The following is a 57,136-nucleotide window of genomic DNA, read 5'->3' as shown; positions in this document are numbered from 1 at the left end:
TGCGGATTGATGCCTTGAGAAAATTCCGAGATCGGGGTGTAAGCATGTCCCGAATCAAAAAAATTGAAAAAGTAGCTTCGCAGTATCGCCGTCTTTTCAATATCCAACCCGAAAATAAACCGGCTGATCCTTGGGCCACAGGGCTACTTTTGGCCTATGCCTATCCGGAACGGATCGCTGCAGCTCGGCCTGGAAATAATGCCCAGTTTCAGCTTTCCAATGGGAAAATTGCCCAAATCGGTCACCGGGATGATTTGGCGCACGAATCCTGGCTGGCTGTGGCCCATGTGGATGCGAGGGAAGGAATGGGGAAAATCTGGATGGCCGCTCCGCTCAACCCAAAAGATTTGGCTCCTATGCTAAAAACCAAGGAAGTCTTGGAATGGGATCGAAAAAAAGGGGGATTGATTGCTCACTCCGAAATCCGGATTGGTGCTATCATTTTGGGCACTAGACCTCTGCAGAAATTCGACAAGTCATTGGCCAAACAAGCCATACTGGAAGCAATCCAAGAAGAAGGCCAATTCCTGCTTGATTGGAATGAGGAGGTCATGCAAGTGATTTTTCGAGTACAATCCCTCAAAAAATGGAATCCAGATCAAGATTGGCCAGAATGGTCGGTTGAAATCCTTTGCCAAACATCCCCTGAATGGTTGGAACCTTATTTGGAGAATATTTCCAAAAACGAGGATTTCAAAAAATTGGACCTGAGTCAAATTCTCCTTCATCACCTATCCTTTGAACAGCAACAACTTTTGGAATCTTTGGCACCAGCAAAAATCTCCGTGCCCTCAGGCAGTCAGATCAAACTGGAGTACAAAGAGGACGGTGCTACTCCCCTTCTTTCTGTTAGACTTCAGGAGTTGTTCGGACTGTTGGATACTCCTAAAGTCAATCAGGGTAAAGTGTCCGTTTTGATCGAAATGCTTTCTCCCGGATACAAGCCTGTTCAGCTTACTCAGGATTTAAAGAGCTTTTGGGCAAATGGCTATTTTGAAGTGAAAAAAGAGCTGAAAAGACGTTATCCCAAGCACGAGTGGCCTGAAGATCCCATCAGTGCAGAGGCGGTCAGGGGTGTGAAAAAGAGGAGTTGACCTCCAGATTATCCAAAAAGTCAAGAAGCTGAAGAAATGAAGCAATAGTAAATGGAGTCATTTCTTTTTGCTTAATCTGTTCAAGATAGAGCTGCCTCAAAGCCGGATAATCTTCAGGATTATATAGTCTAGCCAAGGTAGCCCCACGAAAGGCACTATACACGAAGTTTTGGGTTGGAAAGGGCTTTTCTTTCTGCTCAACAAACGCTTTTTCCAGATTCTGTGGTTGTATCATCATATCCAACCATCTGAATCCTTCTTGGATAAAAAATTTTTCCGCCATCAAAATTGCTTCGTCTAAATTCTGATTATCATGGATGGAGAACCTCCGCGGAAAATCCGAATTGATGGAACTCGGGGCTTGAATCAAAGTGATAGAACGGTTGGAATAATCACTTAAAGTCGGAAGAAACTTATGAATGATCAGTTCGACCGCATGAATCCTTACACCCAAGTTATATTCCAAATAGTTTATTTCCGGATATTCTGAGTAATGGATAAAAACCACTTGGTTTCCTTCAGGAAATGATTTTTGAAACCAAAGGTTTTGGGGATGTAATTCAAAACCAAAATCTTTGAAAAATCCAAAGTGTAAATCAATAACTTCCTCTTTCCTCATACTTTCTAAACAGAGGAATTCATCAAATGTTGTATTGGATCAGGAGAATAATTCTTTCAATTCTTGCAGCATGGGTTCCACTTCTGACTTTTTCAAAATCACACTTCCCTCATCCTCAGGATTATGCAAGTAGTGATTCCAGTGCTTCTCGGCTTTCCGGATGGTTCGTGGAGTAATGTCAAATTCGACACTGTCCAGGTAGTCCTTGGCCAAGGTGGAAGCTTTAAAATTGCCAAACAGGTAAACTCTGAAAATATCTACGAAGCGTTCGGCCAAATCAAACTCCTCCAAAATCTGAGTAAATGCCCCCTGTACTGACTTATTTTTTTTATCAAAAATCGCTTCAAAAACTGCATCTAAAGACTCCTCATTCCATTGGGTTTTGGAAAGAGCGCGGCAAGCTAGGTAAGCTATTTCCCAATTGTCGCCTTTAACTAAGGTGATCAAATGGTTTTTGGTTTCCTCGTCTGCCATTGAACCTAATTTATCTGCAAAATGATAAGCCTCTTCTTCTTTGGGGTCACACATCCGATTAAGGACTTTTTGGATTTCTTCTTGCATGATTTTTCGGTTTTCTTTGCACAAAGATAGCCTAAATGGCTTGCCAATCATGACGATTCCACAATCCATTTCTCTTAGTCAATCCGAAGTTGAGCGAATTATTTTTTCTGCTGAGAGATTTAAATGGACGGTTAGTTACTTAGAGCAAAAGCATCAGTTGGTCTTAGAAAAAGGTCAGGATTGGATGGCAAAGCTTTACCTTCCCTGGAGCCGGAAGTGGGACAGTCAAAAGGGGATTTTACCTTTGGAAGATGCTCACTATGCCTTGACTTTGATTCGGGCAGGACAAGCCGCAGTGGGCTATTTTCATCAAGGAAAACTGTTGGATCATAAAGTTTTCCGTGCTTACATGGTGAGACAAAAGCAGGGAAAATCCCAAATCAAACATCTGAAAACCAAAGGAAAATCCAGGGCAGGTTCACGTATCAGATTAGCTGAAACGGAGCGATTTTTTGAAGAAATCAATGAGCGCCTTCAAAATTATTCCAGGCAGTTCCCGATCGGTTTCTGGGGGATTAGCTGTGGCAAAACGCTATGGCCCTATCTCTTTTCCTCTGAGGTGACACCGCCTTTTTCTTCCAAAGATTCCAATCTCATCGAATTGCCTTTTCATATTTCTCAGGCCTCTTTCGAAGAACTGGAAAAAGCCGGAGAACTTCTAGGCAATTTTCATCTTATTCTTTCCGAAAAAGGGAAAGAATGCATTAAGCTTAACCCAGAAAAAGAAGAAGAAATTGACTCAGAAAATTGGTGAAACATCTTTTTTCATCAATTAAATAAAGTGGATGACCTGTCGGATAGCCTATTTATAAAAAAACCTTTGGCCTCGACTTGCGAAACCAAAGGTCAGGTTAGTGGTAAGTGTGTAAGTTTAAATTAAGCAGTGGTACTTCCTGTAGTTGGAAAATGATTGGAAATCATTGCCAACGTTTCATGGGCCATTTTGATGTTGTACTCATAAGCTAGGCTCTTGTAATTGACCAAGTCTACGATGGTACCTATGAAACACAACCCGAGCGTCAAGATGTAAAGAATCCCTAAGCCGACCTGTCCCAAGATAAATCGGTGTAAACCGGCAAACCCAAAGAAACCAAGCAAGGTCAAGATCAGAATCATCTGAGAATCCTTTCTCCGTGCACGGTATACTTGGGCAAACAGAGAAGCTTGATCCTCGTCCATATTTTTCATCAATCCCTGAATGTAGCCCAGTTCCATACCTTCCAGTTCAGGGAGATGCCTCAATACATTAGCCATAATTGTGTGTTGTTTTTAGGTTTTTGATTAAAGTCCAAATTCGATGAAGGATCACACCAAAAGCCAGCATAGCCAAAGGGTGCATTGACCAGGAAGCCTGAATCTCTCCCCGCGCGAGGAGGCTCATGGATCGTCCCAATCCACATCCCGGACACCAACTGAAGCCCATACTATCCAGCGGGCAAAGGCTGAAGTGATGTCCTGCCTCCGGGTCGATCGTCAGAATCGCAAGCAAACTGCCGATCCAAAAGATCAATTCCAGAGGTAAGCGTTTAAACCAAAGGGTGATTTCCTTCATGCTGGACAAAGTACGAAAAAGGTGCCATCTGGCAAATGTGGCTTAAATGACCTGATTTCCGCGTTGGTGTAAATATCCTGGATGATTTGCGTACAAAAAAGTGTACGATTACGTACGGTTTAACTGAGGAAGTCGAATTTCAAGGACCTTTCCAAATTGGGCTTCTTGTTGGTTTTGAAGGTTTTTTTTGAATGCTTTATACCCCTTCCTTCCCCCAAAATTTTTCCTTCCGGAATAGTTAAATACCAATCCCAAAATTTCTCCGGGGACCTTAATTCCTGGTTTTAGGTTTAATGCTTCTGAGGCCTCTTGACCTAAGAAAAAAGAAAGAATTCCCTCAGCCTGTGAGTTAAGCACAGGATCGGGAATTGTTTTTTGATAAAAATGAAGCAAGCCTTTTACCAATCGCTGCCCCGCTTCCGAGGATTTCAAATGTCTTTTTCGGATCAACTTATCCAGTTCGAAGGCCTCTTTGGTCGTAGTTGGCCAAAATTGAGTTTCTATTCCCATTAGTTCCCCGATCCATTTCCAATACACCAGAACCGATTCGTATTCTTTTTCGGAAGGAGAATAACGCATTTTTCCCAATCCCCTCAGCACGATATGACTGAAGGCAAGATTGGTTCCCAGCATATCTTCCTGATTGACAGGTTGACCGAAGGCCAAATCCCAGTCTTTGGCATATTGCCGGATGAAAAGCCTGCTAAACGCATGAATCAATCGGACTTTGGCACAAACCAAATACGCTTCATCCTGTGCGGAAAAAGCTCCGGGACGAAAAATTTCCAATACAAAGGAAGCCGTCTCTCCCAGCCTTTCCCCTATCTGATCCAAAATCCGATTGGACCTGACCAAAACCTGAGCACCATCGGCAAAGGCATAGCAGTAAGGCAAAGAATAAAAGCCAAGCATGGCGAGGTATAGGTCTCCTTTTTCTTCGAAAAAATCCTGCGCAGGTCGAAGATCGGATTCTAAATATTCCTTTTGTTTTTGGAGGTAGAATTCAAAAAAGGACATCAATTCAGTCGGAAAATCTGATGGCAAAGGATCAGGAATTGCTTTCCAAGCGTTAATCTCTGAAAGTAAACCGGTGCGTTGGACTAAAACCGAAACCGCCTGATCTGCCAAAGGATCTTGCCTTTGCCTAAGTTGATCAAAAACCGAATTGGTATAAAACTGCAATTTCTCCACGCCATTCTAACCTGCATTTTGTAATTTGGTTGGCTCAGAATCTGATTTCATGCTAAAAAATATATCTCTCCTCGTTCTTCTTTTCCTATCCATCAGTCAAATCCTTCAGGCTCAGGTAGCTTCAGATCTTTGGGTGGTCGATACCGAAGGCAAAGGCGGAAAATTCAAACTCCTGACCCAAACGGCAAAGCCACTGACCAATCGGCCGGAATACGACAATCAGCCAAACTTCATCAATGATTCCGAATTGGTTTTTTCTGCGGCGGATCAGAAGGGAAATCACGACATTATTCTATATAGCTTTCGGACTGGAAATTTCACCAACCTTTCCAAAAGCCCTGACCGAAGCGAATATTCCCCCAATCTCACCGACTGCAAGCAGTACATTTCGGCAGTAGTTGTAGAGCCGGATGGAAAGCAGCGGCTTTGGCTGTATCCGATTATCGGTGAAGCGCCTGAGCTTTTGTATGATGACATTGCCCCGGTAGGCTATTACGATTGGTATGACAACAAAGCAGCGATGTTTATCCTAGGAGAACCAAACAGACTGGTCTATGCCAGAGGGAAAGGAGATGTACAGGAAATTTCGAAAAATATTGGTAGATCAGTGAAAAACCGCCCGACTACACCTGAAATCAGCTTTTTAGATAGAAATGAAATCCAGACTGACGATGAAGGAGAAAAAGTTGCCATTAAGTCCTTTAATCTCAAAACCAATACATTTCGATCCTTAGGCTATTCCCTCCCCGGTTCACAGGATTTGATTTGGATAGATAAGAACCACCTGCTGATGGCCAAGGGAAATGAGATTTTCATCAAAAATGTTAAAGATTCAGATTGGCTTTCTCTCGGAAAAATAGAATCTTCGACTCATCAGAACATCAGCCGAATGGCATACAGTCCGGAGTTGAACAAACTCGTATTTGTCATGAACCGAAAATAACCTAAACCCCTATGAATAAATTATTTAAATCTGCGATTATTCTTTCCGCTCTCCTTTTTTCTGCAAACAGCCTCTACGCTCAAATTGATGACAAAAGGGGCATCGTAGCCAAAGGAGCTCAATTGGAAAAAGTAAAAGACGGATTCAGCTTTACCGAAGGCCCGGCGGTCAATCGTCAAGGGGACATTTTCTTTACCGATCAGCCCAATGATAAAATATACCGCTGGAATCCCAATAGCAATCAGATTACCCTCTTCAAGGAAGGTGCCGGCAGATCCAATGGCTTATATTTCCAATTGGATGGAAAACTGATTGCAGCTGCAGATCTCAACAATGAGCTATGGGAAATCGATCCCCAGACTGGAAAGGAAACAGTTCTGGTTCCTTCTTTTCGAGGAAAAAAGCTAAATGGCCCAAATGACATCTGGGTAAGACCAAAGGGCGGATTGTATTTCACCGATCCTCTTTATCCAAGACCTTATTGGGAAGGAATCCGGGGAAAAGAAATGGAACAGGATGGGCAACATGTCTATTTTCTTTCGGCCGACCGAACCGAACTCTTTAGAGTCGCGGAAGACCTGAAGCAACCAAATGGGATCGTAGGCACACCTGATGGAAAATACCTCTATGTTGCTGATATCGGAGATAAAAAAACCTGGAAATACGAGATCCAAGAAGACGGGTATTTGACCAATAAAACGCTTTTCTGTGAAATGGGCTCAGATGGAATGACCATTGATGAGCGAGGCAATGTATATCTTACCGGAAAAGGAGTTACTGTCTTTGATAAAAACGGAGAACAGATTGCACATATCCCAGTGCCGGAAAACTGGACTGCAAATGTTGCTTTTGGTTCCCTTACCCGAAATGTTCTTTTTATTACCGCGATGGGCTCAGTCTATACCCTAAAAATGAAATTCAGAGGAGTTTGGTGAAAAAGCTGGAAGTTGGGAGACCGAAGACAGAAGAAACTTCGGTCTTCTGTCTTCGGTCTTCTGTCTTCCTTCTCATGACCAACAATTCCCATCCACGTCACAGCTTTCACCTTCTGAGCTGGAAGCAATATCCAGGACAGGATTGTTTTTAGCGTATTCAGTCCAAGCTTTTTCCAAACTCTGATCAAAAACCTCATCAGGCTGAGCTCCCGAAATTCCGAATTTTCGATCCAACACAAAGAAAGGCACTCCCCTCACTCCGATTAGTCTAGACTCATAAATATCCTGATCTACAGCTTGTTCAAACTCATTCGATTCAAGCATAAGTTTAATTTTTTCTTCAGGCACTCCCAGTTCTTTTCCAAGTTGGACAAGGGTATCGAGGTCATCCACGTTGAGTCCATCTGTAAAGTAGGCCTTCAGCAATCGTTCTTTCATTGCATCTTGTACACCGAATTCTTTGGCAAGATGAATCAGGCGGTGAGCGTTTTTGGTATTGGCGACCACTGCTTTGTCAAAATCAAAGGTTAAACCCTCCGCCTTTGCCATTCCCACTACCTGTGCGGTAATCTGGCGTGTTTGTTCCATGGACCAACCTTTTGATTTGGATAGATCTTCCAAGGTACTGACACCGGGTTTTGTTTTTTGATCTGGGTTCAGCTGAAAACTTTTCCACTCGATCTCTACCTTGTCTTTGAAAGGGAATTTCTGAAGGGCTTTTTCCATCTTTCTTTTCCCGATGTAACAAAATGGACACACGACGTCCGACCAAATCTCGATTTTCATAGAGGTATCAAATTGTTGTGAATGGCTAAGAAATCCCAAGTTTATCGATCATTTTATCCGAGATCATTTTCTCATGGCATTTCATTGGAATTTTACTTTACTTAAAGGAGAAATCGGAAATGAATCCAAAGAGTTCACCAATACCTTTGAAAACTAAAGAATGCCCTTCCTGTGCCATGGAAGTAGATGCAAGAGCAAAAGTTTGCCCCATCTGCCAATTTGAATTCCCCAAACGTTCACCATGGATTACATGGATGGCTATTCTCTTGGTGATCATTTGGTTACTTTCCTACATCCTTTGAAACCACCCTTCCTTATGAATAAAAGATCATTTCTGAAATATTTGGCTGCCTTTGGTATTGGAGGCAGTGTTCTTCCGGCGGCAGCCAAACCCTTCTCTTTTGACCAACTCGATTGGTCTGCAGATGACATTTGGGATCAAATCCGAGCAGGATATCGCATCAAGCGGGACTATGTCAATTTTGAAAACGGGTATTATTGCTTTCTTCCTGAAGAAATTTTGGAAAAATACATTGCCCATATCCGGGAAGTAAACTTTCAGGCTTCTCACTATATGCGCGGCGTTCAGTTTGAAAACAAAGCCAAATCTGCAGCTGCTTTAGCTGAATTAGTGGGGGCAGATCCTGAGGAGGTAGTGTTAACCCGAAATACCACGGAGTCTTTGGATTTGATCATTTCGGGGTATCCTTGGAAGCCGGGTGACGAGGCGGTTTTCTCCAATCAAGACTATGGAAGCATGCAGACCATGTTTGAGTTGGCATCCAAGCGCTGGGGTATCAAGACGGTAAAAATCGATATTCCCCTAGATCCTAAAAATGATGAAGAGATAGTCGAAGCCTACCGAAAAGCCATCACCCCGAAGACCAAACTAATGATGGTGCCGCATATCGTCAACATCACAGGACATATTTTACCCGTCAGAAAAATTGCCGATATGGCCCATTCCTATGGAGTAGAGGTCATGCTCGATGGGGCGCATGCAGTCGGACATTTTACATTCAACATGCATGAGTTAGACTGCGATTACTATGGTTCCAGCCTTCACAAATGGCTTAGCGTACCTCTTGGCGCTGGTATGCTCTATGTCAAAAAAGACAAAATCAGTAAAATACAGCCCCTTTTAGCTCCTTTTGATCTCAGCCTTAACACAATTGCTTACCTCAATCACATCGGAACCCACCCCGTAGCCACTGACTTGACAGTGATTGATTCCATTGAATTTCAGAATCGAATTGGGGCAAAAAGGAAAGAAGAAAGATTAAGATACATCCAAAAATATTGGTCTGATCAAGTGAGAAACCTTCCCGGGATCAAAGTCAACACTCCTGAGGATCCGGCACGGTGCTGTGGCATAGGTAATGTTTGGGTAGAAAAATATACGCCTGCAGAAATGGGTAAAATCCTTCTTGAAAAGTACAAGATTTTCACTGCTCCCATCGATGGTGCGGGGGTAAGAGGGGTTAGAGTAAGTCCAAATATCTACACTTCGACCGCTGAATGTGATCAGCTGGTAAAAGCTCTCAAAGAAATGGCTTTATAGGAATTAGAAAAATCAAAACCAAATCAAGGCCTTTGTAGCAATTTCAAGGGCTTTGTTTTGATTTTTTTCGAAAATTTCAAGGAAGACATCAAATTTTTAAAATAAATCCTTGCAATTGTTTTTTTGAGGTACAACATTTGCAGCCTCAAAAGCATGATCCACTCAAACTCCATAGCGAATCACCCGAATCAGGTTTACAACGTCTCGTTGAGTTCTGATGCTATGGTTAATTTTTCTCCTGTGTTGAGGTCTAGGCAGACTTTTAGGGTTTGACCCTGCATGATAGTTTGTTTTCCTACGCGGAAAATACCCCTCGACCAATAGTTACCAAAAATCTTAATTCACAAGCCCTGTCTTCACCGGAGGCAGTACAATTCATGCAATATCCATGGAAGAAATCTCTTTCAAAATCATTGTAGCAGATTCCTCTCACAAGAAGTATTCTGAGCAAATCACTCAGGAAATGGAAAATTCTGCCAAAGCTCGTGGAACTGGTATAGCCAAGCGAAGTCCTGCCTACATCGAGACCAAAATGGACGAAGGAAAAGCAGTCATCGCCTTGACTTCAGACGGAACTTGGGCAGGATTCTGCTATATTGAAGCTTGGGGTCACGGAAAGTTTGTGGCTAACTCAGGCCTGATCGTTTCTCCTCAGTTTCGGAAATACGGGCTGGCTCGAAAAATCAAACAGGAAATCTTCAAACTCAGCCGTAAAAAATACCCGGATTCCAAAATCTTCGGTTTGACCACCGGTGCTGCTGTGATGAAGATCAACTCTGAATTGGGCTATATACCGGTTTCCTATGCTGACTTGACCGACGATCAAGATTTCTGGAAAGGATGCCAAAGCTGCGTAAATTATGAGATCCTGATGTCTAAAAACCGTCAGAACTGCCTTTGCACAGCCATGCTTTATGACCCCCATGCCAAGAAAAATCACACGGAGGAACTTGCACTGAGGGATGATTTCAAAAAAGAAATCAAATTATTTGACCGATGGGTCCGATTGAAAAAATTCATCATGCTCAAACTCACCAAGTCCAAAGACACGGTGAAAAGTCTCTTCCTATAACCAATCATCCCGTGATGGGACAAAACTTCTAGATATTATGAAAAAAGTCGTTTTAGCGTACAGCGGAGGTCTTGACACTACCTTCTGCGCCTTGCATTTGACCAAAGACTTGGGCTATGAAGTCCATGCTGCCATAGTGAATACCGGTGGCTTTTCGACCGAAGAATTACAAACCATCGAAGCCAGGGCTAAAACCCTCGGAGTGGCTTCTTTCACCATATTGGACGTGGTAGATTATTACTACGACTCCGTGATCAAATATTTGGTTTTCGGAAATGTTCTGAAAAACGCTACTTATCCCCTTTCGGTATCTGCAGAGCGAATCGTTCAGGCAAAATCTTTGGCTGAATATGCCAAGTCTATTGGCGCCAAAGCCGTAGCTCATGGTTCTACAGGTGCTGGAAATGACCAGGTTCGATTCGATATGATCTTCCAAACGATCGTGCCGGATATCGAAATCATCACGCCGATCCGAGACTTGAAGCTTTCCCGTCAGGAAGAAATCGAATACCTCAAAAAGCATGGAGTTTCCATGAATTTTGAGAAAGCAGCCTACTCCATCAATAAAGGAATTTGGGGAACATCGGTAGGAGGAAAAGAAACTTTGACCTCTTCCGAATACCTTCCTGAGGAAGCTTGGCCTACTCAAGTATCTGAGCACGAGCCTAAAGAAATAAAATTAACTTTTGTTCAAGGAGAATTGAAAGGGGTAAATGGAGTAACCTATGACAATCCGGTGAACGCAATCCTGAAGGTTCAGGAATTGGCAGCTCCTTATGGAATCGGTCGTGACATTCACGTGGGTGACACCATCATCGGCATCAAAGGCCGCGTAGGATTTGAAGCTGCTGCACCGATTATCATCATCAAAGCCCATCAGTTGTTGGAAAAACACACCTTGACCAAGTGGCAGATGTTCTGGAAAAATCAGCAGGCTGAGTTTTACGGAAATCACCTGCATGAAGGACATTACCTCGATCCTGTGATGAGAAATCTTGAAGCTTTCTTGGCAAGTACCCAAGAGTTTGTTTCTGGCGATGTAAGAGTATTGCTACAACCATACCGATTCACTTTGTTGGGAATCTACTCTGAACATGATTTGATGTCTTCCAAGTTTGGAAGCTATGGTGAGATGAACAAAGGCTACACGGGTGAAGATGTAAAAGGATTCACCCGAATCTTGGGTAACCAAACTGCCATTTTCCACAAAGTCAACAGCGGAAATGACTAAGATCAAAACAGCGGTCATTGGAGCGGCAGGCTACACCGGAGGCGAACTCCTTCGGATTTTGGTTCACCACCCTGCGGTCGAACTGGTATGTGTCCACTCCAATAGCCAAAAAGGGAAAAAAGTCATCGAATCACATCCGGATTTGATCGGAGATTGTGATTTGGTATTCACCGATGAAGTTCCTGCCGAAGTGGATGCGGTGTTTTTGGGATTGCCGCATGGAGAGACCAAAGGCTTTTTGGAAGCCCATCCCTTCTCCCCTGACACAGTAATTATAGATCTTTCCACGGATTTCAGAGACGAGTCCAATGGGTTCATTTATGGCCTTCCTGAAGTAAACTCGGCAAAAATCAAAACCGCCAAGCGCATTGCCAACCCGGGTTGCTTTGCGACGGGAATTCAATTGGCTTTGGCACCGGCGATAGCCAAGGGTTGGATCAAAGATCAAGTTCATATCAGCGGCATTACGGGTTCGACCGGAGCAGGAAAAAAGCTTGCCGAGACTTCTCATTTCAGCTACCGAACCGGGAATATGTCAGTTTACAAGCTTTTCACCCATCAGCACCTCAAAGAAATCAAGCAGACATTTAGGCAACTGAATTCTGACTTCAGTTCAGAACTCTTGTTTGTGCCTTATCGAGGCAATTTCTCGAGAGGGCTTTGGGTGACGGCCTATTTTCCTTTTGAAGGATCAGAAGCTGAGGCAGTGGCAGCCTATCAGGAATTCTATAAGGATGCAGCTTTTACTTTCGTATCCACTCAGGATATTGATCTGAAGCAAGCAGTCAATACCAATAAGTGTATTCTCTTTGCCCAAAAAGAAGCTGGACAATTGGTCATTTACTCAGCGATTGACAACCTATTAAAAGGTGCCTCTGGTCAGGCTGTGCAAAACTTCAATTTGGCTTTTGGGCTAGAAGAGAAGCAAGGGCTGAATTTGAAGTCCATCGCATTTTAATTTCGGATTTCGGACATAGGATGTCGGATTTTCCGAAATCCGAAATCGCAAATCCGAAATAGAGAAAATCGTAAATCTTATTTTAAAATGAACTTATTTGACGTATATCCCCTCATTCCAGTCACCATTGACCGCGCCGAAGGCTGTCGGCTTTGGGACGATCAGGGGCAAGAATATTTGGATCTTTACGGAGGTCATGCGGTGATTTCCATCGGTCACACGCATCCACATTACGTGAAGCGAATCAAAGATCAACTGGACAAAATCGCTTTTTATTCCAATTCAGTTGAGATTCCTATCCAGCAGGAGTTGGCCAAAAAACTAGGGCACCTCTCCTGTCTGCATGACTATCAGCTTTTCTTGGTCAACTCAGGAGCAGAAGCCAATGAAAATGCCATCAAAATGGCCTCTTTTGCCACTGGCAAGTCCGGTTTCATTTCTTTTTCAGGTGCTTTCCATGGCCGAACTTCCGGTGCTGTCGCATTAACTGACAACCCGAAAATTGTGGCTCCCTGCAATGCCCGAGAGGATTTTCACATCCTTCCTTGGGGTGATATTGATGCGGTAGAAGAAGCTTTAAAGTCCAACACCATTGCAGGCATCATCATAGAAGGAATTCAAGGGGTGGGCGGAATTCAGGTTCCCGAACCTGATTTTCTACGTGGTATTTCCTCTTTGGCTAAGAAATATGAAGCCAAATTGATCCTCGATGAGGTACAATCCGGCTATGGCCGCACCGGTCGTTTCTTTGCCCATCAGTGGGTCGATGGCATCATGCCTGACCTGATCACGATGGCCAAAGGCATGGGCAATGGATTCCCCATCGGTGGCCTGTTGATTGCTTTGGAGTTCAAAGCGAGCTATGGCTTGTTGGGCACCACATTCGGAGGCAATCACTTAGCATGCGCTGCGGGATTGGCGGTGTTGGAGGTTTTGGAACAGGAAAATCTTCAGGCAAAAGCATTGGAGCTTGGAGATCGATTGATCGAGGAATTGAAGACGATTCCGGGAATCATCGATGTTCGAGGAAAAGGTCTGATGATTGGGATTGATTTGGATCGGGATGCGGGACCTGTCCGAAATGAACTGGTGAAAAAGTACCACATGTTCACCGGTTCGGCGGCGGGAAAACAGACGATCCGTTTGCTTCCTCCTTTGTCTGTCGAATGGAATCAGTTAAATTCGTTCTTGACCGCTTTGAAAGAAATCCTTAGCAATTGAGCTTATTTAGGTTCTTATAACCCCAAACCATGAAGTATTTTACCCAATTTGAATCCAAAGAGCTAGGTCAGGAATTGATCGATTTAGCTATTGCCTATAAAGCCAATCCACGTCTCGACCAAGCCAAGGGTCAGGGCAAGCGAGTCGGTTGTATTTTTCTCAATCCATCGCTCAGAACTAGGGTATCTACTCAAATTGCTGCTCAAAATCTGGGCATGGAAGCCATGGTGCTCAACATGGACAAGGAAGGTTGGGCCTTGGAGATGCAGGAAGGTGCCATCATGAACAAAGGCACTGTAGAGCATATCAAAGATGCAGCAGGAGTCTTGGGTTCTTATTTCGACATTCTGGCGATTCGCGCTTTCCCTTCCCTGACCAACAAGGAGGAAGATATGACAGACTTTATCTTCGGTCAGTTTATCAAATACAGCGGGATTCCGGTGGTGAGCTTGGAATCAGCCACTCGTCATCCTTTGCAGAGTTTAGCGGATCAGATCACTATTCAGGAGCATTTGGTAGGAAAAAAGAAACCAAAAGTGGTACTGACCTGGGGACCTCATATCAAGGCGATCCCGCACGCGGTGGCTAACAGCTTTGCCGAATGGTCACTCGGAATGGGACATGACCTTACAATCACTCATCCCGAAGGCTACGAACTTCATCAGTCATTTACCAAAGGTGCTACCATCGAATATGATCAAAGCAAAGCCCTTGAAGATGCTGATTTTGTGTATGTTAAAAACTGGTCAGCATTCAATGATTATGGAAAAATCCTCAGCACAGACTCCCGCTGGATGCTCACAGAGGATCATTTCAAAAATGCTCCCGAAGGTAAAGTAATGCATTGTTTGCCGGTACGAAGAAATCTCGAGCTCTCCGATGAAATCTTGGACGGCTCACGCTCTTTGGTACAAAAGCAAGCTGAAAACAGAATTTACGCTGCGCAGGCGGTACTCAGCAAAATACTCGGTTAACCTTTTTTCAACTCTCAAACCTATGAAGATTTCAATTATCAAAATCGGCGGAAATGTCATCGACTTCCCTGAGAAGTTGGATGAATTTTTGGCCCTTTTCGCCAAATTTCCCGGGCATAAAATACTTGTCCACGGAGGTGGAGTCCTAGCTTCCCGATTTGGAGAAAGCATGGGCGTGATGCCGGAAATGGTTGATGGCCGTCGTATCACAGACAAAGATACCCTCGACATCGTGACCATGGTCTATGCCGGACTGATCAACAAAAACATCGTTGCCAAACTTCAGGCTTTAAAAGTGAATGCCATCGGGATGACCGGAGCAGACGGTAATTTGATCCGCTCGATCAAGCGCCCTGTCAAAGGAATTGATTATGGGTTTGTGGGAGATATTCAGGAGATCAACACCGAATTGTTGGACACCCTACTTAGCGCTGGACTGCAACCGGTGATCAATGCCATCACCCACGACAAAAAAGGCCAATTGCTCAATACCAATGCGGATTCTATTTCATCTGCTTTGGCTACCAGTCTGGCAAAAGACCATCATGTAAATCTGTACTTCTGCTTCAATAAAGCAGGGGTTCTCGTTGATGAGAAAAATGAACATTCCATCATTCCCCTGATCAATGAGGATATTTACGCTGAACTGCGTAAAGAAAATGTGATCCACTCCGGAATGATTCCAAAACTGGACAACGCCTTTGATGCTTTGAAAAAAGGTGTCCAGCATGTCTGGATCGGGAAAGCGGAAAACCTTCTATTGGCCGCCAAAGGAAAAACTTCCGGCACCACCATTGAGCGTCAACGATACGATCTGTACTGATGGAGGATTTCAAAAAATTGTTTGACGATGCTGTTGATTTGCTGGAAAAGCTGATTTCCACACCTTCCTTTTCCAAAGAAGAAAAAAACACCGGAGACCTGATCGAGCAATTTTTAAAGGAAAAAGGAGTTGAAACCCATCGATCGGGAAATAACATTTGGGCTTTTGCCACAGAGTACAATCCAGTCTTGCCCACCGTTTGGCTTAACTCCCACCACGATACGGTCAAACCCAACTCAGGCTATACCAAAGATCCATTTACCCCGATCGTTGAAGACGGGAAGCTTTTTGGCCTCGGGTCAAATGATGCAGGAGGACCTTTGGTCGCGCTTTTGGCCACCTTTTGCCATTTTATTGGCAAAGAGCTTCCCTTCAACTTGTTGATGATTGCTTCTGCTGAAGAAGAAATCTCAGGTCAGAACGGCATTGCTTCTCTCCTATCTCAACTTCCAGAGGCAGAACTGGCCATTGTAGGCGAACCCACTCAAATGCGATTGGCAGTGGCAGAAAAAGGCCTCTTGGTCATTGATGCCAAAATCCACGGGAAAGCAGGTCATGCCGCTAGAGAAGAAGGAATCAATGCAATCTATCTGGCCCTGGAGGATTTGGAAGAAATCAGAAACTTCCAGTTCAGCAAGACTTCACCCTTCCTTGGTCGTACCAAAGTCACTTGTACGGTGATCAAAGCCGGACAGCAGCATAATGTCGTTCCTGACCTTTGCGAATATGTGTTGGACGTGAGAGTGACAGACGCATACACGCTGGAAGGAGCTTTGGAAGAACTTCAGGATATCCTCAAAGCAGAACTGACACCTCGTTCGCTTCGTCTTCAGTCTTCTCATTTGCCCAACGATCACATGATGTATCGAGTGGCAGATGAATTGGATTTGGAGACCTTTGGTAGTCCCACCCTATCCGATCAAGCGCTTATTCCTTATCCATCGGTTAAAATCGGCCCCGGAGACTCTGCCCGTTCGCATACCGCAGACGAATACATTTACCTGGAAGAGATCAAAGCCGGTATCCAAGGCTACATCTCCATTATCAATCACTACGCAGCACTCAGCTAACTCTTGAATCATGAAAATCTGGCAAAAAGCTACCGATAGCAAAAAGGAAGTCGAACAATTTACCATCGGTCGTGATCCGGAATTTGATATTCTTCTCGCACCGTTTGATGTGCTGGGTTCGATGGCGCATGCCCATATGCTGGCCAAAATCGGTCTGTTGACTAAAGAGGACAATCAGATCCTCCAGAAAGGATTGAAAGAAATCTATTTCGAAATCGAAAAAGGCCAGTTTCAGATTGCACCGGGTGTGGAAGACGTACACTCACAGGTGGAGTTTTTGCTTACGGAGCGCTATGGAGAAGTGGGAAAAAAACTGCATAGCGGCAGAAGTCGAAACGATCAGGTTTTAGTGGATCTGAAGCTGTATTACCGTGCAGCAATTCGGGAGATCCTTGAAGAAACTCAGACCCTTTTTGATTTGCTGATTTCCTTGGCAGAAAAGCATAAAAACGATTTGATGCCGGGTTATACGCATACCCAATTGGCCATGCCTTCTTCGTTTGGACTTTGGTTTGGGTCATTTGCGGAAGGTTTGACCGAAGATCTAGGAATGCTGAAGGCTGCCTTTGACCTGAGCAATAAAAATCCATTGGGTTCTGCTGCTGGCTATGGATCAAGTTTTCCATTGGACCGAACCATGACCACTGAGCTTTTAGGCTTTGCAGATCTGCACCACAATGTGATCAATGCCCAAAACAGCCGTGGAAAAACCGAACGAACCTTGGCTTTTGCCTTGGCAGGGATAGCTGGGACGCTCAACAAACTGGCTACGGATGTCTGCCTGTTTATGAATCAGCATTTTGCATTCCTCACCTTCCCGGACAATTTGACTACGGGAAGCAGCATCATGCCGCATAAGAAAAATCCAGACGTATTTGAATTGATCCGAGCCAAAACGAATCAGATCCAAGCGGTCCCGACTTCAGTAAGCTTTCTTTTGACAAATATGAGTACAGGTTATCATCGGGATATGCAGCTACTGAAGGAAGATATTTTCCCGGCTTTCGAGAGCCTTAAGTCCTGTCTCAGTATGAGCACGTTTATGCTCAAGGAGATCAAGGTGAAGCAAAATATCCTTCAAGATCCTTTTTACAAGCATCTTTTTTCTGTGGAAGTGGTAAATGACTTGGTTCTGAAAGGAATGCCATTCCGGGATGCTTACAAAAAAGTAGGCTTCGACATCGATGCTGACCAATTTTCACCAGACCAAAGTCAGGTAAACCATACCCATGAAGGCAGTATCGGAAATCTTTGTCTTGCCGAAATAAAAGCCAAAATGAGCAAACAAGTAGCCCAATTTGAATTTGAAAAAGTGGACCAAGCTTTCAAAAGGCTCTTGAAATAATTTTCAGTTTTGCCTAAGCTTTTTCACCGTTATTTTCATTTGAAAATTTTACTTCTATCTTAAGACTGTTTTATAATCCAACCAGCACTATTGAAGTAAAATTTATATGATTAATCTTTTTGGTGACAACCTTAGATATGATTTAAAAGCCAGTTTGGTGGTCTTTTTGGTTGCCCTGCCGCTTTGTTTGGGTATCGCCATAGCCAGTGGTGCACCGCCGATGTCTGGCTTGATAGCAGGCATAGTTGGGGGAATTGTAGTCGGCACATTTTCCAGATCGCATGTCTCTGTAAGCGGTCCCGCAGCGGGATTGACAGTGATTGTTTTGGACTCTATTTCCAGCTTGGGCACCTTCCAACTTTTTTTAGGAGCCTTGGTTGCTGCTGGGCTGATTCAACTAGTATTGGGCTTTGCTAAAGCGGGAATTTTGGGATATTATTTTCCACATTCGGTCATCAAAGGAATGCTGACTGCGATCGGTTTGATTTTGATCCTGAAGCAGATTCCGCACGCTTTAGGATATGATAAAGATTACTTAGGTGATTTGGCTTTCAAACAGCTTGATGATCAAAACACCTTTACAGAAATCTATAATGCTTTCATCTACTTCAGTCCCGGAGCGATTCCGGTGGTGTTGCTTGCCTTGGCTATTTTGATATTTTTCGATCAGCCAAAAATAAAAAGTCACAAGTTTCTCGGACTAATTCCCGGTGCCCTTTGGGCAGTGATTTCAGGAATAGTTATGAATAATCTATATAAGGCATGGAAGCCCGAGTGGACTTTGGTTGATGAACATTTAGTCACTATTCCTGATTTGGATAGCCTAAGTGAACTTACTTCTCTTCTTACTTTTCCTGACTTTGGAATGATCGGAGAGGCAAGTTTTTGGATCGTGGCCTTCACTTTGGCAGTCATAGGAAGCATTGAAACGCTCCTTTCTATCGAAGCGGGTGATAAGATGGATCCATTTAAGCGAATGACGCCTCCAAGTGAAGAATTGGTTGCTCAAGGGATAGGAAACACCCTTTCCGGATTGATTGGTGGTCTTCCGATTACGGCAGTAATAGTACGGACTTCCGCCAATGTGGCTTCCGGAGCCAGAACAAAACTATCTGCCATTTTCCATGGGATACTCCTCATGGTTCTTGTCTTGAGCATTCCTCAACTGCTCAATCAGATCCCCTTGAGTTGTTTGGCAGCCGTTCTGTTTATGGTAGGTTACAAACTTGCTAAACCATCCATTTTCATTCAGGAATATGAAAAAGGGGTCAATCAATTTTTGCCTTTTATCATCACGGTCATTGCTATCCTTTTGACAGACTTGTTGGTGGGAATAGGAATTGGTATGGTAATAGGACTTTATTTCGTCATCCGAACCAATTTCCAGCGAGCTGTAATGATTACCGAGCTAAACGGGAATTATTTGGTAAAACTTCAAAAAGACGTTTCCTTTCTTAATAAAGCTCCCTTGATGAGAGATTTGGCTCAAATTCCTGATGGAAGTAAGGTGATTTTGAATGCGAGCAAAGCCAGATTCATCGATCATGATATTCAGGACGTGCTGAATGATTTTATTGCGACTGCCCACACCAAAAATATATCCATCACCGTAGAAGGTTACACCTATCACTTAAGAGAAGCCTAATGAACCCGTACGAAAAACTATTATTACAAAACAAAGCCTGGTCCGAAGAAAAACTTCAGATCGATAAGGACTTTTTTAATCGTCTAGCACACCAGCAAAAACCAAAATTTCTCTGGATCGGATGTTCTGACAGTCGTGTTCCTGCCAATGAAATCACCGGTACCGATCCGGGAGAAGTCTTTGTCCATCGTAACATCGCCAATATGGTAGTACACACGGATCTCAACTTGCTTTCCGTACTACAATATGCTGTGGAAGTCCTCAAGGTAGAGCACATCATCGTATGTGGTCACTATGGCTGCGGAGGTGTCGAGGCTGCTCTCGGTCACCAAAGTTTTGGATTAATCAATAAATGGCTTAGAAATATCAAGGAAGTCTACAAAAACTATGAATCAGAAATTGACGCAATTCCTGACCATAAAGCCCGGGTTAACCGACTTGTGGAGCTCAATGTCTTGGAACAGTGTCAGGACTTGCTCAAGACTTCCATTATTCAAAAAGCCTGGAAGGATAGAAAATCACCTGAGATCCACGGTTGGGTGTATGGCTTGGACAATGGCCTGGTGAAAGAATTAACCACAATTCTTCCTGATTTTGACAATATCCACCCTGTATTTAGGTATTCAGACGATCAATTTTAAAAAATCTCCAAAGAATTTAAGCCCCTATTATTTGATTTTCAAAAATAGGGGCTTTTCTTTGCATCGTCCTTTCACTTTTTTCCAGTGTGAGGATTTATAAAGAAGAGGCGAGAGACAGGCTCTATGACCCTCTGGCAACCTTCCGCCGCGGCGGAAAGGTGCCAATTCCTGCCAAATGAGAAGGTCTCATTTGGAACTATAAATTCCTCGTATGATGAATAGGCAATTTACCCCCTTCCTTTCCCTCGGCTTCGAGCCAATTTTCTCCAACATCTTCGATTTTGGCTCTGCAATTTTTTGCATGTGCCTTTTATTTTGATCTGGATATTCTCTTGAATTTCTCAGGGAGCAATCCCTTTTACTATTCTCTTAACCCTTTAACCTCAATTTTATGTCAGCAAACTATCGATTTGAGACCCTTCAGCTTCACGCTGGACAAGCTCCTGATCCCGCCACCAATTCACGGGCGGTTCCGATTTATCAGACCACATCCTATGTTTTCAACTCTGCCGAGCATGGTGCCAACCTGTTTGGTCTGAAAGAATTTGGAAACATCTACACCCGGATTATGAATCCGACCACAGATGTTTTTGAGAAAAGACTTGCTGCTTTGGAAGGTGGTGTGGCGGCAGTGGCTACCAGTTCTGGACAGGCAGCGCAACTTTTGGCTTTGCACAATATTCTTCAGGCAGGGGAAAATTTTGTTTCCTCTCCCTTTTTGTATGGAGGAACCTACAATCAATTCAAAGTGGCCTTTAAGCGACTTGGGATTGATGCTCGATTTGCCAAAAGCGACAAAGCAGAAGATTTGGAAAAATTAATTGATGATAAAACTAAAGCGATCTATCTCGAAACAATCGGTAATCCTGAGTTTAATATTCCTGATTTTGAATCGGTAGCCGCCCTAGCCAAAAAGCATGGGATTCCATTGGTCGTGGATAATACCTTTGGTGCAGGTGGATTTTTATGTCAACCTATTGCTCATGGGGCAAATATTGTGACGGCATCAGCTACCAAATGGATCGGGGGACACGGCACTTCTATCGGTGGCATCATCGTAGACGGAGGTAACTTCAATTGGGGAAATGGAAAATTTCCACAGTTTTCAGAGCCTTCTGAGGGATATCATGGATTGAATTTCTGGGAGGTTTTTGGTGAAAACAATCCACTCGGACTTCCCAATATCGCTTTTGCCATCCGTACTCGGGTGGAAGGTCTTAGAGATCTCGGTCCGGCCATCAGCCCTTTCAATTCATTCCTGTTGCTTCAGGGAATCGAGACGCTTTCACTTCGTGTTCAGCGTACAGTTGACAATGCTTTGGAAATTGCCAAATGGCTGGAAGCACATCCGAAAGTTTCTAAAGTAAACTACCCTGGACTGACCTCTTCACCTTATCATGCTGTCGCCAAAAAATACCTCAAGCATGGATTTGGAGGAGTGCTGAGTTTTGAGATTAAAGGTGATAAAGCCTCCACTTCTCAATTCATCAATAACCTCCAGTTGATTTCTCACTTAGCGAATGTAGGAGATGCCAAGACGCTGATTATTCAGCCTTCTGCCACCACACATCAGCAATTGAGCGATGAGGAACAACGAGCAGCCGGAGTGACTCCTACCCTGCTTCGATTATCACTTGGCATCGAACACATCGAAGACATCAAGGCCGATTTGCAGCAGGCTTTTGACAAGATTTAATTACTCCTAATTACCCCAATGAACCTTATCAGCGAATTCGCAGACTTGACTATGACGCAGGAAATTTTCCATTCCCATGAGCCTCTAACCTTAGAATCAGGTGAAATCCTTTCCCGATTTCATCTGGCCTATACTACTTATGGTCAGCTCAATCCGGAAAAATCCAACGTCATCTGGGTGGTCCATGCCCTCACAGGAGATTCCAAGGCAGCAGAATGGTGGAGCGGATTGATCGGAGAAGATAAATTCTTTGATCCAACCAATCATTTCATCATTTGTGCCAATCTTCTGGGAAGCAATTATGGATCAACCAACCCATTCAGCATCAGTCCTGAGACCGGAGAAGCGTATTATTACGACTTTCCCCAAGTGACGCCAAGGGATTTGGCTGCAAGTCTGGAAAAGCTAAGAATGCATTTGGGCTTAGAAATAATCCATACCCTGATAGGAGGTTCATTAGGTGGTCAGGTAGCACTCGAATGGGCAATTACCTTAGGCCAAAAATTGAAAAATGCGGTGATTTTGGCATCTACAGCAAAAACATCACCTTGGGTCATCGGATTCAATGAAGCCCAGCGGATGGCCATCGAGTCTGATTGCACTTGGGGAAATCGGGATGAAGAAGCTGGTAAAAAGGGCTTGGAAACAGCCCGTGCCATTGCGATGCTCAGTTACAGATCTCCGGCAGATTTGAGAATCAAACAAACTGACAGAGAGGAAAAGCTCGATGGTTTTCGGGCTTCTTCCTACCTAAGATACCAAGGTCAAAAATTGGCCAAGCGTTTCAATGCACTTTCTTATTGGACACTTTCCAAAGCTATGGACAGCCATGACTTGGGCAGAAACAGAGGTGGGGTTGATGCTGCCTTGGCACAGATCGAAGCAAGGGTATTGGCAATTGGTGTTAATTCAGATATACTCTTCCTTCCTCAGGAATCTCAATTTATCAGCCAAAAAGTAAGGAGAGGCACCTACAAGGAAATTGATTCCACGGCAGGACATGATGCTTTTCTGATTGAGTTTGAGCAATTGGCCTACATTCTCAAATCCTTTTATCTGGAAAATTAAGAGAAAGTCTATCACTAAAAAGGCCTGTGGGGTTATACTACAGGCCTTTTTTAACTACTTTTTCACTTTTGTCCACTCGACTGTCCGTCCTACAAAAGAAAACCCGAGGTACCCTTTTACTTCCAAAATTTCAGGAGATTTGAGTTTCAGTTCACAGGAATAGGTCTTTCCTGATTGCGGGTCATAGATTTCCCCTCCTTTCCAAATCCCTGAAGAATACTTAAGTCCAGTGAGAAGAGGCAAGCCTAACAAGGGTCTGGTTTTTAATTTTGGATCTGAGTTTTGCTTGTCGGTGGCAGGTTTTCCATCCGGATTGGGATCCTTTAGCCAGACAATTTTTCCGACAAATTCAGAACCCTTTTTTAAAATTTCGACTTGGGCGGTTTTTTCAGTGTTATACCATACCCCTAAAATAGCGCTTTCAGTCTGTGCCATGGAAATGGTTGGAATGGCCACCATCAATAGGATAAGTACTGAAGTAAATTGTCGCATTTTCATAAAAACATCGGTTTGATATGCTTAAATACGAATAGCTTTGAAATTGTTATGAGGGAAGTAGGAAATTTTAAAGTGAACCTAAAAGCTGATTTTGTCGATTTCAATGGATTTTCCTTGATGCTTTTACCTGAAAAAGCACTATGGATCAAGGAATTGAATATTCTACTGATTGCTGATTTACACTTTGGAAAAGCAGCGCACTTTCGCAAATCCGGAATACCCATTCCTGAACCTGTCCATGAAACAGACTTCAAAAGACTGGAAAAACTTCACCAAACAATTCGGCCCCTGCACACCTACTTTCTGGGAGACCTTTTCCATAGTGTCTGGAATGAACAATGGGAAGTGCTTAACTCTTTTCTTCTTGAATTTTCCGAAACTGAATTTCACCTAGTCATGGGAAATCATGACATCCTTCCTCCTTCTATTTATCATCAGTCGGTGTTAAAAATCCATAAAGAACCGCTTCTGATAGAATCTTTTGCTCTTTCCCATGAGCCTTTGCAGCCCAAGACAGAAGGAGTCCTTAACATCTGCGGACACCTTCATCCGGGTATCTTATTGAGAGGAAAAGCTCGTCAATCCGTTCGTATTCCCTGTTTTTTTTGGTCAGGTTCCACTTTGATTTTGCCGAGTTTTGGAAATTTCACCGGTTTAGCCTTGATCGAACCCAAAGAAGACGATTTAATCTGGGGAATTTCGGGGGAAAAAGTGATTCCCATCCTTTCTGGCACATCGATTGGTTAAATCCCGATGGCTTTTCTATTTTTGACCTGAATTTTGTAATCCATGGCTAGTCCTTCAAGAAAGAAAAAAACATTAGGCTATTTCAAATTTGGCAGTGTGCTTTTCAGCACTACACTTTCACTTTTTATTGTTGGATTGTTTGGAATCATTTTGATTCAAGCCAAATCATTGACCAAAATGATCCGGGAAAATGTGGAAATTCAGGTTTTCTTAGATAAAAATCTCCCGGAGGAGGAATTGAGCGAACTTCAAAAAAATATTTCTTCAAGGCCATTTATCCTGATCAAATCCGATACGTCGACCTTACGATTTATTTCCGATGAGGAGGCGGCAGCCACCTTTGTACAAAATACCGGTGAAGACTTTACCAAGTTTCTAGAGGACAACCCTTTGCGTGACAGTTTCGTGTTTTCTGTTGCTGAGGAGTTTCAGAGTTCAGAGCAAATTGATTTGATAGCCAAGGAATTAGAAGCTTTGCCGGGCGTTTTTGAGGTTTCCTACATGACCGATTTAGTAGACTCGATCAACAAAAACCTCCTGAAAGTAAGTATCGTCATGGGAGGCTTTATTTTGATTCTCATTATCACTGTGGTGATGTTGATCAATAATACCATCAGATTGGCTTTGTTCTCTCAGCGCTTTCTGATTCGTTCCATGCAATTGGTCGGTGCTACACGAGGGTTTATCCGAAAACCTTTTCTAATTCGTGCTTTTTTCTTTGGAATGCTGGCAGGATTAGCGGCTTCCGGAATTTTATTTGCAATCATCCAATACACCCAAGCCAATATCGAAGGTTTTGCGATGCTTCAAAATCTGGAATGGATGCTGATTCTTTTTGCCGGATTAATCATTTTCGGAGGCATTTTATCAACCCTCAGCACTTTGCGTGCAGTCAATAAATATTTAAACATGTCCTTGGACGAACTTTATTAAATCATGAGCAATTCATCGTTTCCTTTTTCCAAAAAAAACTACCGCCTCATGCTGATCGGCTTAGGACTTATTGTCTTGGGTTTTATTTTGATCGGAATGGATGGGGAACCCCATGGGAATGGGATTTTGGGTCTGACTATCGGTCCTATTGTAACCTTGGCCGGATTTATTTTTGAATTCTACGCAATTTTTGCAAAGTCAGAAAAAAGCTAATTCCTCAACTGCTTTCCTCCAGAAAGCTTATTAATCACCCATGCAGCAAGAAGCATACGGAGAAGTTTTTCTGATCGACAAACCTCTGGATTGGACCTCATTTGATGTGGTCAAAAAAGTCAGAAATGCCCTTCGAATCAAAAAAGTAGGGCATGCAGGTACTTTAGACCCTTTGGCGACTGGCCTCCTGATCGTCTGTACAGGCAAAATGACCAAACAGATTGAGACCTTTATGGGTCAAGAAAAGGAATACACTGGAACCTTTGTCATTGGAGCTACCACCGAGTCATTTGATTTGGAAAAGCCTGTTGTCCCAGTTGCCGATCCCTCGCACATTACTTTAGAACAGGTAAAAGAAGCAGCTAGACAACTCACTGGAAACATCTTTCAGGTACCGCCTATGCATTCTGCGATCAAGGTGGATGGCAAGCGGGTCTATGAATCTGCACGAGCCGGAAAAGAAGTCAAAATGGAAGCCAGGCCAGTTGAAGTAAGGGAATTTGAAATCACTGGATTCGAAGGAAATGAGGTAGATTTTCGAATTTCCTGTTCCAAGGGAACCTATATCCGAAGTCTTGCCCGGGATTTGGGCGAAATACTAGGAGTAGGTGCCTATTTGAAAACACTTTGTCGAACCAGAATAGGCGAATTTAGGCTAACAGAAGCTAAGAATGTCCTCGCCTTAGTTGAAGAAATTAAAGCTCGGCAACATGAAAATCTATGAAGGTTTAGAAGGATTTCATCCCGTTCCCAATGCAGTTGTCACATCGGGTACTTTTGACGGAGTCCACCTTGGCCACCAAAAAATCATTCACAGGATACGAGAAATTGCACGAGCCATTGAGGGTGAAACGGTCCTGATTACCTTTTGGCCCCATCCGAGATTAGTCCTTTATCCGACCGAACACCACCTTCGGCTACTCTCCACTTTTGAAGAAAAGGCTAACTTACTGAGACAATTTGGAATAGACCATTTAGTTACAATTCCTTTTACCCAGGAATTTTCGCAAATGTCTTCTGAAGAGTTTATCAAGAAGATTTTGGTTGAAAAAATCCAAACCAAGAAACTGGTAATCGGATATGATCATCGGTTTGGAAAAAACCGTGAAGGAAGCTTTGAATACTTACAGGATCATAGTCAGGAGTTGGGATTTGATTTGGAAGAAATCTCACGACAGGATGTGGATGATATTGGAGTCTCAAGCACTAAAATCCGCAAAGCTCTGGAATCGGGAGATATCAAGACCGCTACAAATTACTTGGGCAGACCTTATGAATTGAACGGCTTGGTCGTCAAAGGCCAGCAAATCGGCAGATCAATTGGTTTTCCTACAGCCAACATCCATATTCCCAATGATTACAAACTTATCCCCCATGACGGCGTTTATGCAGTGGAGGCTAAGGTAGACGGTCTGTTGTATAAAGCCATGCTTAATATTGGCAACAGGCCCACAGTAGATGGTTCGAGAAAGACAGTGGAAGCCCACCTGTTTGATTTCCAGGGTGATCTTTATAATAAGCTGATTACCATTTATTTCAGAGAGTTTATCCGGGAAGAGAAAAAGTTTGAAAGTCTGGAGGCTTTAAAAAACCAACTGATCCAGGATCAGAAAACAGCTAAGTCACTACTATAAACCCAACTATAATGATCAACAAAACTGTCAAAGATGCCCGGGAAGCTGTGGCAGATATTCCCAGCGGTGCCTTCCTGATGATGGGGGGATTTGGACTGAGCGGTATTCCCGAAAATTGCATTTCAGCCCTTCTTGAAAAGGATATCAACGGACTTACCATTGTGTCAAACAATGCCGGAGTCGACGATTTCGGAATTGGTCTGCTACTTAAAAAAAGAATGGTGAAAAAGATGATTTCCAGCTATGTGGGAGAAAATGCAGAATTTGAGCGCCAACTATTAAGTGGAGAATTGGAAGTGGAACTTATTCCCCAAGGCACCTTGGCCGAGCGTGTTCGGGCAGGCGGTGCCGGCATACCAGCATTTTTTACCCCTGCCGGTGTAGGCACTGAAGTGGCAGAGGGAAAAGAAACACGGGAGTTTGATGGGAAATTATATTTGATGGAGCGCTGGCTGAAAGCTGATTTTTCTTTGGTAAAAGCCTGGAAAGGTGATACCGCCGGAAATTTGATTTTCAGGGGAACAGCAAGAAACTTCAATCCTATGATGGCAGCTGCTGGTAAAATCACCATTGCGGAAGTGGAAGAGCTAGTACCTGCAGGTGAATTGGATCCCAATCAGATTCACACTCCTGGAATCTATGTTCAGCGCGTTTTCCAAGGTAAAGACTACGAAAAGCGGATTGAACAAAGAACTATCTCTAAAAAATAAGTAAGAAGAAGTCGGATTTTATTTTTTCTTGCTTCTTAAGTCTTGGATCTTAGAAAAAACCCAAATGTTAACGAAAGAACAAATCGCCCAACGAATCGCCAAAGAGGTGAAAAACGGGCAGTATATAAATCTGGGAATCGGCATCCCTACCCTTGTTGCCAATTATATTCCCTCCCACCTGGATGTGGTCCTTCAGTCAGAAAATGGCCTTTTGGGAATAGGCCCCTTCCCTACCGAAGATCTGGTTGATCCTGATCTGATCAATGCAGGAAAGCAAACGATCACGATGGTTCCGGGTTCGGCATTGTTTAACTCAGCAGAATCATTTGCCATGATTAGAGGAGGTCACGTTCATCTTACGATTTTAGGAGCCATGGAAGTCTCTGAAAACGGGGATATCGCCAACTGGAAGATTCCCGGTAAAATGGTGAAAGGGATGGGAGGAGCGATGGATTTGGTAGCTTCAGCCAAAAACATCATCGTAGCTATGCAACATTGCTCCAAAGATGGGCAATCCAAGCTACTGCCCTCTTGCACTCTTCCGATTACAGGGATCAAATGTGTCAAGAAAATTGTCTCTGATCTAGCAGTGCTTGAAATAGCTCCACAAGGAGGATTTATTCTTAAAGAGCGTGCACCTGGAGTGACTGTGGAAGAAATTCAGTCAAAAACTGCCGGCAAATTGATCATCGAAGGAGAAATTCCTGAAATGATTTTCGATTAATTTCGCAGTCGGGAACCAGTAATGCCTAAGGAAGGTTTCCCGATAAAATTCCAAAAAATGAAAAAGTCAGAAATCAAATTCCAGGTCGAACTGGATGCAAATAATCTCCCAAAGGCCATTCAGTGGGATGCTTCGGATAAGGAGGCAGAAGGCCTGGAATCTACCAAAAGTATCAGTCTGAATGTTTGGGATAACCTGAATCATTCTACATTGAGAATTGACCTTTGGACAGAAGACATGTCAGTTGTAGAAATGAAGCGCTTCTATATCGATATTATCGGGGGCATGGCACAGACTATCCTAAATAGTACCGGAGATGAGTACATGTCTGAAGAAATGAAAGACCTTTGTGACCGACTCGTGAAGCATGTCAATGAAGAGAATAAGAAAAGTATATAATACTTTAATTTCCCATATTTTGATTTGAGCCCATTATAAAAATGGGCTTTTTTGTTTGGTAAAAAATCTTTTAAAAAAATATTATTTAATGAATTTCCAATAAAACTGAAAGAGTAATTATTAATTATTAATAGAACCTGCTATTTGTTAACGTTTTACTTAAAAAGAGCCCTCAGTTTCCAATTTCAGCCATTTTTGAACACTGATATTTACTTATTTTTTTTAGGGCAACTTAATTGAAAATTGCCTTTTTACTATAAATTTCGAGGAATTGATTTATTGTGATAAAGCTTCAAACATCATCCTAAAAAAATCACAAAATAGCCTATGAAAAATTTTACCAGAAAAATCTGGGGCTCAGTGTTTTCATTGGTATTGTTAGTTTCCTTGGGAACTACAATAGCACTAGCCCAGACGACCATCTCCGGAACGGTCACAGATGCCGACACTAAGGAAACCTTGGTAGGGGTGAATATCATTGTGAAAGGAAAAGTAATCGGCACGATCACTGACCTTTCCGGAAAATTCACCCTAAATGTGAATCAGGCACCTCCCTTTACCTTGATCTTCTCCATGGTGGGTTACAATTCGAAGGAGGTAGAAGTTACAGGGGGTATGTCCAATCTTACCGTGGAACTTGCCGAATCTTCCATTATGGGCCAAGAGGTGGTCATTTCTGCTTCCCGTGTGGAGGAAAGCATTATGAAATCTCCGGTATCTGTTGAGAAAATGGACATCATAGCGATCAGAGAAGTGCCTCAAGCGAGTTTTTATGATGCCTTGAATAACATGAAGGGAGTGGAGATGAGTACTCAGTCTTTGACCTTTAAGTCTTTCAACACTCGTGGTTTTAATGCCAACGGAAACGTGCGAACCGTACAAATGATCGATGGTATGGACAATCAGGCCCCAGGTTTGAACTTCTCCGTGGGGAACATTGTGGGTATTTCCGAATTGGACTTGGAAAGTGTGGAATTACTTCCTGGTGCTTCCTCCGCTCTTTATGGACCAAATGCCATCAACGGTATTTTGTTGATGACTTCCAAAAATCCATTCCAGTATCAGGGACTCTCTGCTAACCTCAGAACAGGATTCATGAATGAGGATAGCAGATCTACTCCAGGCACTGGATTTTATGACTTCAGTGCGCGTTACGCCAAAGCACTTAGCGACAAAGTCGCCTTCAAAGTAAATATGGCGTACCTGGCTGCTGACGATTGGCAGGCAAATGATTTCAGAGATCAATCGCTACTCAATGGTTCCACTATTGAGACTGGTTCCAGAGTTAACAATCCAGGATATAACGGTGTAAATATTTATGGTGATGAGGGTACGCAAAACATTTATTCTGTTGCACAGAGTTTGATTCAGCGAGGCCTTTTGCCAGCGGCGGCCCTTCCATTGATCCCACAGACACCTGTATCAAGAACAGGGTACGCTGAAAGAGATTTGGCTGATTACAATACCAAATCCTTGAAATTTAATGCTGCTTTGCATTGGAGAATTAATGACCGAGTGGAAGCGATTCTTCAAGGAAACTATGGCTATGGTACCACAGTGTATACCGGTGCCGACCGTTATTCCATTGCCAACTTTAACTTGGGCCAATACAAGGCGGAATTGAAAGGAGCTAACTGGTTTGTGAGAGCTTACACAACTCAGGAGCGATCAGGTGATGCTTTTGCAGTCGGTATTGCTGCCAACGCCATCAATGAAGCTTGGAAGCCTTCTGAATTATGGTATGCTCAATATGTAGGAGCATTTACCCAAGCTAAACTTCAAGGTCTTACAGATGAGGCTGCTCACCTTCAGGGAAGAAACGTGGCAGACCAGGGAAGATTCCTTCCAGGATCTGCTGAGTTCAACCAAGCCTTGAAAAATACCACCTCTACTCCTATTCCAGGCCAATTCCTGAATATTCCAAGAAACATAGGTTCCCAGTTTGTGGATAAAACAAACCTCTACCATTTTGAAGGTTCTTATTCCTTTACCGGAATCAAGTTTGCGGATTTTGTCATGGGGGCAAACTATAGGATCTATGCCTTGAACTCAGAAAAAACCCTTTTTGCTGTAGATGAGGCAGGAAATGAATTCAGAATCAACGAATACGGCGGTTACCTACAAGGAACTAAAAAGCTGTTTGATGATAAATTCAAATTGACCGCTTCTCTGAGATACGACAAAAATGAAAACTTTGAAGGACAATGGTCTCCTAGAGTTTCTGGGGTTTATTCTGCCGGAAATCACAACTTCAGAGCATCCTATCAGACTGGCTTCCGTATCCCAACCACTCAAGATCAATACATTGATCTGGTGACTCCTCAAGCAAGATTGATCGGTGGATTGCCCATCTTGAGAGATAGATATAATTTCTCCGGAAACCCGGTTTACTCTTTGGCAACGGTACAGAATTTTGGGGCTGCAGTATCGGCTGATACACGACCAGGGTCCCCTGTTTACCAACAAAGTATTCAACAATCAACACAACTCGCCATTGCAGAAGCTACTGCAATAGTGACTCAGCAGGTTCAACAAGGATTGATTCCTCCTTCTCAGGCTCCTGCAGCGATTGCTGCTTTGGTTCCAACTTTAGTTCCCAAGTATGCCGCTACTATTGTTCCAGCCAACGCCTCTACCGCAAACCTTGATAAACTCACTCCATTTGAACAAACCACGTTTAAACCTGAAGTAGTAAAGTCATTTGAAATCGGCTATAAAGGCTTATTTGCCAATAGATTGTTGATTGACACGTATGCCTATTTCAATCGATTTGAAAACTTCATCGGCGGTCAGGTACTAGTTCAAGACGGTAATCCTGCCACAGGTTCTCAGGGCCCCAATACGATTACAGGCTTGAATCTCATTGGAGTTGGTCCGGGTGGAAGAGCGATCTATTCCATGCCTGTAAACAGAACTGAGATCATTAACTCTTGGGGATGGGCTTTCGGTGCGGATTATAAGCTTCCGAAGAATTACTCTCTTGGTGGTAACGTTTCTTACAACACCCTTAGCAATTTGGACGAATTGGCCGAAACTGGATTCCAGCCTTCTTTCAACACGCCAGAGTATCGCTATGTAATCAATTTTGCTAACCGCGAAGTGGCTAAAAACATCGGTTTTGCCGTTTCTTACAGATGGCAAGGAGAATTTGTATGGCAATCTTCATTCGTGGCTCCTGCGGTATCTTCTCAGCAGCTTTCTGTAATGCCTGCTTTCGGTACCTTCGATGCTCAGTTGAGCTACAAAATGAAGCCAATCAAGTCCATCTTGAAATTTGGTGGAACCAACTTGTTCAACAATACGGGATACAGACAAGCATGGGGTAACCCAACAGTAGGAACCATGTATTATGTAAGCATCACCTTCGATGAGTTCTTGAACTAATCACGCATCCACCTTTATATCCATAGAGGCTGTTCATTAGGACAGCCTCTTTTTTTGCATCCTTTCAAACAACCTCAGTCGAGAGGATTAAATTGTAAGTCCTTCTGATAGCAAAGCATCTAGGAGCAGAAGTATGAAGGAAGAGAATACTTATTCTTGGAATTCGAATCAGGGTTTCAAAATAAACCTAAGGATTCGATTAAAATTTAAGGCCATCCAATATAAGTTTTCCGTGCCTTAGAAAATGCAACCAGTTGAAACCTGAATCACAGAAAGAAGAAAAAATTAAGCTCTGTATCCTCCAAATAAGGCTAAACGGAATCAATGGCTTTTCTTATTTATTTGTCAAGAAGTAGCCCTCCCAAGACTGTCCATAACTCTTGGAATCCTGGTTTGAAGTAAAGCGGAAACTTTGGTCTCAAAAAAATAAACAAAAAAACACCTGCCTTTTTGGGCAGGTGTTTGTAAACTGAACCAAATGAGATGCGATATCAATGTACCTCTCCCATCATTTTTCTTAAAATTGGTTTGAGCAAGAAAAGTACGGCAGCGGACCCGATAACTGTATATACGATCAGCATAAACTGATCCGGCATGGCCGCCAATCCTTCTTCAGACCCACCACTCGCTTCACCTGCAATCAAGCCAGCAAATAGATTACCCAAAGCCACGGAAAGGAACCAGATACCCATCATTTGCCCTCCGTAGCCATTTGGCGCCAATTTGGTAACCAAGGAAAGGCCTACGGGAGATAAGCTCAACTCACCAAACGTATGGAGCAAATAGGTGATGATCAACCAGCTTGGAGCAGCCAGCTCACCGGAAGCGGCTATTTTGGTAGCGAAATACATCACAAAAAATCCTAGTCCTAAAAGCAAGAGTCCAAAGGTAAATTTCAAAGGTGAACTCGGCTCCAGATTCATTCTACCCAACCAAACCCAAAGGGCAGCAAAAAACGGAGCGAAAATAATAATGAATAAAGAATTGATTGACTGGAAGTAGCCTGTCGGGATGTTCCATCCCAAGATAGTTCTATCGGTAAATCGCTCTGCAAAAAGATTAAGAGTAGAACCTGCTTGCTCAAATCCAGACCAAAACATGGCAGAGAAAATGAATAACACCGCAATCACACCAACCTTGCCCTTATCGGCCTTATTCAGACCGCCGAAAGCTATCACATAACCCAAATAACCAAAAGCCACAACTGCAATCACAGAACCCGATGCGCCGGCTATCGCGGATGCATTAATTGGAATAACACCTGTGAATAGAACAGCAATCACTGCAGCTCCAATCAAACCGATCAGGGAAGTAGTAGACCTGAGCTTTTTCTGGGTGTCTTTTTCGGCTTGAGTAGTGACTACCGGAGCCTCTCCATAGCCTTCCAAGGCGCTTCCGGTCATTTTATACTGGATCAATCCAAATACCATCCCTAATCCAGCTAAACCAAATCCAAGGTGCATATCATATTCCGCCACCGTGGAACAAGCAATCGGCGCGATAAATCCACCTATGTTAATACCCATGTAAAAAATGGAGAACCCGGCATCACGCTTGGAACTTCCTGCAGGATACAGTTGACCTACAATGGAACTGATGTTGGGTTTCAGTAGCCCGGTACCCAATACAATCAAGATAAGCCCAAGGAAGAAAGAAGTCGTATCCAAGGCGCTCAAAGATTGCTTGACTTCAGACGCTCCGCTAATCCATCCCTGAACGCCGGGAAGGGCCATGGTAAAGTGGCCTAATGCAATAATAATCCCACCATACCATACCGACTTTTTCAAACCAAATAGGCGATCTGCCAACCACCCACCGGGAAGGGCCAACAAGTAAACCCCCATGGTATAGAGACCATAGACTGCACCCGCTGTTTTATCGTCAAAACCCAGCCCACCATCTACTATGGCCTTTGTCATAAATAAGATCAAAAGGGCACGCATACCATAATAGCTGAAGCGTTCCCACATTTCTGTAAAGAAGAGGGTCATCAATCCTTTAGGATGACCAAAGGCAGTCTCGCCGCTGAATTCTGAGGTTGATTGATTTTTCAAGAGATTGAAAATTTGGGTTTAATATATTTTGCAATGATAAACTTTTTTGTCACTTGAATGCAAAGAATGATTGGAGGCCATGCTTTTAGTATGCAAAATTTCAAACTTCTTTTCCAAAATCCACCCTGCTTCAGAAAAGGAAATTTCACTTACCAAATATTTTTTGGATTTTTCTTCGAAATCGATTGAAAAGCAAAAAAACAAGGTTTTTTTAATTTGAGATTGTAAGTAATTAGCTAATTTTGACCAGACAATTTTCAGACAATAAACCCAAATATGTATGCAGGACTTGGTTCAGGAACCCAAAACTTCTATCCATTCCTTTTTACCCTTTGCCAGCAGCGCAAAGGTGTTTTACAATCTTACTCCGGCAGAATTGGTTGAACATGCCTTGGCTAGGAAGGAAGGCAAATTAACTTCCACTGGAGCATTCATGGCGGATACCGGAAAATTTACCGGTAGATCACCAAAGGATCGCTATGTGGTGAAAGATGAACTGACCCAGGATTCGGTATGGTGGGGAGACATCAATATCCCGCTTTCAGAAAGTCATTTTGAGAGGATATACGACAAAATGACTCGATTCCTTGAAGAAAAGGATCTTTACGTGAGGGATGCTTATGCAGGCGCCGATCCAGATTACAGGCTCAACCTAAGAGTGGTCAATACCTTGGCTTGGCACAATCTTTTTTGCTCTAACATGTTCCTCCGTCCTACTTCCAAAGAATTGCAGGATTTTGAACACGACTTCACCATAATTTGTGCACCGGAATTTGAGGCTGATCCGGAAACAGACGGTGTTTCCAATCCTAATTTTGCGATTTTGAACCTAAGCAAGAGGGTGATTTTAATTGGAGGCACGGGCTATGCCGGAGAAATGAAGAAAGGTATTTTTTCTGTTTTAAATTTCATTCTGCCTTATCAAAGACATGTCCTTTCCATGCATTGTTCAGCCAATGTTGGAAATGACGGAGATACGGCTATATTTTTTGGCCTTTCTGGAACTGGAAAAACCACCTTATCTGCCGATCCAAACCGAAAGTTGATAGGAGATGATGAGCATGGGTGGACCGAGGACTCGGTATTTAATTTCGAAGGAGGTTGCTATGCCAAAGTGATCGACTTGACCCGTGAAAAAGAACCTGAAATCTATGATGCCATCAAATTTGGAGCAATCGTAGAAAACACCCGATTCAAGCCGGGAACCAGGGACGTCGATTTCTTCAACAAGGAGGTCACGGAAAACACAAGGACAGCCTACCCGATTCACCATATTGCAAACTCCTTAGAGCCATCCATTGCCAGTGTTCCCAAAAACATCTTTTTCTTAACGGCTGATGCCTTTGGCGTAATTCCTCCAATTTCCAGACTGAATAAAAGTCAGGCTATGTACCATTTTATTTCCGGATACACGGCCAAAGTAGCTGGAACTGAAATGGGGGTAACCGAGCCCAAACTTACCTTTTCGGCTTGCTTTGGGGCTGCATTCCTTCCTCTCCACCCCACTAATTATGCTCAGTTGTTTGGCGAAAAAATGGAGAAAAATGAGGTCAATGTTTGGTTGGTAAACACTGGATGGACCGGTGGTCCTTATGGAGTAGGATCAAGAATGAAGCTTTCCTATACCCGAGCTATGATTTCGGCAGCTTTGGAAGGAAAACTGGATTTCGCCCCTATGCATGTAGATCCTGTATTTGGATTCGAGGTACCAAAAATTTGCCCCAACGTACCCGCAGAGGTATTGAATCCAAGAAATACCTGGGCAGATCCCAATGCCTATGATGAGCAAGCCAAGGAACTCGCTGCCGCTTTCGTCAAAAACTTTGAAAAATATAGAGAATACGCCAGTCCGGAAATCCTCACAGGCGCTCCAAAAGTAAAATAGGAGAATGAAAAGGAGTGTTTTTCACTCCTTTTCCTTTTTAATTCAAAGAATAATCAGATCTAATCCTATTTTTGCGCAAGGCAAAATCAAATGCTTTTAAACCAATTTTACTGAATTTTAATACTCATGAGAACAGCTGAAATTATTACAGAAAAGGGCACCATGAAGGTGGAATTTTATGAAAAAGACGCACCTAATACTGTTCAAAACTTCGTGGACCTTGCCAATAAACATTTCTACGATGGATTGACCTTTCACAGGGTGATTCCAAATTTTGTGATTCAAGGTGGTTGCCCTGTCGGAAACGGTACCGGAGGTCCTGGTTACAAAATCAAATGTGAACTGGATGGAGGTAATCAATACCATGACCGAGGTGTCCTTTCTATGGCTCATGCCGGTAGAAATACAGGAGGTTCCCAATTTTTTATCTGTCACAGCCGAACAAATACTGCTCATCTGGACCGCAACCATACTTGCTTCGGCAAGGTAGTAGAAGGACTAGATGTAATCGATGCAATCCGGGCCGGAGATAAAATCGAGAAAATCATCATTCATGAATCCTAACCAAAATCCCCTCTATGAGGGGATTTTTACTTAAGAGCCTATCTATGTCTTCAATCCTTTTTGGAAAGCACTCTTAATTCTTCAAGCAGTTTCAAAAGCTCTGAATGGATTTTTGGGGCTGTATCCGGTCCCAAAGAATTGATTTCACCATATGGGCGATCTTGGTAGCCATAGGTAAATGGAGCTTTTACATCCCATTGACTTTTAGGGACGATGTACCCGATCATGTCATTGGACATCCCCGCAAAAAACTTGATAGTTCCGGGAATTTTGCTCTGAATTGAAGGAACTTCGACTGGCTCAATTCCAAAGTCTCCGCCTTCGGGAGATTCGATACCTCCATGGAGAATTTCAGGATAAAGTTCCCCAGGTACATGAACAAACGTGGCTGGTCCCAAGGTCCATGCCGAAACTTCAGATCGAATCTGCTTCCAACCGGTAAAACCTCTATCGAAAATTCCTATAAATGCCGCCAATTGGAATAAGCCATTGTCCATTTTGAGGTCAATTGTCTTTGCCTTCAGATTTAGATCCAAGTTTGTGTAAATGGCAGCGCTCGTGTCCTGAAGAGCTTCCAGAGTAGCTTTTGCTAAGGCTTTTCCTTGAGCTTGAACTTTTTCGGGTGATTGTTTTTGGATCTTTTCCAAAGTGAATGGATCTTCCACAGGCATATCAGGAAAGGTAGTCATGAGGCCACCTACAGCCCCATTTAGAAAAATTGCCACTCCTCCTACACCATCTAGCTTAAGCGAATCATTTACCTGTATCCCGTTTTCCACCATGTTTCGCCAAGGATCTGCAAAATCAGAACTGAGTTGAATGTTTTGAGACCAAAGCGTTTCCGGATGATTTCCCCAGTTCATCAGAGTTCCGATGGTCTGACCGGTTTCTGCATCAAGCACCTGCATGAGTTTCAACGAGGCATCAAAAACCAAGGGAGGTCGGGTATCTCCCACCAGAGGTTTGAGTTTTTCCTTTTCTTCGGCAAATCTGAATTTCGCAGGCCTCCTATCTTGATAAGCTTGATTTACGGCTTGTCTGATGCCTTCCTGTACTTGGCTGAGGTAATCAGGATTTACCCCTCTTGTATATTCTGAGGGACCCCACATTCCCATTAGGTCAGGGGAAGAATGCACATGGGTACTGGAAATTATGACATAATCCAAATCCGGAATGCTCTCCTGAATCATTTTTCTGGTTGCAATCACTTCATCATTTCCATAACCGATCATATCAATCACGCAAAGGGCCATCTTGACTTCACCGGATTCCAATACCATGGCTCTCGCCCAAAGCGGATCCAAAACCGACTGAGCCGGCCTGGAATTATGGAAACCTGCCAGCCAAATCGCATCAAACCTTCCGTTTCCATTACTATCCTCGTAAGTATCCCCTTTTTCGGGATTATAGCGGGAGTCCCCATCCACATCGGTCCAGGTTTCAAAAATTTGAGGAGTAATATCCACTTTGGCGAAGCCGACTTTGATCACTCCCAATTCAGAGGAGAGATTTAAATCGACTTCATACCCTTTATGCCGATCCCGAAATTGGTAAACTCCATATCCTATGATTCCCAGAAGTGCTAAAAGAACTAGACTCCCTATAATTTTGAATAGCTTTTTCATTTGAATACCATGTTAATAGCTTCTCTAAGCTAATAAAAGATCAGCTTCATTTTAGAGGTGATTATTAATGGAATGATAATTGAACGTCGGATTTTCCCAAAATTCAACCTCTATGCAAAAAGGCCTTATTTTGATCCTGATTTACACTCTCTTGACTATAGGTCAATCCACTGCTCAACGATACGGGACGGCTTTTGGTCTAAGGTTGGGAAATTCAGATATCAATCGGACTGTTGGAATTAGTCTTCAGCAAAGAATTTTTGAAAAAGGTACTGTAGAGGCGATTTTACAATCGGATTTTAGCAGGAATACCACTTTCGCCATCTTAGGGCAAAAGCATCATCCGATCATTTCTAAGCGCTTCAATTATTATTATGGAGGAGGTCTCTCTTTTGGCAAGGAAGAAAGCTTTGTAAAAAATCCAACAACCAAAGAAATTATCCATACCTATGGAAATGCAACCACGGGAATTGACCTGATTGCAGGCATCGAAATGACTCTTGCCAATGCAGTGATTTCCTTGGATTACAAGCCAAACTTCAATTTGGCAGGAAGAGAAGAATTTTATCGAGGTCAGGTAGGAATATCAGCCCGGACAGTTTTGGTAAAAAGTAAGGAGCAAAAGAAAAGGCAAAAACAACGGAAAAAGGCCAGACAAGCCAAAAATCAGCCTCAGCGCAAACCTTTTTCTGACATCTTCAAAAGGTAATTGATCGCCCAACTTACTCCTTTTGCTTCCAATACATTTTTTCATGAAGATCCGAGTGCTTGACAATTTCCCGGTACCATTTCATTCGTAGGAGATTTTTTTCTTCCTCGGATAAGTAAAAATCAGGATGCTGGTAAGCGCCGGCTTTTTTGATCAAATCATACAGGAAAATGGAGGCAGACACGGAGATGTTGAAGCTGTCAGTAAACCCAAGCATGGGGATATGGACCAAACCATCCGCTTTTTGTTTTACTTCTTCACTGATACCTTCGTGCTCGTTTCCAAAGACTAAAGCGAGCTTTTCGGAAGGCTCCAGATCATAAATGGAGATGGAAGTCGGAGCCGGACTGGTCCCGTAGATTTTATATCCCTTTTTTCTCAAAAATTCGAAACAGGCATCCACTGAAGATCCTTCTTGTCGATGGTATTTATGCAAATCCACCCATTGCGAGGCCCCTCGCGTGACATAGGGGTTAATTTTGTACTCATTGGTCTTTTCGATGACATGGATATCCTGGAGTCCAAAGCAATCGCAGGTCCGGATCACTGCGCTGGCATTGTGAGGCTTGAAAATATCCTCTAAAACCACCGTAAAAAATCGTGTTCTCTTGCTTAATACCCGTTCCATGACCGATTTTTTATGCTCGGTAATGTATTGGCCCAAGTATTCTAAAAGCCCCTGATCAAAATCTACGGAAGTATCTCTCTCGCTCATTCTCAAAAAAGAGGGCTATTTAAAATAGCCCCAATTGTTCTTCGTCGTCTTTCTTCGGTGTCAGATCTATCTTGCTTCCGATCTCCAGTTGATCTTCAGAATCGGTATCGGAATCCTCGGAATCTTCCGATTCCTCAGACTTGGTAGCCGCTGATTCGATAAGCTGAATTTCTTTGACTGGATAGGCGCTGAGTTTATTACCTATGGCTTTCCAACCCTTCACATCAATAAGCATCTCGAGATCATACTCTAATTGCTCCTCTTCTTTTCCCTTCATTACAGTCACAATCACCTGTGCCTGGGAATCGGTCGTCACCACTTTGAGATAAGACTGCTTATGATCCGATATAAAGTTAAATCGCTTATTCACCGTCGTGGTCTCTATTAGGAATCTCTTGACGAAGTGAGTCTTGGTGGCACCGTCGTAATAAATAGCAGAAATGACTTTTTGAGGATCAAATTTCTGAATCAATACGACCTCATTTGCTTCATATCGGTTGGTTAATTCAAAGCTTGTGAGCTCATAGTCGCCGTTTTTATAGCACACCAAAATCTTATCGTCTCCAAGGAAGTTTCCTATCAATCTGCCCCGTTGATCCGTATTCAATCGGCCAACAGATGGATCATAGTACACATTCAATCCTCCTAAGGTGGATTTTCCTTCCATCTTGAATTGGATTTTACGCACCGGATACTTCGTTAATATATTTCCGCCTGCACCTCTTCCTTTGATCTCGATTTCCGCAAAATCAAAGTCAAAAACCTTTACCCTTGCTTTGGCACCTTGGGTTAAATAAACAGTGACTGTTTCTGCTTCTCCATTTGGATTCGCTGTAAGGTAAAGCACTTTAGATCCTTTGGTTCCTTTGGTCAGATCATATTCCTTATCTCTGGTAATCCCTCCTACCTGGAAGCGCTTGACCATGGTTCGGCCAGAGGTTCCATCCAGGTAGATCAGATTGTAAGTCATCCGCTCGTCATTCTTTCGAAATACACCTACGAACAAGATGTCCTTACCCATGAAAAGCTTTTCCTGGATTTTGGAGACCACCATCTTTCCGTCCCTGCGGATGGCGATGATATCATCCAAATCTGAGCAGTCACACACAAACTCGTCCTTCTTCAATCCATACCCAACAAACCCATCGGTCCGGTTGACATAAAGTTTGGCATTGTTGGCTGCTACCACAGCTGCCTGAATAGTATCGAAGGCACGGATTTCGGTCTTTCGTTCGCGACCTTTTCCATACTTATCCAGCAGATTCTGATAGTACGCAATGGCAAAATCAGTCAGGTGTTTTAAGTTGTAATTCACCTCCTTCAATTCCTCTTGAAGACGCTTCATCAGTTCGTCTGCCTTGAAGGCGTCAAACTTCGAAATCCGCTTGATCTTGATTTCGGTCAGTCGAACCAAGTCTTCCTGGGTGATTTCCCTGTAAAAATCAGGTTTGTAAGGCTCGAGACCTTTATCAATTGCTTCCAAAACAGCCTCCCAAGTCGTACATTCTTCAATGTCACGGTAGATTCGGTTTTCGATAAAGATTTTTTCCAAAGAGGAGAAAAGCAACTTCTCCAAAAGTTCTCCTTTTCGGATTTCCAATTCCCTTCGTAGTAGTTCCTTGGTCTGCTTGGTGTTGTATTCGAGAATTTGATTGACCGTGAGGAACACCGGCTTTTCTTCGATAATCACACAGGCATTAGGAGAAATAGACACTTCACAGTCTGTAAAGGCATAGAGTGCATCTATGGTCACATCCGGAGAAACTCCCGGCGCCAATTGGATCTGGATTTCTACATCCTTGGCCGTGTTATCCACCACCTTTTTAATCTTAATCTTGCCCTTGTCATTGGCTTTTAGGATGGAATCAATCAAGGAATCAGTAGTTGTTCCATACGGTATCTCCTTGATTAATAAAGTCTTGCTATCTTCCTCTTCAATTTTAGCTCTAACCTTGATCTTCCCCCCTCTTAAACCTTCCTGATAATCTGAAAAATCAGCCAAGCCTCCTGTCATAAAATCAGGAAGGACATTCGTCTTGTTCCCTTTCAGAATCTCGATAGAGCCTTCGATGAGTTCACGGAAGTTGTGGGGAAGGATTTTAGTAGAAAGTCCCACTGCAATTCCTTCCACTCCCTGGGCAAGCAAAAGCGGAAATTTGACCGGCAAAGTGACCGGTTCACGTTTCCTGCCATCATACGAAAGCTGCCACTCGGTAGTCTGTGGATTGAAAACTACTTCGAGTGCAAATTTGGAAAGTCTAGCCTCAATGTATCGTGCTGCTGCAGCACCGTCACCGGTACGTACATCACCCCAATTTCCTTGAGTTTCGATCAGAAGTTCTTTTTGACCCAAATTCACGATAGCATCACCTATAGAGGCGTCACCGTGGGGATGGTATTGCATGGACTGTCCGATGATGTTGGCCACTTTGTTGAATCGCCCATCATCCATTTCTTTCATGGCGTGCAGAATCCTACGCTGAACAGGCTTCAGGCCGTCTTCGATGGCAGGAACAGCTCGCTCCAGGATCACATAGGATGCGTAATCCAAAAACCAGTCTTTATACATGCCCGTCACCGGGATGGAATCGTGCAAACTTTCGTCTGCGCCTTCGGCTAGATTAGTTTCGTCGCTCATTTAATTCTTCCAATATTTATTCGAAAGCAAGGATTACTTCTTTCTTGTGGAATTTCTTATTTGAATTGGGCTTTTGATTCATGAAAATTCAAAGCCATTTTGTGTGCTTAAGCGGCCTCTGTTTCTTCTTCTTCTTCTTCTTTTTCTTCTGTCTTTTTCGGGTCATCGAGTGCCAAATCTTTTTCAATTCTTAGGTTGTCGATGATGAAATTTTGACGGTCTGGCGTGTTTTTACCCATGTAGAAAGTCAGCAAATCAGAGATCTTGGTGTCCTTGTTCAGGATGATGGGGTCCAATCGGATATCCTCACCGATAAACTTGCCAAACTCTTCCGGAGAGATTTCCCCCAATCCTTTGAATCGGGTGATTTCAGGTTTATTACCAAGCTTATGAATTGCCCGTTGCCTCTCTTCGTCTGAATAGCAATAGATCGTTTCCTTCTTGTTTCTTACCCGGAAAAGTGGAGTATCGAGGATAAACAAGTGCCCGTTTTTCACCAAATCCGGGAAAAACTGGAGGAAATAGGTCATTATCAACAAGCGGATATGCATGCCATCCACATCCGCATCGGTGGCAATGACGATCTTTCGGTAACGGAGATTTTCAATCCCGTCTTCGATATTCAAGGCATGCTGAAGGAGGTTAAATTCCTCATTTTCATATACCACTTTTTTGGTCATGCCAAAACAGTTGAGCGGCTTACCACGAAGAGAAAAAACCGCTTGAGTCTGCACATCCCGGCTTTTGGTGATCGATCCGGAGGCCGAATCACCTTCGGTGATAAAGAGCATCGTCTTGTTTTTGATGTCTTCGTCGCCTTTAGGATCGTCGTAGTGGACACGACAATCTCTAAGCTTTTTGTTATGAAGATTGGCCTTTTTCGCTCGCTCATTTGCCAGCTTTTTGATACCGGAAATTTCTTTTCTCTCCCGCTCAGATTGCAAAATCCTCTTGAGCAAGGCATCAGCGGCAGCTGGATTTTTGTGCAGGTAGTTGTCCAGCTCGGTTTTGATGAAGTCATTCACAAAAGTCCTCAGTGTTGGGCCATCCGGTCCGATGTTTTGAGAGCCGAGCTTGGTCTTGGTTTGGGATTCAAAGACGGGCTCCTGAACCCTCACAGCTATAGCTGCCACCACTGATTGACGAATATCGGAGGCATCGTAATCTTTTTTGTAAAACTCGCGAATGGTCTTCACGATCGCCTCTCGGAAAGCGGCGAGGTGCGTCCCCCCTTGAGTGGTGTACTGTCCGTTGACAAAGGAATAATATTCTTCACCATAGCTTCCGGAGTGGGTCAAGGCGACTTCGATGTCATTTCCCTTAAGGTGGATTATGGGATATCGAATGCTTTCCTCATCTACCTTGTTAGAAAGCAAATCGTAGAGCCCTTTGTCAGAGAAATACTTCTTGCCGTTGTAATTGATGGTCAGACCGGCATTGAGGTAAGCATAATTCCAGATTTGATTTTCGAGATATTCGGGGATAAAATGGTAGTTTTTGAAAATCGAAGCATCCGGAGAGAAGGTAACCCGCGTTCCATTTCGCTCAGAGGTTTTATCCACTGGAGGGTCATTGACTAGCACCCCTTTTTCGAATTCTGCCATTTTGGTCTCTCCGTCCCGAAAAGACTGAACTTTGAAAAAATCAGAGAGGGCGTTCACAGCTTTGGTACCGACCCCGTTTAGCCCTACAGACTTTTGAAAAGCTCCGGAATCGTATTTTCCTCCGGTATTGATTTTGGAAACACAGTCGATCACTTTTCCCAAAGGGATGCCTCTACCGTAATCTCTTACCTCTACTTTATGTTCGGAAATTTTAACATCGATGGTTCGTCCGTGCCCCATCATGTGCTCGTCGATGGAGTTGTCCAGGATTTCTTTTACCAATACGTAAATCCCGTCATCCTGGGCGCTTCCGTCTCCCAACTTTCCGATATACATCCCGGGTCTGAGACGAATATGCTCCCTCCAATCTAGGGATTTGATACTGTCTTCGGTATATTTTACTGGTTCTGCCATAAGTCTAAATTAGGAGCGCTGAACAGATTTGAATTTTCCCACAAGCAAAACAAACAACATCACCACCCATACAAAAAGTAAAGAAGGCATCAGGAAAAACCAAAAACTAAAGGAGCTGGCGGCGATTTCTTCCTGATTATTGATGGCATGAACATAAAAAACCAAGAGCCCTAAACTCAAATTGATCAATGCGCCAAATGAATAAAACCAAGCCAAAATGTAATCTCTGTAGGGATCTCCAACCGGAAAAATCCGATGCATTTTTTTGTTGGTTTTGGTCTCCAGGGATTTTGGAGTAAAGAGTGTAGCCGCATTGAAAATCAAAAATGTAGCGATCATCGCGTAAAAGAAAGTCCCTTTTTCCCAATCCCTATTCACTATTCCGGTTTCATCCACGCTGATACCCACTTGCTCGGGCATCGCCGAATAGAAATACAATAAGAAGAAAACAAAAGCCAATATGCTTACGAAATAGAATGCTTTTCCGAATCTGTAATACATGAAATGAGTGATTGAACGTGCTAATATAACCGATTTGGATAAACCTTCGGGGCTTTCTTCATGTTCGGAAAGTGTCAAAGAATGTCAGACTATTCAAAGCCTTGATCCAAATCAGTGAAGATCAAGTTTCTAATCTTGACTTCCTGAATTCAACCCGGACTGAAAATTCTAAAATTTAGATTTCCGGAAAATTTCAACCGATCTTTGTTACACAATTCAATTTCTATGCGATTTATCCAGCTTGCGTGTGCACTCCTTTTCGTCACTAGTCTAAACTCCTGCAGTCCCAAACTGGATGCGGGAGCTATCAACCTTGAAAATTGGAAAGCAGACCGATATGGATGCAAAGGTCTTCGGATGCAGGATTTGGAAGAGCTCGAACAAATCAAAAACAACTTTTTAGGCGCTGATAACCAATCCTTAATCAAAACATTTGGCCGTCCTGACCGAGTCGAGCTGGTAGATAAAAGTCAGAGCTTTTTCTTTTACTTTCTCGAACCAAGCGGTGATTGTGAAGGCATAAAAAGTGAAAAAGAACCGCTGAGGGTTCTTTTTCGGATGAATGCATTGAGTAAAGTATCTGAGGTTACGATCACAACCCTGAATCCATAAAACAGAGCGCTGCCGCCCCGAGGGTTCCGGCGTTGTTTTCCAGTGTAGCTTTCTTCAGCCTCAAATCTTTCACATAATAGGGTGTAAGGAATTTTCGGGTATTATACTCGATCGTTGGCATCATAAATTCCAGTCCGGCAGAAATTCCCCCACCGAAATACACATCGGTGACATCGAGTATACGAATAGTGGACACAATAGCCTCACTGATGATCTCGGCGACTTCTTTGAAAACCATCAAGGATACTTCATTTCCGGCCTTGGCAGTATCGACAAGGAGGTGAGTACCCAATTCTTTTCCGACCAACTCACCTGCTTTTTCAGGATAAGCAGCCACCAAGTTTGCCATGATTCGAAGAATCCCATTTCGGCCAATCAAGGTCTCCAAGCCGGCATTTCCTCTGGAAAGCATGTGACCCATTTCAAGGGCATTTCCGCGGGAACCTTTAAAAACCTCTCCATCCAAAACCAAAGCACTTCCGATACCTGTGCCCATGGTGATGAAAAGAAAGTTGGCAGATACATCCCCTTTTCCATAATGGAATTCACCGATAGCAGCTGCCGCAGCATCATTTTCCAAATAAAAGTCGTGCTTTGGATATTTCTCTTTAAGACTTGCCTTCAAAGGAAAATTATTCAAATCTGGAATGGCAGGGATCTCCAAAGGAGTCATTCGATCCTTGGTAATCATCCCGGGAAGGCCGATTCCTACCTTTCCCACCTGAGGATATTTGGCTAAATATTTTCCGATTACATTGACGAAGTTGGGGCCAAAGCCATCCGGATGTTCTCTATATTGAGTGGTGTCTTCTTTCTGAAAGTCAAGCATATTGCCTTCCTTATCCACTAATCCGATTTTCAGGTGAGTTCCACCCACATCTACTCCTAGAAAATGAGTATCCGATGCTTTCATAGTTATTTTGATAGGTTTGATTGCCAAAAAAGCAAAACTATTGCTTCACTTCCTATAATCTTTGCCGATCTCGTAAAAAATTTTGGAGACAGCAGGACAGACCAGGGTATTTTTCAAAGTGAGGTCTAAAATACCGGCCATGTTTTTTCGGTCAGTATGGGGATATTCCCTACAGGCCTTTGGCCTATCCTCGTAGACCAAGCACTTATTGTCCTCACCCAAAAAAGAACATGGGGCGGAGTTCAAGACAAAATCACCGTCCTCATCTCGATGAAGATAGGTATCTAAGAATTGACTGCTTTTCATGCGGAAAGTCTTTGCCAGGCGGTCAATGTCTGTTTGGATAAAAATAGGGCTTGTAGTCTTGCAGCAATTGGCACATTCCAGACAGTCTATCTGCGCAAATACTTCCTCATGGAGGAGATGAAAGGATTCATCCAAATTCTTTGGTTTAAGTTTTTTCAGCTTTTCTTTAAGCTTTTTGTTGGACGTATATTCCGATTTACTTTCCCTGGAAAACTTTTCAAGATCTATTTTCAATTATACAAGGATTTGAATTTCAATTATTTGTATCATTTTCTTAACTTATACTTTCACAAAACCCAGATAGCCATGAAAATCCATCCATCCGAGCTTTATTTCTACCACAGCTCAATGCAACCTATCGATAAGCAAACCAGAGCTTATGCAAAATCCATTGCTAGGTTTGTGAATGAAATTGATTTGATCCATGAAAGATTGACCGCTACTCAATGGGATCAAATTTTACTCAAGCTAAATCTACGGGCAAAGGACCTGCTCAATCGAGCGCACCCTGATTACCAAAGGCTTATTGCCGGAAAAGATTGGGATGAAGAAGGTTGGCTAAACATCCTAGTCAATTATCCTTACTTGATTAAAGCTCCGATAGCCCTTTTCCGAAATCGTGCAATTCTTTGTAAGACTCCGACAGATATCCTCAAATTGGATTAGTCCCTGCTTAGGGAGATTCCGTCTTCCCGAATGACAATCTCCCTGGCTTTATATAACTGTCCGATGCACTGCTTGAAGTGTTTTTTGCTCATGCCTAGCAAACTTTTGATTTCCTCTGGATCGGACTTGTCGTGCAAGGGTAAAAATCCCTTTTCTTCCAAAATTTGGAGGATTTTTTCCGCTCCTTCTTCATATTTTTCCCTTCCTGTAGGCAGCAGTTGAAGATCGATTTTGCCGTCATCTCTACGTTTCTTGACCCACAGTTTTCTGCGCTCTCCAATTTCTAAAGGCTGAAAAACCTCATTTGCGTAAATCAATCCTTCATAGCGATCTTCAAGTAAAACTTTATATCCCAATTCCGTTTTTTCAAAAATCAAACCTTCACAGGCATTCCCAGGCTCATAATCTTTGGGAGCAGGATAGATAAACTCACGGTACTTACTCACTCCAATCAGACGGTCTGTTTTGTAATCAATACAAACTCTTACCAAATACTTTTGACCCGGAGTCATTGGCTTAGCTATTTCGGAATTGGGCACAAAGAGATCCTTAAGCAAACCCCAATCCATAAAGGCGCCAAACTTGGTTACTTCCTTGCATTCCAAGACGGCAAATTCATCCAACAAAGCTTTTGGGCGATCAGTGACAGCCACTGGTCTATCCTCGCTGTCTGTGTAGACAAAGACCTCGACTTCATCCCCTATATTCTCCTCTCCTTTCAAATATCCTTTTGGAAGAAGCACTTCCCCTCCGTCACTAAGGGCTAAATAGGCACCAAAATCTGTAAATCTGTTTATAGGAAGTTTGCTGATCAGTCCAAGTTCTTTCATGATTCAAAGGTAAAGATTAATCCTGTCCCAAGAATTGAAAATTTCCGACAAACAAAGTCAGGAATGAAGGGTTGGAAATTGGAATTGGCTAGGCTTAGGCTTAGTTTTGGACACTTCAAAAATGGCTTAATCGCCATATCAAACCCAAATATTAACGTTTTTCACTCGAAATAAGACAGTTATGAAAGCAATCTCCGTCATCGGTTCCGGTACCATGGGAAATGGTATCGCCCATGTGTTTGCACAACATGGGTATCATGTTTCTTTGGTTGATATTTCTGCCGCTCAGCTGGAAAAAGCTATTACCACTATCTCCAAAAATATGGATAGACAAGTGAGTAAAGGAACTCTTTCTGAATCAGAGAAAGTATCTGCTCTGGCAAGAATCATCACTTTTACCAGTCTGGAAGACGGAGTAAAAAACGCTGACCTTGTGGTGGAAGCTGCTACTGAGAATATGTCCCTCAAGTTGGATATCTTCAGACAATTGGATCAATTCGCCCCTTCTTCCGCCATATTGGCTTCCAATACCTCCTCCATTTCAATTACCAAAATTGCTGCCGTCACCAAAAGGCCTTCTCAGGTGATAGGGATGCACTTCATGAATCCTGTACCGGTGATGAAATTGGTAGAAGTCATCAGAGGATATGCCACCTCTGACGAGGTTACCGAAATCATCATGGACCTTTCCAGGAATCTTTCCAAAGAGCCTGTAGAAGTCAATGATTATCCCGGATTTGTGGCAAACCGTATTCTCATGCCAATGATCAATGAAGCGATTTACACGCTGTATGAAGGGGTGGCAGGGGTTTCTGAGATCGATACAGTGATGAAGTTGGGTATGGCCCATCCGATGGGTCCACTCCAATTGGCTGATTTTATCGGATTGGATGTATGCCTTTCTATTTTGAGAGTACTTCATGATGGATTTGGCAATCCGAAGTATGCTCCCTGTCCACTTTTGGTAAATATGGTTGAAGCCGGATTTAAAGGAGTGAAAACTGGCGAAGGTTTTTATCAATACACACCGGGGAGCAAGGATTTGGTCGTATCTCCAAGATTTTCCAAGTAATTAACATTCAAAAAATGCATTTAGCAGTATCCGGAAATATAGGAAGCGGGAAAACCACGCTCACCGAAAAGCTAGCCAAACACTATGGTTGGAAAGCGGAATTCGAGGCCGTTGACGATAATCCCTATCTGCCTGATTTCTATGAGGACATGAAGCGATGGGCGTTTCACCTTCAGGTTTACTTCCTTAATTCCCGCTTCAATCAGATCAAGAAAATTCAGGAAAGCCCCATTCCTACCATTCAGGATCGCACGATCTACGAAGATGCTTACATCTTCGCAGCCAACCTGTATAAAAGCAAACTCTTGACCGAAAGAGATTACTGGAACTATCGAAGCCTATTTGATTCCATGATTTCCCATGTCAAAGCTCCGGACCTTTTGATTTATCTGAAGGCAGATATTCCAAAGCTGGTAGGTCAGATCGAAAAGCGTGGCAGAAGCTATGAGACAGCCATGCGAATCGATTATCTCAAAAACCTGAATTCCCATTATGAGGATTGGATTGGCAATTACAGGGAGGGAAAACTGCTGATTGTAGATGTGAACGATTTGGATTTCGTGGAGCGACCTGAGGATTTTTCCTTCATTGTCGAGAAAATAGAGAGGGAAATGTTTGGGCTATTTGCCTGATTTTCATAAGCAAAGGGATTTCATTTGAAGTCCCTTTTTTCATTTAAAAGTCAGAATTCATAAATCCGAAATCCGACCTCCGAAATCAAAAATTCGAAATCCCACTCATCCCAACTTCCTCATCAGCCAGTTGAAAATCACTGCCCGCTGTTCTTCTTTTGGGTTAACCAACAGTTGGTCCAATCGCTTAAGCGAGCCACCCGTCATCAGCGTTTCAAAGGGATTGAGCCGGAGGAGTTTGTACCCATGAATCCGGGTTTGCAGGTCAGTCTGAGCGCTGTTATAAGCCAAAAGTTTCCATCCGGAAGCCCCGTTTCCTGAAAAATCTCCCGGTTCAGAGGCTTTTCCAAACAAATTCCCAGCAACTGGAGGTCCGGACCAAATACGTTGCGGCATCCCGGATTTAAGGGCTTCTTTTTCAAAGGTTCGGCAAAGTCTTTTATAACTTTCGACAAATGGAAAACTTAAATCCTGATACATTCCGGAGCGAAAAGTGCTGAGCCTGTATCGGTTAAAATGGAGTTCTTCATCCCAAAGAATCAACTGCCGCCCGATTTTGAAATCAAACCTCAACTTTTCCAGCAATGGAAAAGAACCATTTCCCCCTAGTTCAGCGAGAATTTCCTTTAGCCAACTTTTCCCTTTCTCATCAAGATAATTGGGCACGACCTCCAGATCAAACTGCCAGTCATATTCCGCCCCGCCTTCTCTGAGAATCAGGTCCAACTGCCGGGTCATCAAATGCTCCATTGCTTTAGGTATTTTCCCTGAGAATTTCCCAAGTATGGTCAGCCAAAAGCTTCACTTCTGCCACAAAATGGGCCCAATCTTTTTTCCTTCCCCACTCTTCGGGTGCAATCATGCTCATGAAGTCTGTTCCATCAGCTTTTTGGTACAAAAAATACCGATGATTGATCAAAGGTTCGAATGCAATCGAAGCTCCGTAGATCCGTTCTGACACTTCCACCCTGGCCTGGATTTTTTTCGCCTGATCTGCCAAAAGCCTCATTTGCTCATAGATTTGAGCCATTTGCATATCGGTTTGGCTATGCATGGCAGCGACGGCGCGACCGGTGATTTTTCCTTTATCTTCAGGCTTGATAAGGGCACTGCCTGAATGATGAGCGTAAGGAAGAGTACCCGGATTTTCCGTAGTCTTTTCCTTCATCAGGTCCAGATCAAGTTTATCAACGTCTATTTTTTTTCCTGTCATTTAGCTGGAGATTCTACTTCGTTGGAAATTCTTTCCTTGAGATTGCCTTTGGAACCCGGGAATGTGGTTCTTTTGGAAATGTCATAGCTCACATACAGGATGATCAACATGAAAATGATAAACAGAGCCAAGAAGATCTTCTTATTTTTTTGCATGAAATTCTATCTTTCGGAAGGCAAAATTAAGCATTGAGTAGTTTTAAAGGGAATCCTATCAAAACTCATTTATAGAAATGATGCATTTTGAAAATTGTTTTTAAATTTATCGAATTCCTTCAAAAACGGATTTTTATCACTCTTTACGAATTTTACCCGACTATGTATCAACTCATCAGCGAACAGTCCATATATCAGTATTTTGGTGATGATGATCCGGAAATGATCCGTGAAATGATTCAGATCATTTTAGACACCAATATCAAAGACTTAAAAGAGTTGGATGCCTTTTATGAATCGGGAGATTTTGCTTCTATTAAGAAAAGATGTCACAAAGCCAAGCCAAGTATGAGCTACATTGGCGCGATCAAAACCAGGAAAATGCTGGAAGAAATAGAAGCTAATCTGGAAGGTTCCAAACCTTTAAATGATACGCTTCAATCTCAACTGAAAACCATTGAGGCTGAACTCGGCACCTTCCTTTCTGGAATCAACTAAGTACGATCACCCAAATAAACTTACCTTATGCAGCGGAAAATTTTCCTCCTGCCTGTACTCTTTTGTTATTTCACACTAGCACAGGCCCAATCTTCCCTTTCTGTCGATTACATTATGAGGGATCCCAAATGGATGGGTACCTTTCCCAGCGCTCCGTTTTGGAGTGAAGACAGCAAGCAGATCTTTTTCAAATACAATCTCGAAAATGATCCGGCTGATTCGCTTTACAAAGTGAACCTGAGTACTCCTTCAAACATTTCAAAAGTCCATTGGCCTGAAGAAAAATCCCTCCGAAAAGAATTGGCTACGTTCAACAAGGACGAAAGCCTCAGACTTTTCAAAGAAAAAAATACTATCCTGCTCGAGGACAGAAAAAAAGCCACCACCATATTTCTTTTTGACTGGTTTGACCCCATCAGCAATCTTCAGTTTTTGGCCAATGAAAATCTGATTTCGTTCAATTCGGGCAGCAATATTTACATTTTTGACCGCGGCTCAAAAACCATCCGGAAAGCCACCAAAATTGTAAGTGGACCCAAACCTTCCGGCACCGGAACGGCACAAAATCAAAAAGCTGGATTTCTCGAATCAGAGAATCTTTCGCTTCTTCAGGTTGTCCGTGAACGAAAAGAAGCCCAACAAAAATCAAAGGAATATCGCGAGGCGATCAAAGAAAAGTCTGAGGATTTTATCTTCTACACAGAAGGAAAAAATCTTTCCAATCTTCAGTTGAGTCCCGATGCCAGTTTTGCCACTTTTTCTGTTTTCACTCCGGTAACTAACAAAAACACAAAAGTACCAGACTACACTGCGGCTTCAGGCTACACCGAAGACCTGAATGCCAGACCAAAAGTGGGCACACAGCCAAACAAGGTCGAAATCGGAATCTATGATCTACGGCGTGATACCGTCTATTATGTCTCTACCTCCAATCTTCCGGGAATCAAAGATTTACCGGATTATGTAAAAGACTATCCTGAGAAAACTTGGGAAGAAAAAGAAAGAGATCTAACCCTTTCCGGCCCTTATTTCTCACCTGATGGCAAGCGCGCCATTGTTCAAGCTCGTTCCTTTGACAATAAAGATCGGTGGATTGCTGAGGTCAATCTGCAAACCGGAGAGCTCAAAAACTTGGATAGACAGCGGGATGAGGCATGGATTGCCGGCCCTGGAATAGGTTGGGCTTTTGGAGGAGGGACTTTGGGGTGGCTTCCTGATTCCAAGCATATCTATTTTCAGTCTGAAGCAACAGGATATTCCCACCTTTATCTTTTAGATATAACTACCGGAGAAAAGAAAGCCCTGACTTCAGGAAACTATGAGGTATTTGACCCTTTTCTTTCCAAAGACAGAAAATCCTGGTATCTGACTACCTCTGAGGTTGATCCTGGAGAACGGCATTTTTACCGCATGCCGGTGATGGGAAAAAAAATGGAAAAACTCACTTCCATGACAGGGGATAATGCGGTGGTTCTTTCCCCTGATGAAAAGAAATTGGCTATCATCCACTCCTACTCTAATGTTCCGGCTGAACTCTTTGTACAAGACAACAAAGTCGGTGCTACACCACAAAAACTGACCTCCGGCCAATCAGAAGAATTTAAAGCTTATGCTTGGAAAGATCCTCAGATTGTAAGATTCCCTGCACAGGATGGTGCACAGGTTCCTGCCCGCCTTTATCTTCCGGATCCGACTAAGAAAAACGGTGCAGCCGTGATTTTTGTCCATGGCGCAGGCTATTTACAGAATGTGCATAAGTGGTGGAGCAGCTATTTCAGAGAGTATATGTTTCATAATCTTCTGACCGACTTGGGGTACACAGTTCTGGATATTGATTATCGGGCTTCTGCAGGTTATGGAAGAGATTGGAGAACAGGCATCTACAGACACATGGGAGGAAAAGACCTTTCTGATCAGGTGGACGGAGCCAAGTACTTAGTTGCTCAGCATGGTGTTGATGCCGGAAAAATCGGGATCTACGGTGGCAGCTATGGCGGATTCATTACCTTGATGGCATTATTCAATCATGGAGATGTCTTTAAATCTGGCGCGGCGCTAAGGTCAGTCACCGATTGGGCGCATTACAATCATGGATACACCGCCAATATTTTGAACACTCCAGAGGAAGATCCAATTGCTTACCGTCGCTCCTCTCCGATCTACTTTGCTGAAGGATTGAAGGGGAATTTATTGATCGCTCACGGGATGCTGGATGTCAATGTGCACTTCCAAGATGTGGTCAGACTGGCGCAGCGCCTGATCGAACTCGGCAAAGACAACTGGGAAATGGCCGTATACCCAGTAGAGGATCATGGATTTGTGGAGCCAAGTTCTTGGGCTGATGAGTACAAGCGTATTTTGAAATTATTCAATACCACCCTTTTGGAAGAATCAAAATGAAATCGTCAGGAATAGTATCCATTACTCTTTCGCTCACTGTTCTTTTCTTCTCTTGCGGAAAAAAAGAGCAGCCCTCCACTCCTAAAGTTGGCCTGATCGCAGAAAAAGCCATGGTGGTGTCTGCACGGGAAGAAGCTTCACAGATCGGACTGGATATACTTAAAAAAGGAGGAAACGCATTTGATGCCATGATGGCTACCGAAATGGCCTTGGCAGTGACATTTCCTTTTGCAGGAAATCTCGGAGGAGGTGGATTTATGGTCTACCGGATGGCTGATGGAAGTGTAGGTTCGATTGATTACCGGGAAAAAGCCCCTATGGCAGCTCATAAGGATATGTACTTGGATGAGAATGGAGAATTTTTATCCCAGCTGAGCACCAAAGGCGCCTTGGCTTCAGGAGTGCCCGGCACAATCGCCGGGATTTTTGAGGCTCAAGCTAAATTCGGAAAGCTGAAGCCTGAGGAGATACTTCAACCCGTAATTGACCTAGCCAGAAATGGGTTTGTAGTAACCAAAGCGCAAGCAGAGCGACTTCAACGAAACCGTGAGTCTTTTATCGAAGTGAATGGTCCCGAGACTTTTTTTGCCAAAGAAATCAAAGAAGGTGATACCCTGAAAATCCCTGTTTTGGCGGCAACTCTTGAACGAATCGCCAAAAACGGCAGGGATGAGTTTTACAAAGGTGAAACTGCCAAAATCCTGGCTCGCCACATGCAGGAAAAAGGCGGGATCATTACCGAAGCGGATTTGGCCACTTATGAAGCCGCTTGGAGAGATCCGATTGTATTTCCTTATCGAGATCTGAAAATCATCTCCATGGAACCTCCCAGTTCGGGAGGAATTACTCTCGCTCAGATCATGAGTATGTTGGAGCCTTTTGATTTGAAGGCTTTGGGACATCACAGTCCTGAATACATCCAACTTCTAGTCGAAGCCGAGCGACGTGCCTATGCCGATCGGAATTTCTATTTAGGAGATCCAGACTTTGTAAAAATACCTGTAAACCAATTGCTTGAACAGGAATATCTCAAGTCGAGGATGAGTTCTTTTTCCTTCGAAAAAGCGACCAAATCGGAAGAAATCTCAGAAGGTAAGATCGCTTTTGCGGAGAGTATGGAGACGACCCACTACTCCATCGTAGATGCAGAAGGCAATGCGGTTTCGGTCACCACGACCCTTAATGGTGCCTATGGTTCCAAAGTCTACATTGATGAATTGGGCTTTTTTATGAATAACGAAATGGACGACTTCAGTGCAAAGCCTGGCGTTCCCAACATGTTTGGATTGATCGGTGCCGAGGCCAATAGCATCGCCCCGGGAAAAAGAATGCTCAGCTCTATGACTCCTACCATTGTAGAAAAAGGCGGAAAGCTCTGGATGGTCGTCGGTACTCCGGGCGGTTCTACGATCATCACCTCTGTACTTCAGACCATCCTGAATGTGGCCGAATTTGGAATGGGAATGCAGCAAGCCGTGGAGTCACCCCGATTCCATCATCAATGGCTGCCGGACCTTGTCAATTTCGAACCCAACTCCTTTGATTCCACTTTGATCTCCAAACTCAAATCACGGGGATACCTAATTAATGAAAATAACAGCCCCATCATCGGAAAAGTAGATGCGATCTTGGTTTTGCCAGACGGCAAATTGGAAGGTGGCGCTGACCCCCGTGGAGATGATAAGGCCGCAGGTTTTTAAATGTATGTGGTGAATGGTAAGGGGTGAGTAGTTTTGATTCGACCTCTTGCTATTCATCTTGATCCATCCAGAAAATTCACACACCTGTTATTTCTCGAAACTTAGCACTTTGTCTTTGGCTTAAGTCTATTTTATGACCTGATTTCAAGATGATTAAAAGCGTACTGTTAAAGTACGGCTCGATATTTTCCACATAATCCAAGTTAAACATATACTGTCGGTTGGCCCTGAAAAAAAGCTCTTCCGGCAGCTTCTGTTCCAAATAGGTTAGGGATTTATGAAGGAGAGGCTTTTGATTTTCATAATAGACCCGTACATAATTTCCTTCGCTTTCCAGAAGGAAGATCTTCGAAATTGGCACGAAATGGCACTTTTCCCCATCCTTTATAAAAATCCGTTTATCAGCACTCAACCGTTCTTCTGAACTTTCTCCTCCTGATGCAGAAGAACTTTTGGATCTAAATCGCTGAATGGCTTCCGAAAGACGTTTGGGATTGATTGGCTTAAGCAAATAATCCAAGGCATTGACCTCAAATGCCTTGATGGCATACTGATCATATGCTGTCACAAAAATAACCTCTTTGACTTCCTCCAAACTTTCCAAAAAGCCAAACCCATCTTTTCCGGGCATATTGATATCCAAAAAAATCAAATCCGGCTTAAATTCATTACACTCTTTAATGGCCTGGTCAACTCGATCACAAGCTCCTATGATCTCCAAATCCTCAAATGGTGATAAAAGAACTTTAAGTTCTTCGAGTGCCAACAATTCATCATCGACTAAATAAACCCTCTTTTTCATCTTGTCATAGGATAGGTAATTGTAGCTTTTACTAGTTGGTTTCCCAAATTATCCAGGTAAAAAGCAGATGTTTCCGGAAAGATATTTTGAAGTCTTTTCTGAAGGTTGTTTAATCCGATTCCGAGATTAAAACCTTCTTCCAATTGTCCAGAATTCACTACTTCCAAACAAACTTTTTGGCCTTTGATTTTACTTTCGATTTTGATTTTTCCTCCTTCGGGAAGTTTGGTGATGCCATGTTTGATGGCATTTTCAGCCAAGGTCAAAACCATTGCTGGAGGAACTTTTTGCTGTAGCGTTTCTTCTTGAACCAATATTTCTACCTCCAGCCTTTTTCCAAAGCGGATTTTCTCTAATTCCAGATACTTGATCACCTCATTGATTTCATCATTGACCGTGA

At 43.2% G+C, this 57,136-nt stretch carries 58 protein-coding genes and 1 riboswitch (2 of these 59 cut by a window edge); of the genes, 36 read left to right on the top strand and 22 right to left on the bottom strand.

The window, feature by feature from the left end; genetic code table 11:
- Positions 1 to 1,094, top strand: the end of a protein-coding gene (gene hrpB, locus DDT91_RS05015) for an ATP-dependent helicase HrpB (protein WP_187175040.1). Its footprint begins 1,393 nt before the window's first position; only the last 1,094 of its 2,487 coding nucleotides appear in the window; its start codon lies off the left edge, out of view; it ends in the stop codon at positions 1,092 to 1,094.
- Here hrpB and DDT91_RS05010 read toward each other — a convergent pair.
- Complete coding sequence (locus DDT91_RS05010) at positions 1,069 to 1,713, bottom strand: hypothetical protein (RefSeq protein ID WP_187175039.1); 645 nt, start codon at positions 1,711 to 1,713, stop codon at positions 1,069 to 1,071. The genes hrpB and DDT91_RS05010 overlap by 26 nt on opposite strands.
- A gap of 39 nt (positions 1,714 to 1,752) precedes the next feature.
- Positions 1,753 to 2,274 carry a HEAT repeat domain-containing protein gene (locus tag DDT91_RS05005; RefSeq protein WP_187175038.1) on the bottom strand — a complete coding sequence of 174 codons (522 nt, stop codon included), beginning with the start codon at positions 2,272 to 2,274 and terminating at the stop codon, positions 1,753 to 1,755.
- A 49-nt stretch (positions 2,275 to 2,323) separates the two neighbouring features.
- On the opposite strand from DDT91_RS05005, the gene DDT91_RS05000 reads away from it, so the two are divergent.
- Entirely contained in the window at positions 2,324 to 3,028 is a 705-nt protein-coding gene (locus tag DDT91_RS05000) for a hypothetical protein (RefSeq protein ID WP_187175037.1), read from the top strand.
- A gap of 122 nt (positions 3,029 to 3,150) precedes the next feature.
- Here DDT91_RS05000 and DDT91_RS04995 read toward each other — a convergent pair whose 3' ends face one another.
- The 3 genes from DDT91_RS04995 to DDT91_RS04985 form a co-directional block, all read right to left on the bottom strand.
- Entirely contained in the window at positions 3,151 to 3,528 is a 378-nt protein-coding gene (locus DDT91_RS04995) for a TM2 domain-containing protein (RefSeq protein ID WP_187175036.1), read from the bottom strand.
- Positions 3,521 to 3,826 (bottom strand): DUF2752 domain-containing protein, encoded by a 306-nt coding sequence (locus tag DDT91_RS04990; RefSeq protein ID WP_187175035.1) that lies wholly within the window; start codon positions 3,824 to 3,826, stop codon positions 3,521 to 3,523. The genes DDT91_RS04995 and DDT91_RS04990 overlap by 8 nt, the downstream gene beginning before the upstream one ends.
- 108 nt (positions 3,827 to 3,934) lie before the next feature.
- Complete coding sequence (locus DDT91_RS04985; RefSeq protein ID WP_187175034.1) at positions 3,935 to 5,017, bottom strand: oxygenase MpaB family protein; 1,083 nt, start codon at positions 5,015 to 5,017, stop codon at positions 3,935 to 3,937.
- A gap of 49 nt (positions 5,018 to 5,066) precedes the next feature.
- Between DDT91_RS04985 and DDT91_RS04980 the strand changes: the two genes are divergently transcribed.
- Positions 5,067 to 5,960 (top strand): hypothetical protein, encoded by an 894-nt coding sequence (locus tag DDT91_RS04980; protein WP_187175033.1) that lies wholly within the window; start codon positions 5,067 to 5,069, stop codon positions 5,958 to 5,960.
- A gap of 11 nt (positions 5,961 to 5,971) precedes the next feature.
- Positions 5,972 to 6,895: an SMP-30/gluconolactonase/LRE family protein gene (locus tag DDT91_RS04975; RefSeq protein WP_187175032.1), complete on the top strand. Its 924-nt coding sequence runs from the start codon at positions 5,972 to 5,974 to the stop codon at positions 6,893 to 6,895.
- A 72-nt stretch (positions 6,896 to 6,967) separates the two neighbouring features.
- Here the strand turns inward: DDT91_RS04975 and DDT91_RS04970 are convergent, their stop codons facing one another.
- The gene (locus DDT91_RS04970; protein ID WP_187175031.1) at positions 6,968 to 7,681 is read right to left on the bottom strand and encodes a DsbA family protein; all 714 of its coding nucleotides are present in this window, start codon (positions 7,679 to 7,681) and stop codon (positions 6,968 to 6,970) included.
- 97 nt (positions 7,682 to 7,778) lie between these two features.
- On the bottom strand, positions 7,779 to 7,958 hold the full coding sequence (locus DDT91_RS04965; RefSeq protein ID WP_187175030.1) for a hypothetical protein: 180 nt from the start codon (positions 7,956 to 7,958) through the stop codon (positions 7,779 to 7,781).
- Positions 7,959 to 7,997: 39 nt separating this feature from the next.
- Here DDT91_RS04965 and DDT91_RS04960 point away from each other — a divergent pair, with 39 nt between their 5' ends.
- The 13 genes from DDT91_RS04960 to metX all read left to right on the top strand — a co-directional run bounded on the left by DDT91_RS04960 (position 7,998) and on the right by metX (position 22,986).
- Positions 7,998 to 9,242 carry an aminotransferase class V-fold PLP-dependent enzyme gene (locus tag DDT91_RS04960; protein WP_187175029.1) on the top strand — a complete coding sequence of 415 codons (1,245 nt, stop codon included), beginning with the start codon at positions 7,998 to 8,000 and terminating at the stop codon, positions 9,240 to 9,242.
- A gap of 388 nt (positions 9,243 to 9,630) precedes the next feature.
- Positions 9,631 to 10,314 (top strand): GNAT family N-acetyltransferase, encoded by a 684-nt coding sequence (locus DDT91_RS04955; protein ID WP_187175028.1) that lies wholly within the window; start codon positions 9,631 to 9,633, stop codon positions 10,312 to 10,314.
- Positions 10,315 to 10,351: 37 nt separating this feature from the next.
- Positions 10,352 to 11,545 (top strand): argininosuccinate synthase, encoded by a 1,194-nt coding sequence (locus tag DDT91_RS04950; RefSeq protein ID WP_187175027.1) that lies wholly within the window; start codon positions 10,352 to 10,354, stop codon positions 11,543 to 11,545.
- Entirely contained in the window at positions 11,538 to 12,503 is a 966-nt protein-coding gene (gene argC / locus DDT91_RS04945; RefSeq protein ID WP_187175026.1) for an N-acetyl-gamma-glutamyl-phosphate reductase, read from the top strand. The genes DDT91_RS04950 and argC overlap by 8 nt, the downstream gene beginning before the upstream one ends.
- A gap of 87 nt (positions 12,504 to 12,590) precedes the next feature.
- The gene (locus DDT91_RS04940; RefSeq protein WP_187175025.1) at positions 12,591 to 13,724 is read left to right on the top strand and encodes an aspartate aminotransferase family protein; all 1,134 of its coding nucleotides are present in this window, start codon (positions 12,591 to 12,593) and stop codon (positions 13,722 to 13,724) included.
- A gap of 29 nt (positions 13,725 to 13,753) precedes the next feature.
- Positions 13,754 to 14,698 (top strand): acetylornithine carbamoyltransferase, encoded by a 945-nt coding sequence (locus DDT91_RS04935; RefSeq protein ID WP_187175024.1) that lies wholly within the window; start codon positions 13,754 to 13,756, stop codon positions 14,696 to 14,698.
- Positions 14,699 to 14,720: 22 nt separating this feature from the next.
- The gene (gene argB / locus DDT91_RS04930; protein ID WP_187175023.1) at positions 14,721 to 15,521 is read left to right on the top strand and encodes an acetylglutamate kinase; all 801 of its coding nucleotides are present in this window, start codon (positions 14,721 to 14,723) and stop codon (positions 15,519 to 15,521) included.
- A complete protein-coding gene (locus DDT91_RS04925) occupies positions 15,521 to 16,591 on the top strand; it encodes a M20 family metallo-hydrolase (protein WP_187175022.1) in 1,071 nt (356 codons plus the stop codon). The genes argB and DDT91_RS04925 overlap by 1 nt, the downstream gene beginning before the upstream one ends.
- 10 nt (positions 16,592 to 16,601) lie before the next feature.
- Positions 16,602 to 17,936, top strand: coding sequence for an argininosuccinate lyase (argH, locus tag DDT91_RS04920; protein ID WP_187175021.1), 1,335 nt, complete (start codon positions 16,602 to 16,604; stop codon positions 17,934 to 17,936).
- Between the two features lie 106 nt (positions 17,937 to 18,042).
- Complete coding sequence (locus tag DDT91_RS04915; protein ID WP_187175020.1) at positions 18,043 to 19,581, top strand: SulP family inorganic anion transporter; 1,539 nt, start codon at positions 18,043 to 18,045, stop codon at positions 19,579 to 19,581.
- Positions 19,581 to 20,222, top strand: a complete 642-nt coding sequence (gene can / locus DDT91_RS04910; protein WP_187175019.1) for a carbonate dehydratase — start codon at positions 19,581 to 19,583, stop codon at positions 20,220 to 20,222. The genes DDT91_RS04915 and can overlap by 1 nt, the downstream gene beginning before the upstream one ends.
- Positions 20,223 to 20,313: 91 nt before the next feature.
- Positions 20,314 to 20,427: riboswitch (SAM riboswitch) on the top strand.
- A gap of 186 nt (positions 20,428 to 20,613) precedes the next feature.
- Positions 20,614 to 21,918, top strand: a complete 1,305-nt coding sequence (locus DDT91_RS04905) for an O-acetylhomoserine aminocarboxypropyltransferase/cysteine synthase family protein (RefSeq protein ID WP_187175018.1) — start codon at positions 20,614 to 20,616, stop codon at positions 21,916 to 21,918.
- 18 nt (positions 21,919 to 21,936) lie between these two features.
- Entirely contained in the window at positions 21,937 to 22,986 is a 1,050-nt protein-coding gene (metX, locus tag DDT91_RS04900) for a homoserine O-acetyltransferase (protein WP_187175017.1), read from the top strand.
- 54 nt (positions 22,987 to 23,040) lie between these two features.
- Here metX and DDT91_RS04895 read toward each other — a convergent pair whose 3' ends face one another.
- The gene (locus tag DDT91_RS04895; protein ID WP_187175016.1) at positions 23,041 to 23,484 is read right to left on the bottom strand and encodes a DUF2147 domain-containing protein; all 444 of its coding nucleotides are present in this window, start codon (positions 23,482 to 23,484) and stop codon (positions 23,041 to 23,043) included.
- Between the two features lie 48 nt (positions 23,485 to 23,532).
- On the opposite strand from DDT91_RS04895, the gene pdeM reads away from it, so the two are divergent.
- From pdeM to DDT91_RS04850, 9 genes are all read left to right on the top strand, one after another.
- Entirely contained in the window at positions 23,533 to 24,231 is a 699-nt protein-coding gene (gene pdeM, locus DDT91_RS04890) for a ligase-associated DNA damage response endonuclease PdeM (RefSeq protein WP_187175015.1), read from the top strand.
- Between the two features lie 42 nt (positions 24,232 to 24,273).
- Positions 24,274 to 25,164, top strand: a complete 891-nt coding sequence (locus tag DDT91_RS04885; protein WP_187175014.1) for an ABC transporter permease — start codon at positions 24,274 to 24,276, stop codon at positions 25,162 to 25,164.
- A 3-nt stretch (positions 25,165 to 25,167) separates the two neighbouring features.
- Positions 25,168 to 25,377, top strand: coding sequence for a DUF3098 domain-containing protein (locus DDT91_RS04880; protein WP_187175013.1), 210 nt, complete (start codon positions 25,168 to 25,170; stop codon positions 25,375 to 25,377).
- Between the two features lie 40 nt (positions 25,378 to 25,417).
- On the top strand, positions 25,418 to 26,101 hold the full coding sequence (truB, locus tag DDT91_RS04875) for a tRNA pseudouridine(55) synthase TruB (protein ID WP_187175012.1): 684 nt from the start codon (positions 25,418 to 25,420) through the stop codon (positions 26,099 to 26,101).
- Positions 26,088 to 27,011: a bifunctional riboflavin kinase/FAD synthetase gene (locus DDT91_RS04870; RefSeq protein WP_187175011.1), complete on the top strand. Its 924-nt coding sequence runs from the start codon at positions 26,088 to 26,090 to the stop codon at positions 27,009 to 27,011. The genes truB and DDT91_RS04870 overlap by 14 nt, the downstream gene beginning before the upstream one ends.
- 11 nt (positions 27,012 to 27,022) lie before the next feature.
- Complete coding sequence (locus tag DDT91_RS04865) at positions 27,023 to 27,721, top strand: CoA transferase subunit A (protein ID WP_187175010.1); 699 nt, start codon at positions 27,023 to 27,025, stop codon at positions 27,719 to 27,721.
- 64 nt (positions 27,722 to 27,785) lie between these two features.
- Positions 27,786 to 28,445, top strand: a complete 660-nt coding sequence (locus DDT91_RS04860; protein WP_187175009.1) for a 3-oxoacid CoA-transferase subunit B — start codon at positions 27,786 to 27,788, stop codon at positions 28,443 to 28,445.
- 57 nt (positions 28,446 to 28,502) lie between these two features.
- The gene (gene gldC / locus DDT91_RS04855) at positions 28,503 to 28,844 is read left to right on the top strand and encodes a gliding motility protein GldC (protein WP_187175008.1); all 342 of its coding nucleotides are present in this window, start codon (positions 28,503 to 28,505) and stop codon (positions 28,842 to 28,844) included.
- Positions 28,845 to 29,171: 327 nt separating this feature from the next.
- A complete protein-coding gene (locus DDT91_RS04850; protein WP_187175007.1) occupies positions 29,172 to 32,228 on the top strand; it encodes a carboxypeptidase-like regulatory domain-containing protein in 3,057 nt (1,018 codons plus the stop codon).
- Positions 32,229 to 32,719: 491 nt separating this feature from the next.
- On the opposite strand, the gene DDT91_RS04845 is transcribed toward DDT91_RS04850, so the two are convergent.
- A complete protein-coding gene (locus DDT91_RS04845) occupies positions 32,720 to 34,219 on the bottom strand; it encodes a peptide MFS transporter (protein ID WP_370539291.1) in 1,500 nt (499 codons plus the stop codon).
- Positions 34,220 to 34,562: 343 nt separating this feature from the next.
- Here DDT91_RS04845 and pckA point away from each other — a divergent pair, with 343 nt between their 5' ends.
- Both pckA and DDT91_RS04835 read left to right on the top strand, forming a co-directional pair.
- The gene (gene pckA, locus DDT91_RS04840) at positions 34,563 to 36,167 is read left to right on the top strand and encodes a phosphoenolpyruvate carboxykinase (ATP) (protein WP_187175005.1); all 1,605 of its coding nucleotides are present in this window, start codon (positions 34,563 to 34,565) and stop codon (positions 36,165 to 36,167) included.
- A gap of 126 nt (positions 36,168 to 36,293) precedes the next feature.
- A complete protein-coding gene (locus DDT91_RS04835; RefSeq protein WP_187175004.1) occupies positions 36,294 to 36,731 on the top strand; it encodes a peptidylprolyl isomerase in 438 nt (145 codons plus the stop codon).
- A 50-nt stretch (positions 36,732 to 36,781) separates the two neighbouring features.
- On the opposite strand, the gene DDT91_RS04830 is transcribed toward DDT91_RS04835, so the two are convergent.
- Positions 36,782 to 38,356, bottom strand: coding sequence for a hypothetical protein (locus tag DDT91_RS04830; RefSeq protein ID WP_187175003.1), 1,575 nt, complete (start codon positions 38,354 to 38,356; stop codon positions 36,782 to 36,784).
- A gap of 112 nt (positions 38,357 to 38,468) precedes the next feature.
- Between DDT91_RS04830 and DDT91_RS04825 the strand changes: the two genes are divergently transcribed.
- Entirely contained in the window at positions 38,469 to 39,065 is a 597-nt protein-coding gene (locus DDT91_RS04825) for a hypothetical protein (protein WP_187175002.1), read from the top strand.
- Between the two features lie 13 nt (positions 39,066 to 39,078).
- Here DDT91_RS04825 and DDT91_RS04820 read toward each other — a convergent pair whose 3' ends face one another.
- The 4 genes from DDT91_RS04820 to DDT91_RS04805 all read right to left on the bottom strand — a co-directional run bounded on the left by DDT91_RS04820 (position 39,079) and on the right by DDT91_RS04805 (position 44,937).
- Positions 39,079 to 39,780, bottom strand: a complete 702-nt coding sequence (locus DDT91_RS04820; RefSeq protein WP_187175001.1) for an RNA methyltransferase — start codon at positions 39,778 to 39,780, stop codon at positions 39,079 to 39,081.
- Between the two features lie 19 nt (positions 39,781 to 39,799).
- Positions 39,800 to 42,418 (bottom strand): DNA gyrase/topoisomerase IV subunit A, encoded by a 2,619-nt coding sequence (locus DDT91_RS04815; RefSeq protein ID WP_187175000.1) that lies wholly within the window; start codon positions 42,416 to 42,418, stop codon positions 39,800 to 39,802.
- A 107-nt stretch (positions 42,419 to 42,525) separates the two neighbouring features.
- Positions 42,526 to 44,436: a DNA topoisomerase IV subunit B gene (locus DDT91_RS04810; protein WP_187174999.1), complete on the bottom strand. Its 1,911-nt coding sequence runs from the start codon at positions 44,434 to 44,436 to the stop codon at positions 42,526 to 42,528.
- Positions 44,437 to 44,445: 9 nt separating this feature from the next.
- On the bottom strand, positions 44,446 to 44,937 hold the full coding sequence (locus tag DDT91_RS04805) for a DNA topoisomerase IV (protein WP_187174998.1): 492 nt from the start codon (positions 44,935 to 44,937) through the stop codon (positions 44,446 to 44,448).
- Between the two features lie 225 nt (positions 44,938 to 45,162).
- On the opposite strand from DDT91_RS04805, the gene DDT91_RS04800 reads away from it, so the two are divergent.
- Entirely contained in the window at positions 45,163 to 45,549 is a 387-nt protein-coding gene (locus tag DDT91_RS04800) for a hypothetical protein (RefSeq protein WP_187174997.1), read from the top strand.
- Here DDT91_RS04800 and DDT91_RS04795 read toward each other — a convergent pair.
- Positions 45,530 to 46,462, bottom strand: coding sequence for an ROK family protein (locus tag DDT91_RS04795; protein ID WP_187174996.1), 933 nt, complete (start codon positions 46,460 to 46,462; stop codon positions 45,530 to 45,532). The genes DDT91_RS04800 and DDT91_RS04795 overlap by 20 nt on opposite strands.
- A gap of 45 nt (positions 46,463 to 46,507) precedes the next feature.
- The gene (locus tag DDT91_RS04790; protein ID WP_187175105.1) at positions 46,508 to 46,996 is read right to left on the bottom strand and encodes a YkgJ family cysteine cluster protein; all 489 of its coding nucleotides are present in this window, start codon (positions 46,994 to 46,996) and stop codon (positions 46,508 to 46,510) included.
- A gap of 78 nt (positions 46,997 to 47,074) precedes the next feature.
- On the opposite strand from DDT91_RS04790, the gene DDT91_RS04785 reads away from it, so the two are divergent.
- Positions 47,075 to 47,434: an arsenate reductase family protein gene (locus DDT91_RS04785; protein ID WP_187174995.1), complete on the top strand. Its 360-nt coding sequence runs from the start codon at positions 47,075 to 47,077 to the stop codon at positions 47,432 to 47,434.
- On the opposite strand, the gene DDT91_RS04780 is transcribed toward DDT91_RS04785, so the two are convergent.
- On the bottom strand, positions 47,431 to 48,264 hold the full coding sequence (locus DDT91_RS04780) for a S1 RNA-binding domain-containing protein (RefSeq protein ID WP_187174994.1): 834 nt from the start codon (positions 48,262 to 48,264) through the stop codon (positions 47,431 to 47,433). The genes DDT91_RS04785 and DDT91_RS04780 overlap by 4 nt on opposite strands.
- Before the next feature lie 181 nt (positions 48,265 to 48,445).
- On the opposite strand from DDT91_RS04780, the gene DDT91_RS04775 reads away from it, so the two are divergent.
- Complete coding sequence (locus DDT91_RS04775) at positions 48,446 to 49,336, top strand: 3-hydroxybutyryl-CoA dehydrogenase (RefSeq protein WP_187174993.1); 891 nt, start codon at positions 48,446 to 48,448, stop codon at positions 49,334 to 49,336.
- Positions 49,337 to 49,350: 14 nt separating this feature from the next.
- A complete protein-coding gene (locus DDT91_RS04770) occupies positions 49,351 to 49,968 on the top strand; it encodes a deoxynucleoside kinase (RefSeq protein WP_187174992.1) in 618 nt (205 codons plus the stop codon).
- Between the two features lie 105 nt (positions 49,969 to 50,073).
- Here the strand turns inward: DDT91_RS04770 and DDT91_RS04765 are convergent, their stop codons facing one another.
- Genes DDT91_RS04765 through DDT91_RS04755 form a run of 3 tightly spaced genes read right to left on the bottom strand, consistent with a single transcriptional unit; the run spans position 50,074 to position 51,336 of the window.
- Entirely contained in the window at positions 50,074 to 50,718 is a 645-nt protein-coding gene (locus DDT91_RS04765; protein ID WP_187174991.1) for a hypothetical protein, read from the bottom strand.
- Positions 50,719 to 50,722: 4 nt separating this feature from the next.
- Positions 50,723 to 51,181: a DUF2452 domain-containing protein gene (locus DDT91_RS04760; protein WP_187174990.1), complete on the bottom strand. Its 459-nt coding sequence runs from the start codon at positions 51,179 to 51,181 to the stop codon at positions 50,723 to 50,725.
- Positions 51,178 to 51,336, bottom strand: a complete 159-nt coding sequence (locus DDT91_RS04755; protein WP_187174989.1) for a hypothetical protein — start codon at positions 51,334 to 51,336, stop codon at positions 51,178 to 51,180. The genes DDT91_RS04760 and DDT91_RS04755 overlap by 4 nt, the downstream gene beginning before the upstream one ends.
- Positions 51,337 to 51,498: 162 nt before the next feature.
- On the opposite strand from DDT91_RS04755, the gene DDT91_RS04750 reads away from it, so the two are divergent.
- Genes DDT91_RS04750 through ggt form a run of 3 tightly spaced genes read left to right on the top strand, consistent with a single transcriptional unit; the run spans position 51,499 to position 55,934 of the window.
- On the top strand, positions 51,499 to 51,834 hold the full coding sequence (locus DDT91_RS04750) for an Hpt domain-containing protein (RefSeq protein WP_187174988.1): 336 nt from the start codon (positions 51,499 to 51,501) through the stop codon (positions 51,832 to 51,834).
- Positions 51,835 to 51,861: 27 nt separating this feature from the next.
- Positions 51,862 to 54,234 (top strand): prolyl oligopeptidase family serine peptidase, encoded by a 2,373-nt coding sequence (locus DDT91_RS04745; protein ID WP_187174987.1) that lies wholly within the window; start codon positions 51,862 to 51,864, stop codon positions 54,232 to 54,234.
- Positions 54,231 to 55,934 (top strand): gamma-glutamyltransferase, encoded by a 1,704-nt coding sequence (ggt, locus tag DDT91_RS04740; protein ID WP_187174986.1) that lies wholly within the window; start codon positions 54,231 to 54,233, stop codon positions 55,932 to 55,934. The genes DDT91_RS04745 and ggt overlap by 4 nt, the downstream gene beginning before the upstream one ends.
- Positions 55,935 to 56,010: 76 nt before the next feature.
- On the opposite strand, the gene DDT91_RS04735 is transcribed toward ggt, so the two are convergent.
- Together DDT91_RS04735 and DDT91_RS04730 are read right to left on the bottom strand one after the other, a co-directional pair.
- A complete protein-coding gene (locus DDT91_RS04735) occupies positions 56,011 to 56,736 on the bottom strand; it encodes a LytTR family DNA-binding domain-containing protein (protein WP_187174985.1) in 726 nt (241 codons plus the stop codon).
- Positions 56,733 to 57,136 carry the end of a sensor histidine kinase gene (locus DDT91_RS04730; protein ID WP_187174984.1) on the bottom strand. It continues 652 nt past the right edge of the window, so the window shows 404 of its 1,056 coding nt (coding positions 653–1,056); its start codon lies off the right edge, out of view; the stop codon is at positions 56,733 to 56,735. The genes DDT91_RS04735 and DDT91_RS04730 overlap by 4 nt, the downstream gene beginning before the upstream one ends.

It is taken from the genome of Algoriphagus sp. AK58 (assembly GCF_014324365.1).
In the GTDB taxonomy this organism is placed as follows: Bacteria; Bacteroidota; Bacteroidia; order Cytophagales; family Cyclobacteriaceae; genus Algoriphagus.
The sequence above is the reverse complement of the archived record's forward strand: the minus strand, read 5'-3'. Positions and strand labels throughout refer to the sequence as shown.

Coding starts and splice junctions, on each gene's coding strand:
- DDT91_RS05010 (WP_187175039.1), bottom strand. CDS start 1,713: ATGAGGAAAGAGGAAGTTATTGATTTACACTTTGGATTTTTCAAAGAT.
- DDT91_RS05005 (WP_187175038.1), bottom strand. CDS start 2,274: ATGCAAGAAGAAATCCAAAAAGTCCTTAATCGGATGTGTGACCCCAAA.
- DDT91_RS05000 (WP_187175037.1), top strand. CDS start 2,324: ATGACGATTCCACAATCCATTTCTCTTAGTCAATCCGAAGTTGAGCGA.
- DDT91_RS04995 (WP_187175036.1), bottom strand. CDS start 3,528: ATGGCTAATGTATTGAGGCATCTCCCTGAACTGGAAGGTATGGAACTG.
- DDT91_RS04990 (WP_187175035.1), bottom strand. CDS start 3,826: ATGAAGGAAATCACCCTTTGGTTTAAACGCTTACCTCTGGAATTGATC.
- DDT91_RS04980 (WP_187175033.1), top strand. CDS start 5,067: ATGCTAAAAAATATATCTCTCCTCGTTCTTCTTTTCCTATCCATCAGT.
- DDT91_RS04975 (WP_187175032.1), top strand. CDS start 5,972: ATGAATAAATTATTTAAATCTGCGATTATTCTTTCCGCTCTCCTTTTT.
- DDT91_RS04970 (WP_187175031.1), bottom strand. CDS start 7,681: ATGAAAATCGAGATTTGGTCGGACGTCGTGTGTCCATTTTGTTACATC.
- DDT91_RS04965 (WP_187175030.1), bottom strand. CDS start 7,958: ATGATCACCAAGAGAATAGCCATCCATGTAATCCATGGTGAACGTTTG.
- DDT91_RS04960 (WP_187175029.1), top strand. CDS start 7,998: ATGAATAAAAGATCATTTCTGAAATATTTGGCTGCCTTTGGTATTGGA.
- DDT91_RS04955 (WP_187175028.1), top strand. CDS start 9,631: ATGGAAGAAATCTCTTTCAAAATCATTGTAGCAGATTCCTCTCACAAG.
- DDT91_RS04950 (WP_187175027.1), top strand. CDS start 10,352: ATGAAAAAAGTCGTTTTAGCGTACAGCGGAGGTCTTGACACTACCTTC.
- argC (WP_187175026.1), top strand. CDS start 11,538: ATGACTAAGATCAAAACAGCGGTCATTGGAGCGGCAGGCTACACCGGA.
- DDT91_RS04940 (WP_187175025.1), top strand. CDS start 12,591: ATGAACTTATTTGACGTATATCCCCTCATTCCAGTCACCATTGACCGC.
- DDT91_RS04935 (WP_187175024.1), top strand. CDS start 13,754: ATGAAGTATTTTACCCAATTTGAATCCAAAGAGCTAGGTCAGGAATTG.
- argB (WP_187175023.1), top strand. CDS start 14,721: ATGAAGATTTCAATTATCAAAATCGGCGGAAATGTCATCGACTTCCCT.
- DDT91_RS04925 (WP_187175022.1), top strand. CDS start 15,521: ATGGAGGATTTCAAAAAATTGTTTGACGATGCTGTTGATTTGCTGGAA.
- argH (WP_187175021.1), top strand. CDS start 16,602: ATGAAAATCTGGCAAAAAGCTACCGATAGCAAAAAGGAAGTCGAACAA.
- DDT91_RS04915 (WP_187175020.1), top strand. CDS start 18,043: ATGATTAATCTTTTTGGTGACAACCTTAGATATGATTTAAAAGCCAGT.
- can (WP_187175019.1), top strand. CDS start 19,581: ATGAACCCGTACGAAAAACTATTATTACAAAACAAAGCCTGGTCCGAA.
- DDT91_RS04905 (WP_187175018.1), top strand. CDS start 20,614: ATGTCAGCAAACTATCGATTTGAGACCCTTCAGCTTCACGCTGGACAA.
- metX (WP_187175017.1), top strand. CDS start 21,937: ATGAACCTTATCAGCGAATTCGCAGACTTGACTATGACGCAGGAAATT.
- DDT91_RS04895 (WP_187175016.1), bottom strand. CDS start 23,484: ATGAAAATGCGACAATTTACTTCAGTACTTATCCTATTGATGGTGGCC.
- pdeM (WP_187175015.1), top strand. CDS start 23,533: ATGAGGGAAGTAGGAAATTTTAAAGTGAACCTAAAAGCTGATTTTGTC.
- DDT91_RS04885 (WP_187175014.1), top strand. CDS start 24,274: ATGGCTAGTCCTTCAAGAAAGAAAAAAACATTAGGCTATTTCAAATTT.
- DDT91_RS04880 (WP_187175013.1), top strand. CDS start 25,168: ATGAGCAATTCATCGTTTCCTTTTTCCAAAAAAAACTACCGCCTCATG.
- truB (WP_187175012.1), top strand. CDS start 25,418: ATGCAGCAAGAAGCATACGGAGAAGTTTTTCTGATCGACAAACCTCTG.
- DDT91_RS04870 (WP_187175011.1), top strand. CDS start 26,088: ATGAAAATCTATGAAGGTTTAGAAGGATTTCATCCCGTTCCCAATGCA.
- DDT91_RS04865 (WP_187175010.1), top strand. CDS start 27,023: ATGATCAACAAAACTGTCAAAGATGCCCGGGAAGCTGTGGCAGATATT.
- DDT91_RS04860 (WP_187175009.1), top strand. CDS start 27,786: ATGTTAACGAAAGAACAAATCGCCCAACGAATCGCCAAAGAGGTGAAA.
- gldC (WP_187175008.1), top strand. CDS start 28,503: ATGAAAAAGTCAGAAATCAAATTCCAGGTCGAACTGGATGCAAATAAT.
- DDT91_RS04850 (WP_187175007.1), top strand. CDS start 29,172: ATGAAAAATTTTACCAGAAAAATCTGGGGCTCAGTGTTTTCATTGGTA.
- DDT91_RS04845 (WP_370539291.1), bottom strand. CDS start 34,219: ATGACCCTCTTCTTTACAGAAATGTGGGAACGCTTCAGCTATTATGGT.
- pckA (WP_187175005.1), top strand. CDS start 34,563: ATGCAGGACTTGGTTCAGGAACCCAAAACTTCTATCCATTCCTTTTTA.
- DDT91_RS04835 (WP_187175004.1), top strand. CDS start 36,294: ATGAGAACAGCTGAAATTATTACAGAAAAGGGCACCATGAAGGTGGAA.
- DDT91_RS04830 (WP_187175003.1), bottom strand. CDS start 38,356: ATGAAAAAGCTATTCAAAATTATAGGGAGTCTAGTTCTTTTAGCACTT.
- DDT91_RS04825 (WP_187175002.1), top strand. CDS start 38,469: ATGCAAAAAGGCCTTATTTTGATCCTGATTTACACTCTCTTGACTATA.
- DDT91_RS04820 (WP_187175001.1), bottom strand. CDS start 39,780: ATGAGCGAGAGAGATACTTCCGTAGATTTTGATCAGGGGCTTTTAGAA.
- DDT91_RS04815 (WP_187175000.1), bottom strand. CDS start 42,418: ATGAGCGACGAAACTAATCTAGCCGAAGGCGCAGACGAAAGTTTGCAC.
- DDT91_RS04810 (WP_187174999.1), bottom strand. CDS start 44,436: ATGGCAGAACCAGTAAAATATACCGAAGACAGTATCAAATCCCTAGAT.
- DDT91_RS04805 (WP_187174998.1), bottom strand. CDS start 44,937: ATGTATTACAGATTCGGAAAAGCATTCTATTTCGTAAGCATATTGGCT.
- DDT91_RS04800 (WP_187174997.1), top strand. CDS start 45,163: ATGCGATTTATCCAGCTTGCGTGTGCACTCCTTTTCGTCACTAGTCTA.
- DDT91_RS04795 (WP_187174996.1), bottom strand. CDS start 46,462: ATGAAAGCATCGGATACTCATTTTCTAGGAGTAGATGTGGGTGGAACT.
- DDT91_RS04785 (WP_187174995.1), top strand. CDS start 47,075: ATGAAAATCCATCCATCCGAGCTTTATTTCTACCACAGCTCAATGCAA.
- DDT91_RS04780 (WP_187174994.1), bottom strand. CDS start 48,264: ATGAAAGAACTTGGACTGATCAGCAAACTTCCTATAAACAGATTTACA.
- DDT91_RS04775 (WP_187174993.1), top strand. CDS start 48,446: ATGAAAGCAATCTCCGTCATCGGTTCCGGTACCATGGGAAATGGTATC.
- DDT91_RS04770 (WP_187174992.1), top strand. CDS start 49,351: ATGCATTTAGCAGTATCCGGAAATATAGGAAGCGGGAAAACCACGCTC.
- DDT91_RS04765 (WP_187174991.1), bottom strand. CDS start 50,718: ATGGAGCATTTGATGACCCGGCAGTTGGACCTGATTCTCAGAGAAGGC.
- DDT91_RS04760 (WP_187174990.1), bottom strand. CDS start 51,181: ATGACAGGAAAAAAAATAGACGTTGATAAACTTGATCTGGACCTGATG.
- DDT91_RS04755 (WP_187174989.1), bottom strand. CDS start 51,336: ATGCAAAAAAATAAGAAGATCTTCTTGGCTCTGTTTATCATTTTCATG.
- DDT91_RS04750 (WP_187174988.1), top strand. CDS start 51,499: ATGTATCAACTCATCAGCGAACAGTCCATATATCAGTATTTTGGTGAT.
- DDT91_RS04745 (WP_187174987.1), top strand. CDS start 51,862: ATGCAGCGGAAAATTTTCCTCCTGCCTGTACTCTTTTGTTATTTCACA.
- ggt (WP_187174986.1), top strand. CDS start 54,231: ATGAAATCGTCAGGAATAGTATCCATTACTCTTTCGCTCACTGTTCTT.
- DDT91_RS04735 (WP_187174985.1), bottom strand. CDS start 56,736: ATGAAAAAGAGGGTTTATTTAGTCGATGATGAATTGTTGGCACTCGAA.